Annotated in this window: 56 protein-coding genes and 2 pseudogenes (1 of these 58 running past the window's edge); 41 read left to right on the top strand and 17 right to left on the bottom strand. The window is 33.9% G+C overall.

Annotated elements, in window-relative coordinates:
* From Q9306_RS09000 to Q9306_RS08945, 12 genes are all read left to right on the top strand, one after another.
* Window positions 1-509, top strand: the 3' portion of a protein-coding gene (locus Q9306_RS09000; RefSeq protein WP_306197433.1) for a DUF817 domain-containing protein. Its footprint begins 292 nt before the window's first position; the window shows 509 of its 801 coding nt (coding positions 293-801); its start codon lies off the left edge, out of view; the stop codon is at window positions 507-509.
* 16 nt (window positions 510-525) lie between these two features.
* The gene (locus Q9306_RS08995) at window positions 526-876 is read left to right on the top strand and encodes a hypothetical protein (RefSeq protein WP_306197432.1); all 351 of its coding nucleotides are present in this window, start codon (window positions 526-528) and stop codon (window positions 874-876) included.
* A 300-nt stretch (window positions 877-1,176) separates the two neighbouring features.
* Window positions 1,177-1,626, top strand: a complete 450-nt coding sequence (locus Q9306_RS08990; RefSeq protein ID WP_306197430.1) for a DUF6376 family protein — start codon at window positions 1,177-1,179, stop codon at window positions 1,624-1,626.
* A 168-nt stretch (window positions 1,627-1,794) separates the two neighbouring features.
* Complete coding sequence (locus Q9306_RS08985) at window positions 1,795-3,018, top strand: cytochrome P450 family protein (RefSeq protein WP_306197428.1); 1,224 nt, start codon at window positions 1,795-1,797, stop codon at window positions 3,016-3,018.
* Window positions 3,019-3,089: 71 nt separating this feature from the next.
* A complete protein-coding gene (locus Q9306_RS08980) occupies window positions 3,090-3,245 on the top strand; it encodes a DUF1540 domain-containing protein (RefSeq protein WP_306197426.1) in 156 nt (51 codons plus the stop codon).
* A 218-nt stretch (window positions 3,246-3,463) separates the two neighbouring features.
* Complete coding sequence (locus Q9306_RS08975) at window positions 3,464-4,318, top strand: Cof-type HAD-IIB family hydrolase (protein ID WP_306197425.1); 855 nt, start codon at window positions 3,464-3,466, stop codon at window positions 4,316-4,318.
* Between the two features lie 321 nt (window positions 4,319-4,639).
* Complete coding sequence (locus tag Q9306_RS08970; protein WP_306197422.1) at window positions 4,640-6,358, top strand: PAS domain-containing sensor histidine kinase; 1,719 nt, start codon at window positions 4,640-4,642, stop codon at window positions 6,356-6,358.
* Between the two features lie 432 nt (window positions 6,359-6,790).
* Window positions 6,791-7,321 carry a hypothetical protein gene (locus Q9306_RS08965; RefSeq protein ID WP_306197421.1) on the top strand — a complete coding sequence of 177 codons (531 nt, stop codon included), beginning with the start codon at window positions 6,791-6,793 and terminating at the stop codon, window positions 7,319-7,321.
* Window positions 7,322-7,332: 11 nt separating this feature from the next.
* Window positions 7,333-8,007, top strand: a complete 675-nt coding sequence (locus Q9306_RS08960; RefSeq protein WP_306197419.1) for a response regulator transcription factor — start codon at window positions 7,333-7,335, stop codon at window positions 8,005-8,007.
* A complete protein-coding gene (locus Q9306_RS08955) occupies window positions 8,004-9,425 on the top strand; it encodes a HAMP domain-containing sensor histidine kinase (RefSeq protein WP_306197418.1) in 1,422 nt (473 codons plus the stop codon). The genes Q9306_RS08960 and Q9306_RS08955 overlap by 4 nt, the downstream gene beginning before the upstream one ends.
* A gap of 191 nt (window positions 9,426-9,616) precedes the next feature.
* Window positions 9,617-10,216 carry an undecaprenyl-diphosphatase gene (locus Q9306_RS08950; RefSeq protein ID WP_306197416.1) on the top strand — a complete coding sequence of 200 codons (600 nt, stop codon included), beginning with the start codon at window positions 9,617-9,619 and terminating at the stop codon, window positions 10,214-10,216.
* 222 nt (window positions 10,217-10,438) lie between these two features.
* The gene (locus Q9306_RS08945; protein ID WP_306197414.1) at window positions 10,439-10,945 is read left to right on the top strand and encodes a DUF3189 family protein; all 507 of its coding nucleotides are present in this window, start codon (window positions 10,439-10,441) and stop codon (window positions 10,943-10,945) included.
* 45 nt (window positions 10,946-10,990) lie between these two features.
* On the opposite strand, the gene Q9306_RS08940 is transcribed toward Q9306_RS08945, so the two are convergent.
* Window positions 10,991-11,695, bottom strand: coding sequence for a hypothetical protein (locus Q9306_RS08940; RefSeq protein ID WP_306197412.1), 705 nt, complete (start codon window positions 11,693-11,695; stop codon window positions 10,991-10,993).
* Between the two features lie 593 nt (window positions 11,696-12,288).
* Between Q9306_RS08940 and Q9306_RS08935 the strand changes: the two genes are divergently transcribed.
* The 7 genes from Q9306_RS08935 (at window position 12,289) to Q9306_RS08905 (ending at window position 20,759) form a co-directional block, all read left to right on the top strand.
* Complete coding sequence (locus Q9306_RS08935) at window positions 12,289-13,512, top strand: MFS transporter (RefSeq protein WP_306197410.1); 1,224 nt, start codon at window positions 12,289-12,291, stop codon at window positions 13,510-13,512.
* An 81-nt stretch (window positions 13,513-13,593) separates the two neighbouring features.
* Complete coding sequence (locus Q9306_RS08930; RefSeq protein WP_306197408.1) at window positions 13,594-14,025, top strand: GNAT family N-acetyltransferase; 432 nt, start codon at window positions 13,594-13,596, stop codon at window positions 14,023-14,025.
* A 216-nt stretch (window positions 14,026-14,241) separates the two neighbouring features.
* On the top strand, window positions 14,242-14,544 hold the full coding sequence (locus Q9306_RS08925) for a heterocycloanthracin/sonorensin family bacteriocin (protein WP_306197555.1): 303 nt from the start codon (window positions 14,242-14,244) through the stop codon (window positions 14,542-14,544).
* 184 nt (window positions 14,545-14,728) lie between these two features.
* The gene (locus tag Q9306_RS08920) at window positions 14,729-16,654 is read left to right on the top strand and encodes a putative thiazole-containing bacteriocin maturation protein (RefSeq protein ID WP_306197406.1); all 1,926 of its coding nucleotides are present in this window, start codon (window positions 14,729-14,731) and stop codon (window positions 16,652-16,654) included.
* The gene (locus tag Q9306_RS08915) at window positions 16,651-18,594 is read left to right on the top strand and encodes a TOMM precursor leader peptide-binding protein (RefSeq protein ID WP_306197404.1); all 1,944 of its coding nucleotides are present in this window, start codon (window positions 16,651-16,653) and stop codon (window positions 18,592-18,594) included. Before Q9306_RS08920 ends, Q9306_RS08915 begins: the two co-directional genes overlap by 4 nt.
* Before the next feature lie 22 nt (window positions 18,595-18,616).
* Window positions 18,617-20,185, top strand: a complete 1,569-nt coding sequence (locus Q9306_RS08910) for a SagB/ThcOx family dehydrogenase (protein ID WP_306197402.1) — start codon at window positions 18,617-18,619, stop codon at window positions 20,183-20,185.
* Window positions 20,186-20,504: 319 nt separating this feature from the next.
* A complete protein-coding gene (locus Q9306_RS08905) occupies window positions 20,505-20,759 on the top strand; it encodes a hypothetical protein (protein WP_306197400.1) in 255 nt (84 codons plus the stop codon).
* Between the two features lie 223 nt (window positions 20,760-20,982).
* Here the strand turns inward: Q9306_RS08905 and Q9306_RS08900 are convergent, their stop codons facing one another.
* Together Q9306_RS08900 and Q9306_RS08895 are read right to left on the bottom strand one after the other, a co-directional pair.
* Window positions 20,983-21,372 carry a VOC family protein gene (locus tag Q9306_RS08900; RefSeq protein ID WP_306197398.1) on the bottom strand — a complete coding sequence of 130 codons (390 nt, stop codon included), beginning with the start codon at window positions 21,370-21,372 and terminating at the stop codon, window positions 20,983-20,985.
* A gap of 321 nt (window positions 21,373-21,693) precedes the next feature.
* Complete coding sequence (locus tag Q9306_RS08895) at window positions 21,694-21,957, bottom strand: YesK family protein (protein WP_306197396.1); 264 nt, start codon at window positions 21,955-21,957, stop codon at window positions 21,694-21,696.
* A gap of 308 nt (window positions 21,958-22,265) precedes the next feature.
* Here Q9306_RS08895 and Q9306_RS08890 point away from each other — a divergent pair, with 308 nt between their 5' ends.
* Window positions 22,266-22,409: a hypothetical protein gene (locus tag Q9306_RS08890; protein ID WP_306197393.1), complete on the top strand. Its 144-nt coding sequence runs from the start codon at window positions 22,266-22,268 to the stop codon at window positions 22,407-22,409.
* A gap of 57 nt (window positions 22,410-22,466) precedes the next feature.
* On the opposite strand, the gene Q9306_RS08885 is transcribed toward Q9306_RS08890, so the two are convergent.
* The 3 genes from Q9306_RS08885 to Q9306_RS08875 form a co-directional block, all read right to left on the bottom strand.
* Window positions 22,467-22,694 (bottom strand): hypothetical protein, encoded by a 228-nt coding sequence (locus Q9306_RS08885; protein ID WP_306197389.1) that lies wholly within the window; start codon window positions 22,692-22,694, stop codon window positions 22,467-22,469.
* Between the two features lie 375 nt (window positions 22,695-23,069).
* Window positions 23,070-23,402 (bottom strand): hypothetical protein, encoded by a 333-nt coding sequence (locus Q9306_RS08880; RefSeq protein ID WP_306197387.1) that lies wholly within the window; start codon window positions 23,400-23,402, stop codon window positions 23,070-23,072.
* The gene (locus Q9306_RS08875) at window positions 23,399-23,551 is read right to left on the bottom strand and encodes a hypothetical protein (RefSeq protein WP_242223438.1); all 153 of its coding nucleotides are present in this window, start codon (window positions 23,549-23,551) and stop codon (window positions 23,399-23,401) included. The genes Q9306_RS08880 and Q9306_RS08875 overlap by 4 nt, the downstream gene beginning before the upstream one ends.
* 155 nt (window positions 23,552-23,706) lie before the next feature.
* Here Q9306_RS08875 and Q9306_RS08870 point away from each other — a divergent pair, with 155 nt between their 5' ends.
* From Q9306_RS08870 to mleCBF, 8 genes are all read left to right on the top strand, one after another.
* Window positions 23,707-23,832 carry a hypothetical protein gene (locus Q9306_RS08870; protein ID WP_306197383.1) on the top strand — a complete coding sequence of 42 codons (126 nt, stop codon included), beginning with the start codon at window positions 23,707-23,709 and terminating at the stop codon, window positions 23,830-23,832.
* Window positions 23,833-24,060: 228 nt separating this feature from the next.
* Complete coding sequence (gene speD / locus Q9306_RS08865; RefSeq protein ID WP_306197380.1) at window positions 24,061-24,897, top strand: adenosylmethionine decarboxylase; 837 nt, start codon at window positions 24,061-24,063, stop codon at window positions 24,895-24,897.
* A gap of 171 nt (window positions 24,898-25,068) precedes the next feature.
* Window positions 25,069-26,073 carry a serine hydrolase domain-containing protein gene (locus tag Q9306_RS08860; RefSeq protein WP_306197379.1) on the top strand — a complete coding sequence of 335 codons (1,005 nt, stop codon included), beginning with the start codon at window positions 25,069-25,071 and terminating at the stop codon, window positions 26,071-26,073.
* A gap of 248 nt (window positions 26,074-26,321) precedes the next feature.
* Window positions 26,322-27,518: an L-lactate MFS transporter gene (locus Q9306_RS08855; protein WP_306197377.1), complete on the top strand. Its 1,197-nt coding sequence runs from the start codon at window positions 26,322-26,324 to the stop codon at window positions 27,516-27,518.
* 277 nt (window positions 27,519-27,795) lie between these two features.
* Entirely contained in the window at window positions 27,796-28,620 is an 825-nt protein-coding gene (locus Q9306_RS08850; RefSeq protein WP_306197375.1) for a DUF2785 domain-containing protein, read from the top strand.
* 210 nt (window positions 28,621-28,830) lie between these two features.
* Window positions 28,831-29,718: an N-acetylmuramic acid 6-phosphate etherase gene (gene murQ, locus Q9306_RS08845; protein WP_306197373.1), complete on the top strand. Its 888-nt coding sequence runs from the start codon at window positions 28,831-28,833 to the stop codon at window positions 29,716-29,718.
* 19 nt (window positions 29,719-29,737) lie between these two features.
* Window positions 29,738-31,162 carry a PTS transporter subunit EIIC gene (locus Q9306_RS08840; protein WP_306197371.1) on the top strand — a complete coding sequence of 475 codons (1,425 nt, stop codon included), beginning with the start codon at window positions 29,738-29,740 and terminating at the stop codon, window positions 31,160-31,162.
* Window positions 31,163-31,313: 151 nt separating this feature from the next.
* A complete protein-coding gene (mleCBF, locus tag Q9306_RS08835; RefSeq protein ID WP_306197370.1) occupies window positions 31,314-32,153 on the top strand; it encodes a CBF family alpha/beta fold macrolide esterase in 840 nt (279 codons plus the stop codon).
* A gap of 86 nt (window positions 32,154-32,239) precedes the next feature.
* Here mleCBF and Q9306_RS08830 read toward each other — a convergent pair whose 3' ends face one another.
* Both Q9306_RS08830 and Q9306_RS08825 read right to left on the bottom strand, forming a co-directional pair.
* A complete protein-coding gene (locus tag Q9306_RS08830) occupies window positions 32,240-33,310 on the bottom strand; it encodes a CHAP domain-containing protein (protein WP_306197368.1) in 1,071 nt (356 codons plus the stop codon).
* 338 nt (window positions 33,311-33,648) lie between these two features.
* The gene (locus tag Q9306_RS08825) at window positions 33,649-35,028 is read right to left on the bottom strand and encodes an aldehyde dehydrogenase (protein WP_306197366.1); all 1,380 of its coding nucleotides are present in this window, start codon (window positions 35,026-35,028) and stop codon (window positions 33,649-33,651) included.
* 420 nt (window positions 35,029-35,448) lie between these two features.
* On the opposite strand from Q9306_RS08825, the gene Q9306_RS08820 reads away from it, so the two are divergent.
* From Q9306_RS08820 to nadE, 5 genes and pseudogenes are all read left to right on the top strand, one after another.
* Window positions 35,449-35,571: a hypothetical protein gene (locus tag Q9306_RS08820; RefSeq protein WP_306197363.1), complete on the top strand. Its 123-nt coding sequence runs from the start codon at window positions 35,449-35,451 to the stop codon at window positions 35,569-35,571.
* A 169-nt stretch (window positions 35,572-35,740) separates the two neighbouring features.
* Window positions 35,741-36,517, top strand: a complete 777-nt coding sequence (locus tag Q9306_RS08815; protein ID WP_306197362.1) for an NUDIX domain-containing protein — start codon at window positions 35,741-35,743, stop codon at window positions 36,515-36,517.
* Window positions 36,518-36,607: 90 nt separating this feature from the next.
* Window positions 36,608-38,067: pseudogene (locus tag Q9306_RS08810) on the top strand (nicotinate phosphoribosyltransferase).
* Window positions 38,054-38,755: a nicotinate (nicotinamide) nucleotide adenylyltransferase gene (nadD, locus tag Q9306_RS08805; RefSeq protein ID WP_306197360.1), complete on the top strand. Its 702-nt coding sequence runs from the start codon at window positions 38,054-38,056 to the stop codon at window positions 38,753-38,755. Before Q9306_RS08810 ends, nadD begins: the two are co-directional and overlap by 14 nt.
* Before the next feature lie 52 nt (window positions 38,756-38,807).
* Entirely contained in the window at window positions 38,808-39,629 is an 822-nt protein-coding gene (gene nadE, locus Q9306_RS08800) for an NAD(+) synthase (RefSeq protein WP_306197357.1), read from the top strand.
* A 326-nt stretch (window positions 39,630-39,955) separates the two neighbouring features.
* On the opposite strand, the gene Q9306_RS08795 is transcribed toward nadE, so the two are convergent.
* Window positions 39,956-40,120: a hypothetical protein gene (locus Q9306_RS08795; RefSeq protein WP_306197355.1), complete on the bottom strand. Its 165-nt coding sequence runs from the start codon at window positions 40,118-40,120 to the stop codon at window positions 39,956-39,958.
* Window positions 40,121-40,513: 393 nt separating this feature from the next.
* Here Q9306_RS08795 and Q9306_RS08790 point away from each other — a divergent pair, with 393 nt between their 5' ends.
* The 4 genes from Q9306_RS08790 to Q9306_RS08775 all read left to right on the top strand — a co-directional run bounded on the left by Q9306_RS08790 (window position 40,514) and on the right by Q9306_RS08775 (window position 46,581).
* Window positions 40,514-42,847, top strand: coding sequence for a GW domain-containing glycosaminoglycan-binding protein (locus Q9306_RS08790; RefSeq protein ID WP_306197353.1), 2,334 nt, complete (start codon window positions 40,514-40,516; stop codon window positions 42,845-42,847).
* A gap of 152 nt (window positions 42,848-42,999) precedes the next feature.
* Window positions 43,000-44,088, top strand: a complete 1,089-nt coding sequence (locus Q9306_RS08785) for a hypothetical protein (RefSeq protein WP_306197351.1) — start codon at window positions 43,000-43,002, stop codon at window positions 44,086-44,088.
* A gap of 76 nt (window positions 44,089-44,164) precedes the next feature.
* Entirely contained in the window at window positions 44,165-45,364 is a 1,200-nt protein-coding gene (locus Q9306_RS08780; protein ID WP_306197553.1) for an iron-containing alcohol dehydrogenase, read from the top strand.
* Between the two features lie 224 nt (window positions 45,365-45,588).
* Window positions 45,589-46,581: an LAGLIDADG family homing endonuclease gene (locus tag Q9306_RS08775; protein ID WP_306197349.1), complete on the top strand. Its 993-nt coding sequence runs from the start codon at window positions 45,589-45,591 to the stop codon at window positions 46,579-46,581.
* Window positions 46,582-47,251: 670 nt separating this feature from the next.
* On the opposite strand, the gene Q9306_RS08770 is transcribed toward Q9306_RS08775, so the two are convergent.
* The 5 genes from Q9306_RS08770 to Q9306_RS08750 all read right to left on the bottom strand — a co-directional run bounded on the left by Q9306_RS08770 (window position 47,252) and on the right by Q9306_RS08750 (window position 51,091).
* Window positions 47,252-47,665 carry a DnaJ family domain-containing protein gene (locus tag Q9306_RS08770; RefSeq protein WP_306197347.1) on the bottom strand — a complete coding sequence of 138 codons (414 nt, stop codon included), beginning with the start codon at window positions 47,663-47,665 and terminating at the stop codon, window positions 47,252-47,254.
* 21 nt (window positions 47,666-47,686) lie between these two features.
* Window positions 47,687-48,880: an alpha/beta hydrolase gene (locus Q9306_RS08765; protein ID WP_306197345.1), complete on the bottom strand. Its 1,194-nt coding sequence runs from the start codon at window positions 48,878-48,880 to the stop codon at window positions 47,687-47,689.
* A 228-nt stretch (window positions 48,881-49,108) separates the two neighbouring features.
* A complete protein-coding gene (locus Q9306_RS08760) occupies window positions 49,109-49,594 on the bottom strand; it encodes a dihydrofolate reductase (protein WP_306197343.1) in 486 nt (161 codons plus the stop codon).
* A gap of 33 nt (window positions 49,595-49,627) precedes the next feature.
* Window positions 49,628-50,074, bottom strand: coding sequence for an NUDIX domain-containing protein (locus Q9306_RS08755; protein ID WP_306197341.1), 447 nt, complete (start codon window positions 50,072-50,074; stop codon window positions 49,628-49,630).
* A 168-nt stretch (window positions 50,075-50,242) separates the two neighbouring features.
* On the bottom strand, window positions 50,243-51,091 hold the full coding sequence (locus Q9306_RS08750; protein ID WP_306197340.1) for a patatin-like phospholipase family protein: 849 nt from the start codon (window positions 51,089-51,091) through the stop codon (window positions 50,243-50,245).
* A 203-nt stretch (window positions 51,092-51,294) separates the two neighbouring features.
* On the opposite strand from Q9306_RS08750, the gene Q9306_RS08745 reads away from it, so the two are divergent.
* Window positions 51,295-51,672, top strand: a complete 378-nt coding sequence (locus Q9306_RS08745) for a PH domain-containing protein (RefSeq protein ID WP_306197338.1) — start codon at window positions 51,295-51,297, stop codon at window positions 51,670-51,672.
* Window positions 51,673-51,834: 162 nt separating this feature from the next.
* Here Q9306_RS08745 and Q9306_RS08740 read toward each other — a convergent pair whose 3' ends face one another.
* Complete coding sequence (locus tag Q9306_RS08740; RefSeq protein WP_371932365.1) at window positions 51,835-53,502, bottom strand: ribonuclease J; 1,668 nt, start codon at window positions 53,500-53,502, stop codon at window positions 51,835-51,837.
* Window positions 53,503-53,827: 325 nt separating this feature from the next.
* On the opposite strand from Q9306_RS08740, the gene Q9306_RS08735 reads away from it, so the two are divergent.
* A complete protein-coding gene (locus Q9306_RS08735; protein WP_020060370.1) occupies window positions 53,828-53,998 on the top strand; it encodes a DUF4021 family protein in 171 nt (56 codons plus the stop codon).
* Window positions 53,999-54,263: 265 nt separating this feature from the next.
* Here Q9306_RS08735 and Q9306_RS08730 read toward each other — a convergent pair whose 3' ends face one another.
* A complete protein-coding gene (locus Q9306_RS08730; protein ID WP_001025956.1) occupies window positions 54,264-54,437 on the bottom strand; it encodes a hypothetical protein in 174 nt (57 codons plus the stop codon).
* Between the two features lie 348 nt (window positions 54,438-54,785).
* Between Q9306_RS08730 and Q9306_RS08725 the strand changes: the two genes are divergently transcribed.
* Together Q9306_RS08725 and bcbE are read left to right on the top strand one after the other, a co-directional pair.
* Window positions 54,786-55,142, top strand: coding sequence for a carboxymuconolactone decarboxylase family protein (locus Q9306_RS08725; protein ID WP_020060369.1), 357 nt, complete (start codon window positions 54,786-54,788; stop codon window positions 55,140-55,142).
* A gap of 522 nt (window positions 55,143-55,664) precedes the next feature.
* Window positions 55,665-56,858 (top strand): bacillibactin exporter BcbE, encoded by a 1,194-nt coding sequence (bcbE, locus tag Q9306_RS08720; protein WP_306197551.1) that lies wholly within the window; start codon window positions 55,665-55,667, stop codon window positions 56,856-56,858.
* A 66-nt stretch (window positions 56,859-56,924) separates the two neighbouring features.
* On the opposite strand, the pseudogene Q9306_RS08715 reads toward bcbE, so the two are convergent.
* Window positions 56,925-57,575 (bottom strand): annotated as a pseudogene (locus Q9306_RS08715) (pentapeptide repeat-containing protein); the annotation flags it as partial.
* Window positions 57,576-57,671 lie beyond the last annotated feature (96 nt).

The following is a 57,671-nucleotide window of genomic DNA, read 5'->3' as shown; positions in this document are numbered from 1 at the left end:
CAAAGGTGCTGGGCGTACCGTTATATAGTGGTTTCATGTATGCGAGTGTTGCGAGTTATATATGTCAGGCATGGCGCAGGTTTCATTTGCAAATAGAAGGATGGCCAAATGCGATATGGACGATTCCGCTAGGAGCAATGATTTATTTTAATTTTTTCACCCATCACTTTATGTATGATTTCCGCTGGGTTTTAACAATCTTATTATTTGGAGTGTTTTTTCGTACTTATGTACATTTTTATTTACAAGAGGTTACATACAAAATGCCACTTGTTCTTTCGTTTTTTTTGATAGGTTTTTTCATTTGGATTGCAGAAAATATCGCAACTTTCTTTGGAGCGTGGCAATATCCAAATCAACATGGAACGTGGAAACTCGTTCACATTGGAAAAATTAGTTCATGGTTTTTACTCGTTGTCATTAGCATTATGATAGTCGCACAATTAAAACAACTTAAAATGAAAAAAAGCAAAGATTTCTCTCAAAATAAGTCTCTTCATCCTAAATAAAAGAGGGTGATCCGTCTTGAAAAGAAGAAGAGTAGTCTTTTTTACATGTATTGTAATCGTTATTTTTGGAATCGGAATTGCGGCATATAATAAAATAAGTCGTGAAAATAATTTAGATTGTAGAGCAAGTGCCGTTCAAATCAAAGCTGTTTTGGTAGATTATAAGGGACAGCCGTTATCTGATGTACAAGTGTATGAAGCTTCAATCTCTAATAAAGAACGTGCTGTCACAAATTCACAAGGGGAGTTTCAATTTTACTCAGGTGTTTGCGGTAATATTACTTTACTATTTGTTACTCTAGATGGAAACACGTACACAAAAATATTTGAAAGGGAAGATGTGCCTAACATAATAAAGTTAGAGTAGTAAGTCATATATATGCATTTTAATTTCTCTATATATAAGTCGCTGCTATGTAGAATACTACATGCTCTCCTTTTGTTTTATACATTGCACGAGGTAGGAAAAGGTCCTGACAGTTTCTATGTGAAGTCTAAGTGGTCAATGGATTTATCATCTAGTTGCAAAGTACCGAAAAAAAGTGAAGCAAACAAAAAGTAACTTTAAAATCAACCTTTATTGTATATTTTGGAGTTAGTTGACGTTTATTTTCCAAAAGTTAATAATAAATAGGTGGATTTGTACGAATTTAGGGGAGGTAAAAAAATGACGATAAAAAAAGCTTTGTTATTCTTGTTTATGATGGTAATTGGTTTAACAGGATGCTCTATGATTGAAGAAGGTAAGGATTCAATTGACTATGCTCAAAAGGCAAAAGACTATGTTAATAAAGTGAGTGCGTTTGCAAATGAAGCGCCGGGATTAGTAGAAAAAGCAATCAACGATAGTGCCTCCCGCAAAGAATTAGAAACTAGACTCAGAGAAATCCAAAAGGATATTTCAGCTTTTAATGATTTGACACCTCCTGATGTAGCAAAGGATATTCATCAGCAAATTGTTGGATATAATGAAAAGTTAAATGGATTAATTGATACAACCATGAAGAAGGTAGAAGAAGGAAAAATGGATGTAGAACAATTCAAAAACTCGGAACTTATGCAGACAATTCAACAAATTCAAGATTCAAAAGATAAGATTCAAAATTTAGGTAAGTAAATATAGTCTGAAAAAAAAAGTCTGTTATGTATAACGGACTTTTTTAATTTGAAGGTGTAACAATAAGTTGTTTAGTTATAATTTCTCAACTTTTATAAAATTCAATACGTTATAATGGTCATTAGGTGCAATGGTCACCAAATATTTCTAAAGGTGGAGGTTAGCGGTATGTCTTCAAATAATGAAATGAATCGTAACACATTGCCTGAGATCCAATTAACTTCAGCTAAGTTTAAACATGAAGCATATGACATTTATAAAGAGTTGCGTTCATCGCATCCTGTTTATCAGGTATATCCCAACGCTTGGCTCATTACAAGATATGAAGATGCAGTTAGTTTATTAAAAGATGCACGTTTACTGAAAAATGCTGAAAATGTATTTAGTAAAAAAGAATTAGAAGTCACTTTTACATTAGAAAATGGAGAGTTTTTGAGAAAACATATGCTGAACTTTGACCCACCTGACCATAGCCGGCTACGATCCCTTGTTCAAAAAGCGTTTACTCCCCAGATGATTCTACAACTGAAAGATAACATTCAATCTGTTGCTGATAGTTTACTTGACAAAATAGAATTTCAGCACACTATAAACCTCGTAAACGATTATGCTTTCCCACTTCCAATTATTGTGATTAGCGAAATGCTCGGTATTCCTCAAGAAGATCGAGATAAATTTAGAGTTTGGTCACATGCGGTTATAGATTCTCCAGAAACGCAGGAAGCTTTGCAAGAAGTTGATAAAAAATTAGGTGAATTCATTAACTATTTACGATATTTAGTGGATAAAAAACGAGAAAATCCTTCAGACGATTTAGTCAGTGCATTAATACAAGCAGAAAGTGAAGGAACAAAATTAAGTGCCACGGAATTATATTCAATGGTTATGCTGCTTATCGTGGCAGGGCACGAAACAACTGTCAATTTAATCACAAATATGACGCTAGTATTGCTTGAACATCCTGATCAGTTGCAGCTTTTACGGCAAAATCCAGATTTGATTGACTCAGCAATTGAGGAGTCGTTACGATTTTACAGTCCAGTTGAATTAACGACAATGCGCTGGGCGTCAGAATCATTTACATTACATGGTCAAAATATTCAGTCGAAAGATGAGGTTATTATTTCCTTAGCCTCTGCGAACCGCGATGAGAAGATATTTCCAAATGCTCATATATTTGATATTACAAGAAAAAATAACCGTCATATCGCTTTTGGCCATGGCAGTCATTTCTGTCTTGGTGCACCGCTTGCTCGTTTAGAAGCAAAACTTGCAATTCCTACTTTATTACATCGTATGCCAGGTCTTGGATTTAAAGGAAAAAGAGAAGACTTAAAATGGAGTGGGAATTATTTAATGCGTTCTTTAGAAGAATTACCATTATCTTTCTAAGTGAACGGATAAGAAACAGTATGACACCTCTCAAAGCTGTTCATACTAGACAATAAAGGAGGTGTCATACTATGGCTCAAGATGTTCTTTGTGAAGTAAACAACTGCAAATATTGGGGAAATGGAAATAAGTGCAATGCTGAGTCCATTTATGTAATAAGTCATACAGGGAAACAAGCATCTGATAGTAAAGAAACAGATTGCAAAACATTTATACCAGAAGTTTAAGTCTCGAAGGGTAACCACAATCTAGGTTACCCTTGTCTTATGTATATTATTGATAATAACAATCATTTTCATACTTTTTATATGTAAAGAATATAAAAATTTTGCATAATAAATGTTTTCTCTTGACCTGAAATGCGTTTCATACATTATAACTATAATGTTGCATATGAGAACGATATCATTTATCGCATTTATAGAAACGAAAGTAGGGAATAGAAATGAAACTTATTGCAATTGATTTAGACGGCACTCTTCTTACATCAAAGAAGGTAATTAGTGAGGAAAATGCGGCAGCTATTAAAGAGTGTCAAGAAAAAGGACATGTCGTTGTGATTTGTACTGGACGCTCTATAATAGATGTTCAAAAACTTCTCCATGAAGCAAATTTAAAATGTCCAATTATTGCAGAAAACGGTGCAATTTTGTATTTAGATAATGAAATGTTACAGCGATATCCGATTGCAAATAAACATGCAGAAGAGATTGTTAATTATTTAGAAGAAAAAAATATATTTTATCAATTGTATACAGATCAAGGGGTATATATCCCAGAATACGGAGAAAAAACGATTGAACTTGAGATGAATTTAATCATAAATTCTGATATACACGCTGATGAAGAAGAACTGAAACAAATAGCAGCATTATATTTAGAGCATACTGAAACGAAACCAATCGAAAGCTGCAAATCGCTATTTTCAACGCCAATTCACATTCATAAAATTCTCCCATTCTCGTATCAAAGAGAAAAATTAAAGTTATTAAAAACGCAATTTATAAATAACGAGGAGCTATCGATTACGGCATCTTACTGGCACAATCTTGAAATAAATCATATTTATGCTCAGAAAGGGAACGGATTATATACACTAGCAAATCATTTAGGTATATTAAAAGAACATACCGTCGCAATTGGTGATGGTTTAAATGATATGTCTATGATGGAAAAGGCAAATATATCAATTGCAATGGAGAATGCTGTGGAAGAGATTCAAGCAATTTGTCGCTATAAAACACTTTCAAATGATGATCATGGTGTTGCTCATGCCCTTCGCTGTTATGTAATTGGCTGAAGTTATTTTGCTAGTTAGACCACGGCCAAAAAATGATGAAAGAGACAAAAATGCTCTTATTAATTCAATTACTTAAACTTCATATTAGTTAAACACGCAAAAAGGAACAGATTTCGACAAAATCTGTTCCTTTTTGCGTGTTTTTATTCACTTTCCCTTACTTTCTTGTTGAAAAATAAAAAAATTCATGAATAACTCTATTTTTCTATGTACCTTGATAAATTTAATTCGTATAATGGAAAAGTTAAATAAATTTGAAAATTAAACAAAATCGAAAAATCAATATATATATTTGAATTATTAATATAGGAGTTGTCAGATATGTATCGGCTTACAGAACTTATTAATATTGTAGAAATACAAAAAATGGCAGAACAATTTTATTTTTTAACACATATTTCACATCAGCTTCTTGATTCCAATCAAGAGATACTATTCCATTACGGCACCGAGTCCAATGATACACATTTATATACAAAAATTCATGTCCCAATCATGATTTATGAACAGATGATTGGCAATTTTATCATTGATTCTCCTCAAGACCGTATTGATACTTGTACAATATATTTCCAATCCCTTGCAACACTTATGAACAATATCGGAATGAATACATTGCAACAACTTCAGGAGAATCAATCAATACCTGCTGAAAAAGTATGTACTATTTTGCAAAACATGCCCGCTATGGTCGATGCGTGTGATGAAGAAGGAAATATTGTTATATGGAACCGAGAGTGTGAACTAGTAACAGGCTACAGCGCAGCTGAAATTGTAAACAATCCCCGCGCATTAGAGCTCCTTTATCCCGATAATGAATATCGAAATCAACTGCTTTATGAGTTCTCAACACGTGGGAAAAACTTTCGAGATTGGGAAATGACACTTACTTGTAAAAACGGTGATCAAAAAACAATAATGTGGTCAAACTTATCAGATGAGTTTCCCATCCCTGGATATAGCCATTGGGCAATCGGTATCGATATTACACATCGAAAGAAGATAGATGAAGAACTCATCCAAAAGTCATCTGAGTTAGAATTAATTTTTAAAGCGTTACCAGATTTATGTTTTTTAACTAATTTGGATGGAATAATTGATGATTATAAAGCTGCTTCTTCATCAAAGTTTTATGTACCGATTGAAGAATTTATGGGCAAAAAGTTTCAAGATGTTTTACCTCCAGATGTTGCCGATCAGTTACATGACGCAATTGTTAAAGTACATGAAAATAATTCCATAGAAATTGTAGATTACTCTTTAGCGATGCACGATAGTATGTATTATTTTGAAGCGCGATGTTTGCCGCTTTTAACAGATAAAATTATGGTTATTGTTCGTGATATTACGGAACAAAGGAAGACAGCTGAATTATTAAATAAATCAGACACTTTAGCTGCAGTCAGTCAACTTGCTGCAGGCGTTGCACATGAAGTACGTAATCCTTTAACTGTTATAAAAGGCTTTATACAATTATTGCAATTGAAAAATGATTCAGAATACTTTACGCTAATGCTGTCTGAAATTGAGCGTATTGAATCTATTATTCGTGAGTTTTTATCGATTGCAAAACCTGAAATTACTTCTTTTGAAAAAAAGAATCTATATTCTATATTAGAAAATGTTGTGTCATTAATTAACACAAAAGCAATCATGACAAATATTCATATTACATTCCAACCAGATCCTAGCTTCTTATATATTGATTGTAGCGAAAAACAGTTAAAGCAAGTATTTATAAACGTTTTACAAAATTCAATTGAAGCAATGCCAAATGGAGGAGACATCATAATTACTGCTAAGAAAACAAGCGACAATGAGGTCATGATTTGCGTTTCCGATGAGGGGATTGGTATTCCGGAAGAGAGAATAATAAAACTTGGAGAACCTTTTTATAGTACGAAAGAAAAAGGAACGGGTATTGGTTTAATGATTAGCTATAAAATTATTGAACGTCATCAAGGAAGAATCCATATAAAGAGTAAGGTTGGAGTAGGAACTTCAGTGAAAATTCACTTACCAATTACTCAAACTTCTTAATTTATGAGAGATCATACAGAGCATTTTCCTACCTCATGTAACGGTAATACATAAAGATAAAATGAGTGCTAGTTACTTTTACATAGCAAAAACTCAAATGTTGAAAAGATCAAAATGGATTTATAAAAAAATGTTCGTTATGTTTATAAACACATAGGAGTAAGAGAACTGGTTTTTGATCAGAAACATTCTTTTACTCTTTTTTCATTATATTTCAACTACTAGACCGAACCTTTCAAAAATTATAAAATATGAACCCTCAATTTTTATCCAAGTCAATATCATCAAAGATTTTCGTAACCCTCTTCTTTAAGAAACGACTATACATTTTCTCATCTAATTTTAATCTTCCTTTCATTAGATTTTCCATTTTTATGGTTAAAATAGAAACGAACAATTACATTTCATAGCTACAGAAAGAGGGGGATCAAAATGTCAAAAAGTCTACTAAATCAAATTTTTCATGTGTCCATAAAAATTATAGGCGCCTCCATTATTGCATTTGGTGTTACTATGTTAGTATTAGACTTTGTGGTAGGAAGTCTAATAGCATTAAAAGGTCTAAATAAAAATCTTGGATCCCTTGCAGAATACGGAGCGATTGCAGCAGGTTCTTTATGGTTAATTCGTAATATTTGGTTGTATTTGCATAAAAGAAAAATAATGGTTTCTAAATATACGAAAGAACTTTATATGTTATTAAAGCAGTATCATACGTTAATCGGGTATGCAGTTTTCGTGGTCGCTACTAGTCATGGGATCTATTTTTTAATTGTAGGTAGCCGCCATATGATTCGAATTTATAGTGGAATTTTTGCTTTAATTGGATTAATCCTTGTTGCGATAGCTGGTATACTATTACACAAATTGAAAGATAAGAAAAAATATATAACATACCGTAAAGCACATCAAACTGTTGCTGTTATATTCGGGATCGGATTACTCATACACCTTTCTGTATAGGAGTGATAATATTGCAACGTATTTTAATTATTGAAGATGAAGAAAGTTTAGCAGAATTTTTAGAATTAGAACTCAAATATGAAGGATACGCAGTCGATGTTGTGTATGATGGAAGAAAAGGTTTAGAAACAGCTCTTGAGCATAATTATGACATCATTCTTCTTGATTTAATGCTTCCTGGTCTTAACGGAATTGAAGTATGCCGCCGATTACGTGCAACAAAAGAAACGCCTATTATTATGTTAACAGCTCGTGATAGTATCATGGATCGTGTAACTGGATTAGATAGCGGTGCAGATGATTATTTACCGAAGCCTTTTGCCATTGAAGAACTGTTAGCAAGAATGCGTGTGATTTTGAGAAGAAATCAAAAAGAAGAGCATAAAAATAAACTTCTTTTAAGATTTAAAGATTTAGAACTTGATGTAGAGTCTCGAACTTTACACAAAACAGAAGAGATAATTGAGTTAACAAATAAAGAATTCGAGTTGCTTATGATGTTTATGAAAAATATCAATCGCGTATTAACAAGAGACATGCTCTTAGAGCAAGTCTGGGGATACAATGCAGTGGTAGAGACGAATATAGTAGACGTTTATGTACGTTATTTACGTAATAAATTAAATAGCAAAGACAAAGAAACGTATATACAAACTGTCAGAGGCGTAGGATATGTGATGCGATGATGAAGCAACTAAGAAATCGCATCCGGAATCTTCCTGTAAAATGGAAATTAACACTATGGTCCAGCACATTAATATTTGTTTTATTCTTTTTATATAATATTTTACAATATGTGATTATTGACCATTGGACGCTTGATTATGAAAAAAAGCAAATTAATAGGCAAGTAACAGAAATAGAAGCTTATTTTAAGAATGAGAATACAAATTTTTCTGCAGATATGATTGAAAACAGTAAGGATTTTCTTGCAACTATTAATGATAAACATCAAATGATTCGAATTTTGGATGCAAAAGGAAAGGAACTTGTCATTGTTTCACGTGACTTTGAACCGAATTTAGTTAAGCCAAAGCACGTCGATCGACCTGAAACTTCTATGAAAAGGCAGCTTGAAGATAGAATATTTGTACAGCGCACGCCGATTACAACACATACATTTACTGGTACAATTGAAGTTGCACAAAACTTTGAAGCTTTTGATCATTTAATGAAGCTTATTTTTCTTGTTATGATTGCTGCCGGTATTGGGGGATTGCTTCTTAGCTTTTTAGGCGGTACCATTCTTGCAAAGCAACTTCTATTAAGTGTGCAAGCTATTACAGATACGATGAACAAAATTAAGACAAATGGATTAAAAGAAAGGGTACCAATTCACGAAAACAATGATGAATTCACCAAACTCGGACTGCTTTTTAATGAGCTTATGAACAATCTAGAAACATCCTTTATGCAACAAAAGCAATTCGTTGAAGACGCATCCCATGAATTACGCACACCACTTGCGATTATACAAGGACATCTTTCTATGTTAAACCGCTGGGGAAAGGATGACCCTGCTATATTACAAAAGTCGTTAGATTCTAGCCTAAAAGAAGTAGATCGTCTCAATAAACTTGTGTCAGAGTTATTAGAATTATCCCGGGCAGAATCGGAACAAATGTATCCTCTTGCAGCCGACCCTGTACATGTAAATTCAGTAATAGAACAAGTTACACAAAATTTCGAATTGCTGCATGCGAATTTTCAATTTGAGAGACAATTACATACGAATCATGCATGTGTTTCTATTCCAGCTTCTTATCTCGAACAAATTTTAGTTATTATACTAGATAATGCGATCAAATATACAAAAGAACATGAAAAATACATTTGCTTGCAAAGCGAGGTAGAAGAAGAGAAAATTAAGATTACCATTACAGATCACGGAGTCGGAATACCAGAGTCTGAATTGCCATATGTACTAAATCGTTTTTACCGAGTCGACAAAGCAAGAAGCCGAAAACAAGGCGGAAATGGATTAGGACTTTCCATCGCAAAGCGCCTTGTAGAAAAATACAATGGACGTATTATGATAGACAGCAAAGAACAAAAAGGAACGACAGTTACTTTAGTGTTTAATTGTGTAAAAAGCGAGAAGTAGATTGCATACTTCTCGCTTTTATTTGTGGACTTATTATACATTTTATAAATACCGAATACATTTTATAAATACCGAAGAAAAATGAGAAAAAGATGAGAAAAAATTTAAGAACATTTCATTTTGCCAGTATATACTGAGTAAATCAACGAAATAGGTAATTACGTACTGAATGTAAACAAGGAGAGAATTATATGAATTACACAATATTCCACTGGATTAATAATTGGGCAGGATCCTTCGCTTTGTTAGACAAAGGGATGATATTTATTACAAGCAGCGCCCCATATGTTGCAATTATCTTGATGCTTTCTTTATGGTTTAGCAATGGACAAAAAGAAACAGCTATGCGTAAACAATATACAGTTTTGTACACAGCAATTTCTGTCTGTACAGCACTACTTGTAAATGTTTTGATTCATGCACTTTATTATCATCCACGACCATTTGTCACATATCATGTGCACAAATTAGTGCCACACGCTGCTGATTCCTCGTTTGTAAGTGACCATGCTGTACTTGTATTTTCTATAGCATTTACAATGATTTTACGAGGAGAAGCTTGGAAAAATATCGCATTGTTTTGGGCTATACTAGTTGGCATTTCACGTATATATGTAGGTGTTCATTATCCGGCAGATATTATAGGCGGAGCTGTTTTATCTTTCATAACAAGTGCTTTAGTAGTCAAATATACAAACAAAGTAGAACCTTTGGCACGTCTCATATTTCAAATTTACGCTATAATAACAAAACGAATTCCAATACTGTCTAAGTACAATCATACAGCGTGAACTACCCGCCACTTAGCGTCCTTACGGATTGTTTGAAGTGGGGGCTTCTCGGTTAGTCGTTACTTTTGATAGCTAACGAATTAGTCTAAGACCGCCGAGCTAACTCCCTTGTTCCAAAAGTTTTTGATATTATTTATGCTGATGCTAAATACTACTTTTAGATTATAACGCTAAATATTGGTAACAATAATAATCATGTATATCAATTTAAAGGATGATATGATGATTTATATTTATACTGATTATGGCGGGACACATACAACTTCATTAGCGGCAGCATATCATTTAAAAAAACTACCAACGGATCGGAAACTTACGAAAGACGAGATATTAAACGTTGATTATTTTAATAAACTAAAAACTTCCGATATGGGGAAAATTATTTTTCACGGACGAGATGAAAACGGTGATCCAGTTTATACAGTCGGTCATGGTGCATCTAAAGTTGTGGTTCCAGCTTTAAAAAATTTAAGTATACTATTACAAGATAAGTATCAAAACCACGAAAAAATTGTGTTTTCTAATACATCACCAACTGTACCATTTGCGATGACGATCGGTGGTTTATTTTCGAGAAGATTAAAAATTGATTTTATTGGCGTGCCATTATTAGTTTCCGGTGCAAAACAAGCTTGCGATAATATAATCAGGCTCGTTGAATATACAAAGCAGGCTGGAAGATTAACAAATGAAGATGTTGTAGTATTAGAAAATGAAAACTTTAAATAGTTTAAGCAAAAAGGATGGCTAATTATATATTAACCATCCTTTTTGTTATAATATCTCAACTTTTTTTCGAATGACAATCTTATCAATATCATCTTCTTCATCACCAATATATAAACCACGTTCTCTCAAATACATTTCAAAATACAAATCAGCTTCAGAACGTTCATCGTATGGCTTTACAGATAAAACAAACCCTAATTTTTGTTGATCTTCCAAATTGACAGTAGAAATGTATGCTGGAATTTTATTACGTAAAAATAACTCTTTAACTGGAATAATCATGTCTTTCATTAACTTTGATAAAAGAGTCATTTCAAAATCAAAATTAAAACGATCGATGCTTGATAAATCTGCAAAAACAACACCAATAAAACCAGTGTTAAAAATTTCTTGATAATTTTCTTCTTCAATATTTCCGTTATAAAAGTTCTTTTCAATTAAATAATTTTTAAAATATGCAACACCTTCAGCTTCTTTAAAAGGTTTCGTCGAAAGAACAAACCCAATTTTCTTTTGTTTATGTAGATACACACACGATAAGTAAGCAGAAACATGATGTTCAGCGAAAAGAGAACTTGTTGCTTGTGCAAGACCATCTAATACATGATGCGCAATATGCAGTCGTTTACGAGAAAAGTAATATGATTTTTTTTGAAGTTCTAATGTATCGATAAACACAGAGCCAATAAAGCCTGTATTTGATATAGTCGGAGTATGCTTTTTTCTTCCTCTGCGTTTATTTTGAGCCAATGAAATCCATCCTTCCTAGTATCTATCCCAAAGGGGGATGAGACAAAAAACGAACATTTGTTCTTATGTTCATATTGTACTATTTATTCGTTAAAAAGTAAATGTTTTATCCTCAAAAATAAACAAAAAAGATGCCTTAAAAAGGCATCTTAATAAAGAATAGGGAAGAGAACTTCCCCATAATATTATGTATATTTATATTAAGAAATAGATGAAATTTCTTCAGCATCTTCGACATCTAAATGGCAATCCATTGTACGTACTTCTTGATCTTCATGGCTTCCAAAATAAATAGTAATGTTCATATGTATCGCTCCTTTATTTTAGGAATACCTAAAATAATCATTTATTGTTTTTTATTATATACTACTTTACATGTTCCTACAATCTTATCATGATTTTCAAAAACATTTCTTTAATATTAAGAAAATTGCTATAATAAACCTATCTATATTAAAGGAGGAAATAACATGCAAAAAACACTAAAAACATTTTCAAGCGTAGGAAGAGGAGTGAATATCAACTAACGTAATATAGCACTCCTGCTTCCTAAATCCATTATGAAAAATGAATAACGGAAAGTAGGAGAACAATTGAAGAAACAAACAATCGCAACACATAATATTTCGATTTTATTTTGGGTACAATTTTTTGGAACAATTAGCTTTTTACAGCCCGTAATGACTCTTTTTTATATGGAAAAAGGCTTAACGGCAGCAAATATCTTTATTGTCATGATGTGTTGGAGCGTGGCAGTACTTATTGGGGAAATCCCAGCAGGTGTTTATGCGGATCGATTCGGTGCAAAATTATCATTTTTGACAGGATCGATCATAAAAACTGTCAGTATTTCTATCTTATTATTTGCAGACAATCTATGGATTTTTTGTGTATACAGTTTATTGAACGGTTTGTCAGTTACATTTTTCTCCGGTGCAGATGAAGCACTTATTTATGAATCGTTAAAAGAAAATAATGAGCAACATGAAATGGATCAAGCAATGGGGAAAATCCAATCAGCAGGCTTTATTTCCATGTTAATCGCTGTAATCTTCGGCTCGTATTTCGCTAAAGATTTACGAGAAGAACAATTTACATTATTAATTGTTCTTGGAATAGTATTTCATTTGGTAGAACTTGCTTTACTATTTTTTATCAAAAGTCCAAAGAAACTATCATCTTACCGAGAAGAATCTGTTTCGCAAATAATTAAAGGGATAAAGGTAATTCGTAAAGCACCGCAATTACTTATTATGTTTTTAAACGTCTCGCTTGTTTTTATTCCAGCAAGTGCAGTATATGACGCTTTTAACCAACCGTTGTTTACGAACGCAGGCCTTCCTGTATTTGCAATTGGCGTTATGTATGCTTTAGCAGCTATCCTTGGATACTTTTCTTCGATATCAATCGGATGGCTTACTAATAGATTCTCACGTACAATGTTAATGAATGTATCAGGAGGGTTAGCTGTTAGTGGTTTACTATTATCAACATTTTTTGGAGATACATTGTGGGTTGTATTAGGAGCGTTCTTTATTTTACGGTTCGTACGTGCAATTCGTTATCCGATATACTCGCAGCTTAGTAATGACATAATTCCGTCTCATGTGCGTGCAACAACGATTTCGTTATTGTCTGTTTTAGATTCGATATTGGACCTTATTATTTTCGGAACACTATCATTCGTAGCCGTTAAGTCATTACCATTTGTATTTGCAGTTTGTGCATGTATTGCATGTATTGGAACGTTTTTGCCAATAAAAAAAGTTGAGGTGGGTGTTACTGCGCACCATAAAATGAATCGAAATATAGAATAAAATACTCCCCCAAAGTGTTCTATAAACTTTGGGGGAATTTATGTTTAAATCATAAAAAATTATCAAATGGAGGCCAATCTAATGTTACATATAGAAAAAGCAAAACTTGATGATTTACAATGGGTTAATTTTCAATACGAAAAGGTTGATTTTGTACCATCACATTTAGAAAATGAAGAGATTGCAATTGCATATTTTAATAGTCAAAAAGCCGGCTTAGGAAGATTAGTAAAAATTGATGAAAATAGCTTTGAAATGGGTGGAATATATACGTTAGAAGACTATAGAGGAAAGAAAATCGCTGATAGCATCGTTGCATTTCTAATTAATGAAGCACGGAAACTTCAAATTCAAAATGTATATTGTATACCATTTGAACATTTAAAACCTTTTTATAGTAAACATGGATTTCAAGAAGTAGTAGATTTAACTGCGGTTCCTAAACAGATTATAGATAAATATAATTGGTGCTTAGAGCAATATGATATAAAAACATTGTTAATGAAATTATAAATTTGAAAACACACATAGAGTGTGTTTTTTCTTTTTTTAAAGCTAGAAGAGCATACGTGAAATTACATAATTCTAAATTAGGCATTTGAACAAGTCACAATACCTAATTTTAGGTCATACTTTGTTGGGGAGTGCAATTCGAAATGGTCTATCGTCTCTTTTGTTACAAGTTGTTTTTTGTTACGACTTGCAAAGTATATACATGGAGGTTATGAAATGAATAATTTTCAACAAGAACTTCAAACGTTAAATTTAAATGATTATCAGACTGGAAATGTTGTGTACTGGGATAGTCAAACTCCTTCTCCATACTATATTGAAGAAGACTATACTCGTCGTTGCGGTGGTTGTGGCCGCTGTGGTGGTTGTGGTGGTCGCTGTGGAGGGTTCGGACGTTGCGGCGGATTCCGTTGCTTTGGATGCTTTGGATGCGTTGGCTGTGGCGGTTGCGGTGGTTGTGGTGGTTGCGGAGGATGTGGTGGCGCCGGATTCTGGTGGGACGGAATATGGATTATTTAATCCCAATTTTTTAATTGAAACTTTACTTAAAGAAAAGCGTTTCTACTGTACCTTTATTGTAGAGACACTTTTCTTTAAGTATGATAAACCACTCTTCTTTTTTCCGTTTGACATAAGAAAAAATAGGATACATAAAATTGTTATGATGACAGTTTAATGCAACGAACAGTGAAGGAGGAGTACAATGACAAAATTTAACTCTTCTACGCGTTTGAAAATGAAACGAGATACTTTTTTTCTCTCTAATCCAAAAGGAGAAGTGTATTTTAGAAATAATGCCAGTTCATTCCGTATGGAAGGAAAATCAATCAATCAATGGATTGAAAAACTGGTGCCGATGTTTAATGGGGAAAATACATTAGGAAATTTGACAGATGGCTTACCTGAGCTATATCGAAAGCGAGTATTTGAAATAGCAGAAATACTGTACCAAAATAAATTTGCAATAGACATAAGTCAAGATCATCCACACCAATTGTCAGAACATATTCTTAAAAAATACGCATCTCAAATTGAATTTTTAGATAACCTCGGCGTTTCAGGTGCATATCGTTTTCAATCTTATCGCCAAACGAAAGTATTAGTTGTTGGTTCTGGTTCTTTTTTTGTTTCCCTAGTTTCTGCGTTACTTGAATCAGGATTACCACAATTCCAGATGCTAATTACTGATTCCGTTCAAACTAATAAAAGAAGGTTAAAAGAATTAATAGAATATGCACAAAGAACAGATCCTGAAATGGCAATTGAAGAAATTTTTTTACAAAAAGAAAAAAGAAATGGTTTGAAAGATGCAGTGCAGCCATTTCAGGCGATTTTGTATATATCACAAGGAGAAGACATAGAGGAATTAAAAATTCTTCATGCTATTTGTAAAGAAGAAAAAAAGATTTTCATCCCTGCCATATCTAGGCAAGGCATTGGATTAGCCGGGCCACTCGTACATCCAGAAAATGATGCTTGCTGGGAATCAGCTTGGCGACGTCTACACAAGTCTGCATTTTCTAAAACTTCAGGGGAACACACTTTTTCTTCTACAACGGAGGCAATGTTAGCAAATATAATTGTATTTGAACTGTTCAAAAAGGTTACAGATGTAACGAAACATACGCAAACAAATCAATTTTTTCTGTTAAATTCCGAAACGTTAGAAGGAAACTGGCATTCCTTTTTATCTCATCCCTTAGTAACTGAGAAGATGGAAATCAAATGGGTTCCAGATTTCAATACGAGAATCAAGCAGAGCTCAAGTGAAAATAAATGGGATGAACCTACTTTGAACTTGAATTCCCTTGTATCAAAAGAAGCAGGGATTTTTCATATTTGGGAAGCAGGTGACTTAAAACAGCTGCCATTGGCTCAATGTCGTATTCAAACAGTTGACCCGCTGTCAGAAGGCCCTGCTGAATTATTGCCAGATATGATTTGTACAGGTTTGACCCATTTGGAAGCAAGGTATGAAGCTGGATTAGCCGGAGTTGAGACCTATATATCGCGAATTGCTAGTTCAATAATTTCTGAACATGAGCAATTTATAGGAATTGGAGCCGGGGATACGATTGCAGAATGTGTGTCTAGGGGATTACAAAAATGTTTGGATGAAGAATTTCGTAAGAGACAAATAAAACAAAAAATTTCTGTTTCCACGCTAAAATTAGATGTAATTGAAGATGAGCGCTGCAGCGTTTATTTGCAAGCACTTACTACATTGCAAGGAACACCAACAATCGCTTTAGGAGAGGACGTTTTTAATTTCCCTGTGATTTGGATTAGTACAAATAATCGCTGGTACGGAAGTGTAGGGTTAAATAAAACATTAGCGTTACGTAAAGCATTACAACAGGCACTTACAGAAGCACAAAATTGTGATGATTGCCACGCATCACAAGCACTAAAGACTTCATCAGTTTTATTACAAGAAAAACTGCCATTACATTTCAATATTTCTTCTTGTGAAAACATGACACAAGAAGAAATATTACAATCTGCTGAACAGACATTAAAACAAAATGGAATGCGGCTTTACGTATTTGAAATATCGCTAGAAGACGTTTGGAAGGAGGAACTGGCGGGACTATTTGGAGTATTATTGGGAGAGGAGGAATCCCAGTGAGTGCTTCCATTTTAATTATTGGAGAGGGACTATTAGCAAATCGTGTATATGAAGAATTAGCTGTCCGATATGAAATCACCAAGAACACCAATTTTAATCTAAATATACCAGCAACAACCGATTTAGTTCTCGTTTTACATGATACTTGGAATCCTTCTATTCATAAACAGGCAGAAAGTGTAGTTCAATCGGCGAATATCCCTTGGTTGCGAGCTTTCGTTTCATTTGGAAAAGGAATAATCGGTCCGCTCGTTCGTCCTGGCACACCAGGATGTTCCCAATGCGCAGATATACGCCGTACTTTTGCAGGAAGTGATTCGAAAGAGATGTGGGAAATAATGCGAATCTTATCATCGAAAAAGGAAATCCCCGGGGACATATGGACATCAAGTAATGGATTAAGACAGATGACACATATTCTGTTAAGAGAAGTGCAGTGTATTCTACAAAATGATTATGTACGATCAGAAGGACACATGTTTTTCGTAAATTTACAAACTTTGAAAAGCTCCTATCATTTTTTTCTACCTCATCCTTTATGCTCAAATTGTAGCCAAATGCCTAATGATTCATCACATTCAGCTAAAATTTCATTGCAATCAAGCCCAAAGGTTAACTTAGATAATTATCGTTGTCGTTCAATATCTGATTTAAGTAAAGTACTAGTTAAAGATTATCTAGATTATGAGACTGGTTTTTTAAATGATAAAATGTATGATCTTACGCCCCCATTTGCTGATGTAAGTGTGAATCTTCCGCTTCTCTTCGGAAATGAACCAACGGCTGGCCGGACTCATTCATATGCAACGAGTGAATTAACTGCTATTTTAGAAGGATTAGAACGATATTGCGGTCTAGAGCCTCGGGGAAAACGGACAGTCATTCACGATACGTTCCGCAATCTAGGTCATCAAGCATTAAATCCTCTTGAAGTAGGGGTACACGCAAAGGAACAATATATGAAACCGAATTTCCCGTTTAAACCATTTCATCCAGATCGTCCAATGAACTGGGTATGGGGTTATTCATTTCTACAAGAACGTCCAATTTTAGTTCCAGAACTACTTGCTTATTATAGTTTAGGTAGTAAAGATGGTTTTGTTTATGAGACTTCCAATGGTTGTGCATTAGGTGGCAGTTTAGAAGAAGCAATTTTTTATGGCATTTTAGAAGTCATTGAGCGCGATTCATTTCTGTTAACTTGGTATGCAAAGCTTTCCCTCCCGCGTCTTGATCTTTCTTCTGTCAATGATCAAGAGTTGCAGTTAATGATAGAACGTGTACGTGCAGTAGGGGGATATGATATACATGTATTTAACTCGACAATGGAGCACGGAATTCCAAGCATTTGGGCATTGGCAAAAAACAGAAAAGAGAAGGGGATGAATATTCTCTGTGCAGCTGGAGCCCATTTAGATCCGGTACGAGGAGCGAAAAGTGCAATATTTGAATTAGCAGGCATGATGTTAACACTTGATAAGAAACTTGAGGCGAATCACAAGAAATATGTACAGATGTTCCACAATCCTTCTCTTGTGAAGACAATGCATGACCATCCTATGGTATGCGCTTTGCCAGAAGCAGAAGAACGGTTTCAGTTTTTGCTAAATAATAATCGACCGTTACAAACATTTACCGAGGCATTCAAGCAGAAAACGAGACATGAGGATTTGACAGATGATTTAAGAGAAATGCTTCATATGTTACACCAGTTAAACCTCGATGTGATTGTAGTAGATCAGACGACACCAGAAATAATGCGAAATGGATTACATTGTGTGAAAGTAATCATTCCGGGAATGTTGCCAATGACATTTGGGCATCATCTTACGCGCTTAATAGGTCTAGAAAGAGTATTAGACGTGCCAATGAAACTTGGGTATACGAAGCAATCGCTAACGTTTGAACAACTCAATCCACATCCACATCCGTTTGCATAAGTGATGATTAGGAGGGAGAAGGATGAGTTTAGAGACATTTTTGAACAATTTACACGTTAATGACGAATCAACCTCCTCGACTTGGGAGGTTGACTGGGAAGACGGGCCACTTCCCTATAAGCTTTATCGGGACTTACCGGTAATTCCGTTACCTTCTGATGTTACGTTAACACTTGAAAATCTCGAAGTATCAATAGAACCGAATCTTCGCGAAATCGGTCATTTTCTTTGGTACGTATTTGGGCTTACTCAATTCTGTCAGTCAACCTTACCATCGCCAGAAAAACATGTTATGCAGTCTTATCGGAGATTTATTCCCTCGGGTGGTGGCTTATATCCAAATGAATTGTATATATATTTAAAGATGGAAAATGTGCCTATTGGGATTTACCACTATGACGTTGCACATCACCGCTTAGTATTATTAAGAGAAGGGAATTTTGATTCATATGTAGCCCGGACTCTTGGGAATAGCTGTGACACATCCGCTTGTTTCGGTGTTATTTTTGTATCGACAATGTTTTGGAAAAATTTCTTTAAATACCATAACTTTTCTTATCGTCTGCAAGGATTGGATTCAGGTGTGTTAATCGGACAATTGCTAGAAGTAGCAAAACGATTTCAGTTCACACCAAGTGTGCATTTTCAATTTCTAGACCGGGCCATCAACCATTTACTCGGGTTATCCGATCAAGAGGAGAGTGTATATGCAGTTATCCCTCTGTCGGTAAATTCTGTAACCACACAGTTCAATACTGAAAATGATGCTACGAATAAAGAAGTCTCTGCCACTCAATTATGTGAAGAATTACCATTTATTCACCACAATCACTATGTCCGATCACGAAATATTGCACAGTATCCAATGTTGATTCAAATGAATAAAGCATCTATGATTGAATCAACACGATCGTTTCAAAAAATCAAGAGTGAAACGAATAGAATGCGTGATGGTCAAGCGTTAGTTCTTCCTCGTATACAGCGAATGTCGTACGACTTAACAGCCGCATGCCAAAATCGATTTTCACCGGAAATGGATTTTACTTTTCGGAAAATGAATCAAGAACAATTGACTACGTTGCTACATGATACAACTGCTTCTTTTTCCTATCAAAACGATTTAGATACAAAGCATGAAGAACTGGTATCCCGCGTTTCCTTATACGTATGTTTATTTGGTGTTGAAGGGATCCCAAATGGCGCTTATCATTATGACAGCGATGCTCATGCATTACGACAAGTACATCTTGGAGATCATCGATTCTTACTGCAAAGCGGGATGACATTCCACAACGTGAATCTCTTCCAAGTACCACTTTGTTTACATGTAGTAGGGGATAAAAATCATCTTAAAACTGAACTTGGATATAGAGGATACCGCATCCAACAGATGGAAGCAGGCATCCTAGTACAGAAATTATTGTTAGCAGCTTCTGCAATAGGACTCGGAGGCCACCCGCTTCTTGGATTCGATGTGAAATTGTGTGATGAAATTTACAAGCTAGATTCAGAAGAAAAAACGAGTCTCATCCAAATTCCAATCGGCTTTTATCGACAACGACCTTGGTTGAAAGGGAGTTTGCATAGTTAAAAAAGCGTTATTATATGAAAAAAGCTTGGATTCTAATGAATTCAAGCTTTTTTCATATAGTAAACACTCTTAACAAAACGCAAATCGGCGATGGTTATATAGTGAAACTTTAATCAGTGGTGGGGGCTTCATCCCCACTGATTATCAGCCGGTCAATGATTTTTTAAAAAAATTGTGAATAGCAAAGTCTTTCGTTTTAATGGGTATAATTGGAAATATAGGAGGGTTTTTTTTCTTTTTGAAGAATAAGTTAATATATATTGGTATTAAAGAAAAAATAAAAAATGATTGTTTAACTTTATAAGGAGTTGAAATAAATATGTGGTTTTTATTAGATATATTTAACCTTTCTATATATCTTCCTTTTTTAAAACCAAGTGAAGAAGACATAATTAGGAACATAAATGAATTAAAGAAATATGAATGGTTTAAAGATTTATATAAAGATGAAAAAAATGCTTATCTTATAATACATGATTTAAAAGTAAGACGAGCTATTGGTAAATTTAATATAAAAAAATTAATAAAGATAGTTATCAAAAATATTATCGAAAAAAACTTAATGAAATTTTGAAAAATAAATGATTAATAATAGTGATTTTAGAGGGTATTGTTAATTACCATTCGTTTCTACATCGCCATCAAGCTAAGAAATTCATTGTTCCCCAAAACGAAAAAACTGACCTGAATTCTCATAAATAACTGTTGTAGTGATATAAAATTTTCGTTTCAGGGCTACTTCAAAATGTTACATTTTATTATTTTTCACTAGAAATAATACTTTATAAAAGATTGTTTTATCCATCTGTATTCATGAGTACAATTCTCCAACCATCCGGATCTTCTATCGTAGTTCCCTTCTCTATCCAATACGGATTTTCAGGTTCAACTTCATAATAGTTCATTTTATTTAATCGATTCGTTATTTTTTCAATTTCATCTTTATTAGGTATATAAAAGACAAGTAAATTATCTTTTGTTGGCGCAGGACAGGGGCTTCCATTCACATGCCTGGTAAACTCAAGATGGTACTCTTCATCAGGCAATCCAAACATGACCCCGTCGTAACCTGCATGATTTTGAAACTCTCCTATGCGTTGTAAACCTAATCCTGTTTCATAAAAATTTATAACTTCTTCAAATTTATCTGTTGGTCTTGCAAATCTAAACTGAACCCAATTCTTCATGTAATTCCCTCCTTTTAAATTTTAAAAGCTCTTACAATAGTTATTATAAGTTAGAGATATAAGGTTTAAAATCCCCCATTTTGGGGAGAGTTACTTAAGATGAAAGACGTATAAACTAATAAACAGTAGGACTTTGGTATGAATTTTATTGAAGCTTGATTACATGAATATGGATTTAAGGGAGGTGTTGTAAATCATTTTTTAATAATAACGTGATATTTGTAGCAAAATAGAAAAAGATCTTTGCAACATTAATAAGCGTTTATAATCATTTGAAACCGTAAAAATTCCTTAGCGTATAAAAATGTTAAAATGTGCGTGCTACTCCTTTTTCTTATTCGCTATTGATATTGAAAGTAAAGCAAATATAATTAGCGTTATTGAGATAACGCCATAAGCTGCCCCCTCAAACCCTCTCACTTCAAAAAAACCTCTATAAAGCAGGTACAATGCAGCCAATGTTCCTACAATAGCCGGAACGTTTTTTAGAACTCTAGAATCTGTTCTTTTTCTTAAAAAAACAGTTAGCAATATTACAATTGCACCTACTAATATTCCCAAACCAACCGGAACAAAAATCATCATTTTCTCCGCCCCCTTAATTAACCTTATTTTAATACAAAATCGGAAAAAAGCGGTACTGCCAAATTAAAGATTTACTCAAAATCTTCTTTGTTTTTCGCAATTTTGATGTAATAGTTTTACTTGTTTTTTAGTACGGGGAAAACAATTGGGCAATAAAAAATCAATACCAAATTTCATTTACCGTATTTTTACAATTGATAAAAATAAATGAGTAAACACGTCAATCAACCACTAATTATTCTTACAGAGTAGAAAAGAGTAGTATAGGACATAATTACATTTGAAAAGATGTAAAGGAGATGAATCAGATGGACAAGCCACTTAATGATAATAAAAAACAAAACATCAAAAAATTAAATACAGAAGAAAATGCTATTTATAGCGATCCGAAAGATGCGAGTAATATGCAACCAATACCACAGCCAAAAGATTATGATGAAATTGAGTATTAAAAAACAGGAACAGAAATGATATTGTTTCTGTTCCTGTTTTAGTTAACGAACTTTCGTTTATTCCTCTTTAGAAGGCGGAATAGAAAGAAATACTAACGAATCAATAAGCTCAACTGAAATGCTAAAATCATCATGAAGCGTAATTACAACACAAGCTACTAACGGTAACGTAATAATAATTACATCACCATCAATTATAACCCCTGATGAACATGTGTCATAGTCACTTATAGATAGCTCTATATCTGTATCTGGAGCAATTAAAATTTCCAAACATATATTCATGCATTGTTCGAATACGTAAGCGATTGTAGACCTCTCCTCTCTAAATAACCCATAATTCCTATGTAGATGGATGCTTGAACTGGATCTCTGAAAGTAGCTCTCATACCATACTATTTGAAGATAGCCCCTCTTGATTGGACAGGTTATCTATTTTTAAAAAATATACGTATGTAGTAAAGGCTGGATCTTGAGAATCATATAAAAAGCACTTTATAGAGGGAGTCGTGAAGTATAACAATAACAAAAGCGAAAATATCACTTTTGTGTATCATTACTTTCATGAATATAAAAAGCCCGATATAACTTTATTGAAGTTACAATCGGACTTTTTATGTCAAAATTATCTTAAAGTGGTTGCTTATTAGCAAACGTTACTTAAACATTTTCATACCTCATCCAGCCACTTTCAGAACGTTCTGCTTTATATTTACCGTAAGACAGAAGCTTCATCGCTGAACGAATAGCAGCGTGAAACACTAAGCTTAACTTCCATTCATCTTCCATATCTCTTGGATAAGCCGTTGATTCGTAAACATAATAAGCCGCCATAATACAGGGGGCTACTTGTTCGGGTTCAAACTCATAAGCGATTACATCATCTACAACAAAATCAACGAGAGATCGATTTTCACCCACAATATCTTTTTGAAGCAATTTTTTCACCGATTCTGGTACTAATTCTAATATTTTATCCTTTAGGACAGTCATTTTTTTGCTCTTTCAGCACGAAGAATTGCATCATTTGTCGGTGTATTAGGTACATAATTCCCATGACTATCTATGCTATGCGCTTCCTTATCATATTGTCCATTAGCATTCCGTTTCTTTGTTGTAAACGGGTTTTGATTGTTTCCCATCCTTGTCACCTCCAATAAATAGTATGTGCTAATCGGAACATGTTTTGTCTAAAATATATTTCGCAAAAAGTGGAAGGAAAATGTCAATATATTCTGTATGAAATGGTTCCTTTCGTAAAAAATAGATACAGACCTTAACAAAAGGAGGATCATTTATGACGAATAGAAATGATAATCGAGAGCGTAAAAATAAATATCCGAACAATCTAAAACAAGATACTGAGTTCTCTAAAGATGTAAATATTAGAAGTGAAGTAACAAAAAAAGATTTAAATAAATAATCTTTTGAGCCATTAAATATTGAAAAAGCTTGGATTTGATGGAATCCAAGCTTTTTCAAATGATAGAGATCCAACCATGATATATATAAACTGAATTTCATTTACCGTATTTTGGGATTAAAAATTGAAATATCAAAAACAACTAACATATGCATGAAAAAAATGTAGGATGGAACTATATTTCATGATGGATGTGTAAATCATTTTTGAATAGAGAGGTATTTCACTATGAAGTTAACGCCAGAGCAACGAATTCAATTGCATGGATTTAATAACCTTACAAAATCATTAAGTTTTAATATGTATGATATTTGCTATACAAAAACAAGAGAAGAACGAGAAGCCTATATTGAATACATAGATGAGCAATATAATGCAGACAGATTAACAAAGATTTTAAAAAATGTATCGGATATTATAGGTGCACACGTATTAAATGTCGCTAAACAAGACTACGTTCCACAAGGAGCGAGCGTTACAATATTAGTTTCAGAAGGACCGATTGTAGAAGTTCCAACTGAATCATTTAGCGAATCACCCGGCCCCCTTCCGGGATCAGTCGTTATACAGTTAGATAAAAGCCATATAACAGTTCATACATATCCTGAATATCACCCAGATGAAGGAATCAGCACTTTTAGAGCAGATATTGATGTGTCGACTTGCGGAGAAATCTCACCTCTTAAAGCGCTAAATTATTTAATTCACTCATTTGATACGGATATTATGACCATCGATTACCGAGTTCGTGGATTTACAAGAGATATAACGGGTAACAAATTATTTATTGATCACGAAATAAGCTCCATCCAAAATTACATTCCAGAGAATATAAAAAATTCGTATGACATGATTGATGTGAATGTATATCAAGAACACATTTTTCATACAAAGTGCAAACTAAAAAAATTTGACTTAAATAACTATTTGTTTGGATATACACAGGAAACATTATCTGTAGACGAACAACAAGAAATTACCAAGAAATTAAAATTGGAAATGGATGAAATATTTTACGGAAAGAATATGAATCATGGCTCAATTGAAGAGGATTCAACTGAATGAAACATCCAAAATATCACTAAAAAGCAGGAAAACTTCTCCTGCTTTTTTACTTTTTCGATGTGAAAATTAGTCAGTTTTTATGATTAGAAATCGCAGTACTGAAGAAAGGTGTTTTTCATTTTTTGTCGAATTTGAATTTTGGTATAGATTCAATAAAGAAAGGAATAAAAAATGAACAAATACGAGCAATTAATTTCATGGGTAGAAAATATTAAAGACCGAAATCATAGCTCTGCAGCAGCACTTTTTATTATGAAAGATAATCAAGTTGTATTGGAGCATTATAGCGGAACTCATTCTAATACAAAAAATAGTTCTCCTATTACAGCAACTTCACAGTTTAATGTTGCTTCTGCTAGAAAAAGTTACTTAGGACTTACGATTGCCTATGCACTTTATGAAGGGAAAATTAGAAGTCTAGACGATTATGCTGTAGATTACTTTGAAGAGTATGACAAAACTTTACTTGGTCATACAACCTTAAGACACTTAGTAACTCATTCACACGGTCTCAATATGAATGACAGCGGGATGGTGTACCGAGAATTTGAATCTGGGGAAGAATGGGCGTATAGAGGTATTAATGTTGAAATGATGACACAGTTAATTCATAAGCTATATAATAAAAGCTTTCCGGAATTACTAAGAGAACGAGTTTTTATACCCGCAGGTTTTACAGAAACAGCTTGGCAAAAAGCAGATCATGACAATTTAGTAAAAGTAGTCATAAATCCAGGTGAACCAGCTGAAAGCAAGATAGGCGCATCAGATGATGGGACAGAATCGAATCTTTTTGTCTCCGCTAGAGAATTTGCTTATTGGGGAAACCTTCATCTAAATAAAGGATATATGAATGGGAAACAAATTGTACCGAAAGAAGTCATTGAAATTGCAACACAAGTTCATTCTCCCCATTATAAAAATACAAATTTACCACAAAACGGATTATTTTGGTTTGTTCAAAATGCACCAGCACTGCAAAGTGAAATAGGTGAAAGAGTTCCAAAAGGATCTTATCAAATACTAGGTGTAACAGGGCCAACAATTTTAGTTATTCCTGAATATAATGTCGTTGTCGCAAAGATGTATAACAAAAGGTATAACTATGAAGGAGACAATTATCTTCAATATTTAAGAGAGTTTAGCAATTTAGTGGCTGATATATTTGCTCAATAATCATAACAGTTAATACGATTTGTACATAAGCATTAGAATATGCGTATTAATAGAATATTTGTAATCAACAAAAAGACACTTCAAATTGGTAAGTGTCTTTTTGTTGATTAACAGCGATAAAGTTATTGGTGTTACTCCGTACTAATTTTCATCTTAATATCCGTATCTCACGGAACATTGTGGGCATAATAAGCATCGTTAGACAATTATTTAAAAAATTCAAATTAGAAAAGAGAAGGAAGGATGGTATGAAACATTCATCTGTTAATCCATGGCTTGTTGTCTTCGGTACTGTTATTGTCCAAATGGGCCTTGGTACGATATATACATGGAGCTTATTCAATCAGCCTTTAGTGAGTAAATACGGCTGGAATCTTAACGCTGTTGCTATAACCTTCTCAATCACTAGCTTTTCATTAGCATTTTCAACTTTGTTTGCGGGTAAATTACAAGAGAAATTGGGGCTTCGTAAACTCATTATGATAGCTGGATTATCTCTAGGGATTGGCTTGATGCTTAGTTCACAAGTTTCCTCATTACCAATGCTTTATGTACTAGCAGGTGTTGTTGTAGGTTATGCAGACGGTACAGCATATATCACTTCATTATCTAATTTAATAAAGTGGTTTCCAAAGCGTAAAGGTTTAATTTCTGGGATATGTGTCTCTTCATACGGCACGGGTAGCCTAATTTTTAAATACATTAACGCAAAGTTCATTGATTCAGTCGGTGTATCGCAAGCGTTTTTTTATTGGGGCTTAATTGTTGCAGTTATGGTAGTGATAGGCGCTTGTTTTATCCACAAAGCCGCTGAACAAGATACAGTTCATGAAACAAAGAGTCATGATTATACAACAAGTGAAATGCTGCGCACAAAACAAGTTTATCTGTTATTCATCATGTTATTTACATCATGTATGAGTGGCTTATACTTAATTGGTATGGTAAAAGATATCGGTGTTAAACTTGTAGGGCTTAGCGCAGCAACGGCAGCTAATGCCGTTGCAATGATTGCTATTTTTAATACAGTTGGTCGAATCATTCTAGGTCCATTATCAGATAAAATCGGTCGCTTAAAAATTGTGTCTGCAACTTTTGTCATTATAGCTACGTCTGTTTTTGTTCTCAGTTTTGTGGACTTAAATTACGGTATCTATTTTGCCTGTGTAGCAAGCGTTGCTTTTTGCTTTGGTGGAAATATCACGATTTTCCCAGCCATTGTTGGCGATTTCTTCGGTCTAAAAAATCATAGTAAAAACTACGGTATCGTGTATCAAGGTTTTGGTTTTGGGGCACTTGCCGGTTCCTTTATTGGTGCAATTCTAGGTGGATTTAAACCAACTTTTATGGTAATCGGTGCATTATGTGTTGTATCATTTATCATTGCTATTTTGATCCGACCACCTAATGAGCAAAAAGAAGAAAATCATCGCGGTGTAGCGTGAAGATGTAAGAGACAAACTTTAGGTTTAAAGAAAAAAGAAAAGAATCTTCTACAATATAGAATCGATTCTTTTCTTTTTTCATTTTTATGAGGGACTCATATTTGTTACAAAAGATGGAATGAAAGAACAATACCGCAAAACATACAATAGTATTTACGGTATTCAGAAAAGTTACAGATAGATTAAATATAATTTTAGAGATGTAGTTACATGCAAATGAAATTTAAGGTAGTATAAAAGCAAAATAGAAAAATTATAAAAGGGGTTAGAAAGTATTATGATGGATGGACAAGAATTAAAACAAGAACTACAACAAATCAAAAAGAACAATTACGTCGTACCAGAAGATGTGGACGCCTTTCCATACGCACAATGGATGATGGATTATATCGGATCAACTGATGCTGAACTGCGGGATGAATTAATTTACAGTACGCTCGAACGATGGATTACAGGCGAAGTATTTAGACAAAAAGAGTTACGCGGACTATTGCTACAGGCGCTTAGTCCTGATTATTTGTTTTATAAAATCGGTGAAAAGGGAACAGACTCTGTTTTTAAGCGTGCTTTCTCCATTTTAATCCCGCCACTTATTTTATCCGTTCATGAAAAAGAACCGTTCTTATCTGAAGAACAGCTCTACAGCGTGGCAGAACAAGTTCTTGAATATGTATATCTTGAGCAAGATGTACGCGGCTATGTAGATGGCAGGGGATGGGCTCATTCTACCGCACATGCTGCAGATGCGCTAGACGCATTAGCTCGTACGATACGAAATCACGAATTTTCGCATGCAATCCTTACTGTTGTTCGTCATAAGGTTCGTCTGCACGATTACATATACATAAACTTTGAGGATGAGAGATTAGTGACGGCAGTTATGTCTTTATGGAATCAAAATATCTTAAGCCAAGAAGAATGGAACAATTGGCTTCACAGCTTTACGATCATTGAAGACGCTCCAGCTTCTCAAAATGATATTTTAGTACAAAACATTAGAACCTTTTTAAGAAGCTTGTATTTCCGAGCTTTAGAACAAGAGGGGAACTCCGGGTTTACAGTTGCAATACTAGAGACTTTACAAAAATGGCATAGGTTTTAATTTGGGTTGTAATATATAATTTTTTTCATATTTCTATGTAAAAAAACAATCAATAATAAATATGTTGTTTATCAAAAAAGAGTCTTAATAATTTAAGACTCTTTTTTGAGCATTTAGCATAGCAATATAAAACATACCCATGGAGAAGATGAAACATCATGAAACTAACAAAATAAAGCGATTTCTATAAATAAATGAGGGTGATGAATAATGCTAGAAAATTTAATAACTGAAGCACGCAATAAAAAAACAATGAACTTAGACGAAATGTCAACAATTGATCTTTTAACAATCATGAATGAAGAAGATGCAAAAGTCGCAGAAGCAGTGAAACAAGAAATTCCACAAATCGCTAAGGCAGTGGAAGCGATTGTTGCAGCAAAAAGAAAAGGTGGCCGCTTAATATATATAGGAGCTGGTACTAGCGGACGTATTGGTTTGTTAGATGCAGTTGAATGTCCTCCAACATTCGGAACAGATTCAGGAGAAGTAATTGGATTAATTGCTGGAGGTGAAAAAGCCTTCATTAAAGCGGTAGAAGGTGCAGAAGACAGGAAAGAATTAGGTATTCAAGACTTAAAGAATATTTATTTAACAGATAAAGATATTGTAGTAGGAATTGCAGCAAGCGGACGAACTCCATACGTTATTGGAGGATTAGAATATGCAAATTCAATTGGTACTCAAACAGTCGCAGTTTGCTGTAACAAAGGCTCAGCAGTTGGAAAAGTCGCGTCCATTGCTATTGAAGTAGTAAGCGGGCCAGAAGTATTAACAGGTTCAACACGCTTAAAAGCAGGTACATCACAAAAATTAATTTGTAATATGCTTTCAACAGCCACTATGGTAGGAATCGGGAAAGTATATGGGAATTTAATGGTTGATGTTCAATTAACAAATGAAAAGCTTGTTGAACGCGCAAAGCGTATCGTGATGGAGGCAACATCTTGTGATTATGAAACAGCTGGAACATACTTAGTAAAAGCAGATAATAAACCTAAAATCGCGATTGTAATGATTTTGACAGGACTTTCAAAAGAAGAAGCAATGAAGAAATTAGTAGAAACGCAAGGTTTTGTTAAACAAGTTGTAAAATAACCGAAAAGAGGACGACACGATGAACAAATATCATAGCATGGCATCTCAAATTTTAGATGCAGTTGGTGGTAGTGATAATGTTTCAGCATACACAAACTGTATGACACGTCTTCGTATTACACTTGTAGATCGTAATTTAATTCATGAAGAATTATTAAAAAAGATTGATGGGGTTCTTGGTACTGTTGATGATGAAACATATCAAATTATCCTTGGACCAGGTATTGTAACAAAAGTAGCAGAACAATTCAGTATTGTGTTAGCAGAGAAAAAAGGACAAGGCGATTATTTAAATGCTTCTTCTGCAGAAGAACTACAAGCAAAAGGGGCAAATATAAAGACTGAATTAAAGAAAAAGAATAATACACCATTTAAAAATTTTTTAAGAAAAGTAGGAAATATTTTCGTTCCTCTTATACCAGCATTTGTTGGAGCAGGGTTAATTGCTGGTATTGCTTCAATTCTATTAAATAATATTACTGCTGGAAATTTAGATAAAGAAACTTGGGGACAATATGTAACCGTTTTAAATGTGATTAAAAATGCACTTTTTAGTTATTTAGTAATTTATGTCGGCATGAATGCGGCAAAAGAATTCAAGGCAACGCCATCACTTGGTGGAGTAATCGGTGGCATTACCTTGTTAACTGGTGTGACTCCAGAAAATCCAATTCATAATATCTTCACTGCTCAGCCGTTAGCACCAGGACAAGGTGGAGTTATTGGTGTATTATTGGCTGTTTGGATCTTAGCATTTGTAGAAAAGAAATTACGTAAAGTGATTCCTGATACAATTGATATGATCGTGACACCAACAATCACATTATTAATAGTAGGGCTTATAACAATTTTCTTCATTATGCCATTAGCAGGTTTCGTTTCAGAAAACTTAATTGGTGCTATCAATTGGGTATTATTACGCGGTGGCGCATTTGCTGGATTTGTACTTGGCGCAACATTCTTACCACTTGTTATGTTAGGGTTACATCAAATATTAATACCAATTCATATTGAAATGATCCATACAACAGGTATGACACAATTACTTCCTATTCTTTCGATGGCAGGGGCTGGGCAAGTAGGAGCAGCAACGGCATTATGGATCCGCTGTCATAAAAATAAATCATTAACAAATTTGATCAAAGGTGCACTCCCGGTAGGAATTCTTGGTATAGGGGAACCGTTAATTTACGGTGTTACATTACCATTAGGCCGTCCTTTTATCACCGCATGTATCGGTGGAGGTATCGGAGGAGCAGTCATCGGATTGCTTGGCAACGTTGGTGCAATTGCTATCGGACCATCTGGTGTGGCATTAATTCCTTTAATTGCCGGTGGTGTATGGTGGAAATACGTGATTGGATTATTTGCAGGATACGCCGCTGGGTTTATCGTAACCTATTTCTTCGGTGTCCCAAAGGAAGCGATGATAGAACAAGAATAATACATCTTAAAAGTACGATTAGTTTTATGGTCGATCATTGGGTTCTACTATCATTCACCTACATAAAAAACTGCCACTTATGAAATATACATGATCTAATACATCCTGATATCTTATAATATGAGGGGATTAATGTTAAAGGAGGGGGAACATGGGTGAGCGGATACTGAAAATAAATAAAGTAGAGATTTGTGTAGAAATTTTTGGAAATCCTAAGGACCCTGCTGTACTTTTAATCATGGGGGCTATGTCTTCATTAGATTGGTGGGATGAGGACTTCTGTCTCCGCCTCGCTGACCAAGGAAGATTTGTCATTCGATACGATCATCGTGATCTGGGACGATCGACTACTTATGAGCCTGGTACTTCCAACTACACAATATTAGACATGACTGCCGATGCAGTTGGAGTTCTGGATGCATATTCCATAAAACGGGCTCATATCGTTGGAATGTCCTTAGGTGGTTTGATTGGCCAAATTTTTGCCCTGAGATATCCAAAGCGTGTATTTACACTTACTTTAATTGCATCAAGTGTGTTCGGTACTGAGATGGAAAAACTTCCTCCGATGGATCAGAAAATACTAAATTACCATGCAAAGAGTACTTCCATAGACTGGTCAAATCAAGAGGCGGCTATTTCCTATATTGCGGGTGGATGGAAAACTTTAGCCGGTTCCAAACCTTATGAGAGGGAAAGAATATACAAATTGGCGAAAAGGGAGGTTACCCGCGCTAAACAGCTTCCAAGTAGATTTAATCATGCTATGCTGCAGGGCGGAGGTGATTATTACGATAGGATGGGAGAAATTAGCGTACCGGTACTCATTATTCATGGAACAGAAGATCCAGCTTTGCCATACGAACATGGGATTGCTCTTGCGAAAGCCATTTCCCATGCTGAACTAGTGACTCTTGATGGATCAGGGCATGAGCTTCATAGTGAAGACTGGGAACAAATGATAGAATCAATTGTAAAACTTAGTTCCTAATAAAAAGAAATAGTTAGGGTAACGTCAGAAAAATGCGGATTTACAACGTTAAGCAATAGATATTACTATCTGTTGGTATACAGTATTTAAATAATAGGATTATAGTCACCATCGAAATGAAATTCGTATTCATTGTCGATTCGAATATAGCCTAGAATGTTGCGTTCCCTACACCTACGAAGAACGCTTGAATAGTTCTCATTATCTTTGTTCCCTTCTGCGACAAGAATTTCTTGGTCTTCGCAATCAAGGACAATTCCAATATGGTCGTGAGAATTATTTGATAAAAGTTTTTCATAAATAACTATATCGCCGCGTTGTGGTCTAAAGTTTTGGTCATCATAATAAAAAAATCCAGTTTCGGGCAATTTAGCCCACTCAAATATAGCACCTACACCAGCTAGTCGATGATTACCGTTTGGATAACGTATCGGCAGCAAAATTCCTGCCTGCATACAGCAATGGTATACGAATGCTGCACACCAGTTCCCTTGGAGTACTTTATATATATCGGGATCAGGCCAATAATGGCAAATTTCCGTATACAGTTTATCTTGTGGAATACCAATAATGTTTTGACTTGCTAGTTCTTCTGAAATATCGGCCAACAAGCTTCGTTTGTCTTTTTCGTTTTTTGTAATCTTTTCATTATGATTGGTTGGAATAACTCCTTCAAATTGGTCCTTTGGAATGGACAATTTGCCAAATACATTATGAAATCTTTGAACATCCATATGGAATACGGTGTAATCCAAGTGCTGAAAGAAATTATTAAGTATAATAGCATCTTTGATCAATTCATCGTATGGACCGTGAACTTTCCCACGCTGATTCTGGTAGAATATTGCCCGAAGAATGGTAAGTTGTTCATCCTTAGAAAAAATATTTAAATCTCTTATGATAGGTCTGACGGTTTCAGCACTATTAATTCCGGGAAAATAACTGATACCAGTTTTATAGAAATAATAGTTGTGAAGCAAACCTGTGATAGCCGCAATTTCTGTCTCTAATCCTCGCTTCATTGCAAGCATCGAAGCGAAAGATGATACCCCATTAAGTTGAGCATAAGCTTCTTGTCTGTTAACTAAGCTGTTCAAATCAAGTATTTTATTAACAAGTACACGAATACTTTCAATCCTGTTTCTTGAACTATTCACAGATTATCCCACTTCCTATTCCACTTTATTTCTTGACCAAGCTTGACCTTTGGTTTAAGTACAATTTTTCACAATCTCACATTAATTTTAGCATAACATCCATTTTTGTTTTGCCTAATAGCACTTTAATGGCCATCTTAATTATCAACATTAGTTTAAAACAAAGTCATAAACTAAAACATAACAAGGCATCTGCTGATCCTCAGTGGATGCCTTGTTAGTATTGAGAATGTGGAATCATATTTTATAAATAATAAATAATGGTAATAGTTAAGTATTCCATCCCTATTTTACTTTTGGTTGCCATACTCTATGTTCAGCAAACTGTTTCTTTCTTATCACTTAAAAATCTTTCGTAAAATTTTAATTTTGTCCCTATACGGTGGAAATACAAACCCAAAGTCTACGATTGAGCTTTTCTTTAAAATGCTTTTATGATGTGTAAAAGCGTCAAAGCTATGTTTCCCATGATAGGCACCGAATCCTGCACTTCCTACTCCACCAAAAGGCAAGTGGAGATTCGCCATATGTGACATTGTATCATTGACGCATCCTCCTCCAAAAGACACTCGTCCTAATACTTGTTTTTCAACATTTTTATTTTCAGTAAATACATACAAAGCTAACGGTTTGTGATGGTTGTTAACCATATGAATGACCTCATCTAAATCGTTGTACTCCATAATTGGTAAAATCGGTCCGAAAATTTCTTCTTTCATAGCTGCATCATCCCACGATTTTGTTTCAAGAAGTGTTGGTTCAATATATAAATGACTTCTAGATGAATTTCCACCAAATATTATATGATTTTGGTCTTGTTCTAATATAGAAATAAGTCTATCAAATTGCTTCTCATTGACAATTCGACCATAATCATTGCTTTTTGATACATCTGATCCATAAAAGCTTGTAATGATTTCTTTCATTTTCGAAATCAATTGTACCCTAACAGATTTGTGTGCAATAACATAATCAGGTGCAATACAGGATTGCCCAGCATTTATGAATTTCCCCCAGATAATACGTTTGGCTGCTATATCTATGTTAGCGGTTTCATCGACAATAGCTGGTCCTTTTCCACCAAGTTCTAATGTTACTGGTATAAGATTTTTCGCCGCAGCTTCCATGACAATTTTCCCAATTTGAACGCTACCAGTAAAAAAGATATGGTCAAACGGTGCATGAATTAATAAAGAAGTTATTTCTCTGTCTCCTTCAATTACACGAATATATTGCTTATCAAACGTTTCACTTATTATTTTATTAATTACAACTGAAACATTCGGTGCATTTTCTGAAGGCTTGAGAACAACACAATTCCCTGCCGCAATTGCCCCGATAAGAGGTTCAATTAATGATTGAAATGGATAATTAAAAGGTCCAATAATTAGCACTGTACCATATGGCTCTTTTATTATGTAACTTTTGGAAGGTGCAAAATGGATAGGCGTTTTTACTTTTTGAGGTTTCATCCACTGTTTTAGGTATTTCATAATAAAGTTGATACTGTTATAGGCGAAACCAATTTCTGCAGCATATGCTTCAAACTCGCTTTTGTGTAAATCTTGATATAATGCATTCAGTACTTGATTTTCATATTTTCGAATAGACATTTTTAATTTTTCTAACTGTTCAAGCCGAAACTGAAGACTTCTTGTATGATCAAGATGGAAAAATTGTTTATGCTCTTGAATCAGTTGTTGCATATTATCAACCATTAGGAAACCCCTCCAATAGCAAGAAAATATTTATATAATATGTATATCAATTATAAAAATATTTACTCCACATATCTAGCAATTGTTTGTAAATGCTTAAAAAACAAGGATACAAGGTTGATAGGCGTGAGCTTAGAGCAATTTTGGTGCGCCGACGATTAGAGAACGCTTTTTCTTAATTGCTAGATGCAATGGGAAAGCTATAAATTTGCAAAACCAACACATGATGATCCTAATAGCAGTGAAGTGAAATGGAGTAAAAGAAAATCTTAATCTATTTATTGTACGTATTTGTCAGACAAATCATTCTTTCTATTAGTCTTACAAAACTGTAAGGGATCTGTCATCTTTTTCAATAGCATCAAAAAATCCCCAGATTATATACTAAAGATACATTTACAAAAAGAGGAGTGGGAAAATATGCATGAAGTGATTGAAGAAGTGGTAGCTGGCTTATGTGAATTCGTAGTTGAAGTTACAGCTGATGTTGTTACTAATATCTTTTCAGATGCGAATACAGAGGAAGAAAAAGAAATATTGTAAATTAAGATGTCATTCATTATATAAAAACAAATGTTGTGAAATATGGATTTTTTAAAAATTCTATGGACAAATAAAAATAATTAGTTCATAATTGCGATTAATAATTAACACATCGTTAATTATTAAGGAGCATGTAAAGAATAATGCTAACCGCTTAGGAGGTAGGTAAATGTCAAACCAAGAAGCTTTAAAACAATATGATGCAAAAAAATACCACACACCTGATGGATATACGTCAGATATCGCAGTATTTACTATCGTTACTGAGGAAAAAGAAGAACATAAACCTCCTGTTATGGCTCTGAAATTAATGCTGATAAAACGGGCATTAACCAATTCAGAAGGGAAATCTAATATTGAAGCAGGGAAATGGGCGTTACCTGGGGGCTTTGTACAGGATGATGAAACGGCGTTTGAAGCGGCAAAGCGAGAATTAGAGGAAGAAACAGGTGTAGAAGGTATACATATTAAGCATTATGGTGTGTATGATAAACCTGGTCGTGACCCGCGTGGTTGGATTATTTCTAACGCTCATTATGCGATTGTACCAGAGTATTATTTAGAAAAACGTCAAGCCAATGACGATGCTGCAGAAGTTGCATTATTTTCAATTGATGAAGTACTAAAATTAGACTTAGCTTTTGATCATAATCAGATCATAAGCGACGCAATTAAAGTCATTACAATTGATTTACTTCAAACAACAGTAGCAAAAAGTTTTTTACCAAAGAGTTTTACATACTCTGAGCTGCAAGCCGTATTATTGACTGTTACTGAAGACCCAGCAATTAAGAGTGGACAGGCATTCGCGAGAAAAATAAAAACTTTGCCGTTCATTCAGGAAGTTACGGGACAAACGACCCAACGAACATCGAAAAAATCTGCACAATTGTATCGTTTTGTGGAGATGGAGATAGTGCAACCAATATACACGGCTAGATATTAATTTTTTTAAAATCAATATTTAACAATTTGTTAATTGTTAAATATTATCGGTGCATATATATAATATATGAAATAATTGGAGGGAATTATAATGAATCATAAAAATACAGATGATAGCTTAGCGTTACATACTGACCTTTATCAAATTAATATGGCGGAAATATACTGGGAAGACAATATACATGATCGTAAAGCAGTATTTGAGGTATTCTTTCGAAAACTTCCATTTGGAAACGGGTACGCTGTTTTTGCTGGTTTAGAAAGAATCATAAATTACTTACAAAATTTCCGTTTTACTGAAAGTGATCTTGCCTATCTTCGCGATGAATTAGGATATCAAGATGATTTCTTAGCGTTTTTAAAAGGTATAAAGTTTACTGGAACAGTCCGCTCAATGAAAGAGGGTGAATTAGTTTTTGGGAATGAGCGCCTTTAGTAGAAGCCCAGCTTATTGAAACAGCTATTCTAAACATCGTAAATTACCAAACATTAATCGCAACAAAAGCTTCGCGAATGAAGCAAGTAGTAGGTGAACAAACTGCAATGGAATTTGGAACTCGCCGCGCTCATGAAATGGATGCAGCGATTTGGGGTACAAGGGCTGCGTATATTGGTGGATTTGAAGCTACATCTAATGTGCGTGCTGGAAAACTGTTTGGAATTCCTGTAGTTGGTACACATGCACACGCAATGGTTCAAGCATATCACGATGAATATACCGCTTTTCATAAATACGCTCGTAGACATAAGGATTGTGTATTTTTAGTAGATACTTACGATACATTAAAATCAGGGGTTCCAAATGCTATTAAAGTGGCCAAAGAACTTGGCGATCAAATTAATTTTAAAGGAATTCGATTAGATAGCGGAGATTTAGCTTATTTATCTAAAGAAGCGAGGAAAATGTTAGATGCAGTAGGATTTACAGAAACAAAAATTATTGCCTCTAATGATTTAGATGAAAAAACGATCACTCATTTAAAATCACAAGGAGCGAAAATTGATATTTGGGGAATTGGAACAAAATTAATCACAGCGTTTGATTCTCCTGCTTTAGGGGCCGTTTACAAGCTTGTTTCCATCGAAGATAAGAGCGGTGAAATGGTGGATACAATTAAAATCAGCTCCAATCCAGAAAAAGTAACTACTCCAGGTCTTAAGAAAGTATACCGCATTATTAATACGATAAACAAAAAATCAGAAGGAGATTACATCGCGTTAGAGATAGAAAATCCAGATGAAGAAGATAGGTTAAAAATGTTTCATCCAATGCATACTTTTATTAGTAAATTTGTAACGAACTTTGAGGCTAAAGAGCTTCATCACGATATTTTCATAGAAGGCAAATGTGTATATCAATCTCCATCCCTTCAAGAAGTCCAGCAATTCACAAAAAATAACTTAGATTTGCTTTGGGATGAATATAAACGTGGGTTAAATCCAGAAGAATATCCTTTAGACCTTAGTCAAAAGTGTTGGGACAACAAAATGAAGAATATTGAGAAAGTAAAACAAAAAGTTGCGGAGATGATTGAGAATGAAAATAAATGAAATCGATTTAACAAAAAGTATGGAATATCTTCAAGAGTTGAATCCAGAAAAAAATATAAGTGAACTGTTTAAAAAAGGACGTCGAATTGGAATATATGGTTCATCATTTGACCCAATCACAAATGTTCATTTGTGGACTGCTTCAACTGTAGCGCATCGTAAAAAACTAGATTACATTATCTTTTTACCTTCTACAAACATGCGTATTGATAAGAAAATACAAACGTCCGGCGATCACCGCGCTAAGATGATTAGTTTAGCCATACAAGATAACCCGAAGTTCATTCTAGACACTCATGAATTAAACGTATTACCAGGTAAACATTATACATACTATACAATGAAGCATTTTAGGACTATATTAAAAGAAGCGGAATTGTTCTTTATCATGGGTGCAGACCTTTTAGTAGATATCGCTAATGGAAAATGGAAGATGGATAAAGAATTGATAAGTGAGAATAATTTTATCGTTATGGCTCGCAATGGTATCGATATGCTTCAAACGATTAGTCGATCCGCTCTACTTCGCAATTATGACGATGGTAGGTTTCAATTAATCGATAAAGGATTAGCTATGGAAATTAGTTCTACATATATACGCGAAGAATTTTCTAAAGGCGGCGAACCGCGTTACCTTCTCCCGGATAGCTGCTACGATTACATTAAAGAAAAAGGTTTGTATCAATAATAGGGAATACATTTCATATAAAACGCTAAAAACTGAAAGGGAAGATTTTAAAATGACAAGTTTACAACAAAAAATCATGTCGGACTTAAATGTGTCAGCAGTAATTGATCCTATTCAAGAAGTTCGTAAAAGAATCGATTTTTTAAAGTCGTACGCACTTAAAACAGGAGCAAAAGGCTTCGTTTTAGGAATTAGCGGTGGTCAAGATTCAACTTTAGCTGGAAGACTCGCTCAGCTAGCGATAGAAGAATTGAGAACCGAAGGACATAATGTGAAATTCGTAGCAATTCGCTTACCTTACGGTGTTCAAAAAGATGAAGATGATGCACAAGCAGCGTTACAATTCATTCAAGCAGATGAAGAACTTGCATTTGATATTAAAACGACAGTTGACGCTTTTGCAGAGCAATATGAAAAAGATGCAAAAGAGCAACTTACAGATTTCAATAAAGGAAATGTGAAAGCTAGGGTTCGAATGATTTCACAATACGCAGTAGGTGGACAAAACGGCCTTCTTGTAATTGGTACAGACCACGCAGCAGAAGCTGTGACAGGTTTCTTTACGAAATACGGTGATGGTGGTGCTGACATTCTTCCATTGTCTGGATTAACAAAAAGACAAGGAAGAGAACTATTGAAGGCATTAGACGCTTCAGAAAGATTGTATTTAAAAGTTCCAACTGCAGATTTATTAGATAATAAACCACAACAAGCAGATGAAACCGAACTAGGAATTTCTTATGAAGAACTAGATGACTATTTAGAAGGTAAGCAAGTATCTAATGAAGTAGCAGAAGCAATCGAAAAGCGATATTTAGCTACAGAACATAAACGCCAACTCCCTACAACAATGTTTGATGATTGGTGGAAATAATATAAAGCAATGTTATGAAGTAAATATTACTGCTTAATTAACGATATAGATTAGTTCGATAACAAACCAAATAAAGAATGCACATATAGATACATCTAGTATGTGCATTCTTTATTTTTGTAAATGTAAATCTAAAAGCTGAAAATAGAAAGTAGGTATGAATAACAATTAAAAATGGAAAAATTTTAAAAATAAAGTGAAAGATCTTGGATTTAGCAGTGCTTTATTAAGTAAAATTAGTTCATAATACACAAAAAAAGCATGGGAATTTACCATGCTTTTTGAATAAAGCTATCTAGAACATTTACTAAAAAATTCATTTTTAACTATAGAATATCTTTTTTAGTTGATAATTCACCGCCAGATTTCCCTTTGGACTGAGAAGTATCTTTCGCACGAACAAAACTCGTAGTTGCTTCGTCAGTAGTAGGTCCAGCTGTGTTGAATCTCTCATCTCCAGTGCGATGAGAGTCGTTCGATTGATTTTTCATGGAGCACCTCCTAGTTAGAATAAGTGTAGTATGCCCATGTTAGAGGCTTTATTATATTTAATTTTCCGCTTATTATGCCATCTTTTATTTTATTGATTCATTGCTAAGTACATAAAGAACAAAAATTTTGAAAAACTTCTAGATTTAATAATTAAGCAAGGGCATGAGATTCAAATAGATGGCCGATTTATAAGTTACCTTGGAAAGAAATCCAAAGAAATTATATTAATCAATTTAAAAATATCTGTTTCATTATTTTTTCTTTAATTGTATTGATATAATATAAAAGTAGTTAATATATCATATTTTGTATAGACTACAATTTTAATATACATAAATTGTTTGGTAAACATATTTAATAAAGCTAAAACAAACTAAAGGGGATTTAACATCATGTCTAAAAAGACAAATCTAGGTACTTTATTATGTGTAGCAGGAACAACATTAATGTTAGCGTCACCAACAATAACTAAGGCGGAAACACCTACTGTAAATGTTCAAGGTAGTCAAATTATTGGAGTAGGAACTCACGGTATCTGGTCTACACCTTATGGTTTACCTGGTGCTAACTATGTTGGTTCTACAAGTCAATATTTAGGCAAAGAGATTGAATTTAATCAAAAGATTGATTTAAACGGAGTAACTTGGTATAAAATCAGTGTAGATGGAAAAGTTGTAGGTTGGGTAGATAGTAGAGCGTTTAGTCGTTTAACAAACATAGAGAAAGTAAATGAGAACGCTTATATGGGGTATAAAGCAACAGACGCTCATGGTGTTTGGTCTGCTCCTTATGGGGTTGACGGTGGAAAATACAATTTTCCAACTGATAAGTACGCTTATAAAGACATTAAAATTCTTGAAAAAGCAAGCCTAGGAAATACGACTTGGTGTAAAATCAGTGTAGACGGAAAAGTTGTAGGTTGGGTAGATAAAGCAGTAATTGACAAAGGTAATGTAAAACCTGCTAACTTAGATGTAACGATTGGGTATACACAAGGTAATGCTATTTGGTCTGCTCCTTACGGTACTAACTATGCTGAATACAGTGGTTCTACAAATCAATACGCTTATCAAAATGTACATGTATCAAAAACGTTAAAGGTAAATAACACTAACTGGTACTTCATAAGCAAAGACGGTAAAAACATCGGTTGGATTGATGGGAATAAATCTTTATCTTCTTTAGAGAATTTAAAAGATGAAAACTTCTCACAATCCATTGGAACTGATAGAGGTTCAGACGGCGTTTGGTCTGCTCCTTATGGTGAACCTGGTGCATACTGGATTGACTCTGTTAATAAGTATAACTACCAAAGAGTACAAGTTATTCAAAGTGGGACTAAAAACGGGACTAAATGGTATAAAATTAAACAAGGAAACAAAGTATTAGGTTGGGTAGACGCTAGAGTCATGATGCCGGAACTTAATTCCCAAGACGAAGATAAGGATGCTTATATTGGAACTGCTAATAGTTCAGACGGTGTTTGGAGTGTGCCTTACGGGTTATTTGGAGCATACTGGATTGATTCAGTAAGTAATTATACTTATAAACAAGTGAAAATTGTTGAAAGTGTAGTGAAAGATGGTACAAAATGGTATAGAGTTTTCTTAAACGGTAGACAACTAGGTTGGGTAGACGCTAAAACGATTACTACTGATGTTACTATCAAAAATGAAAATAAAACTGTTATGCTTGGTGACGTATACGGAAACGGTGTATGGTCTTTACCATACGGTCAAAACGGTGCTAGATGGGTTAATGGTGCAAGTGCTTATATGAACAAACCAATTCATGTAACTCGTAGTTTAGTTAGTGGTTCTACTACATGGTATAACTTTGAAGTAGACGGTAAAGAACAAGGTTGGGTTGATTCTAGAGCGGTATCTAACGCATCAAACATTAGAACAATGAACGAAACATTCCATGTTGGTAATGCAGGAAATCATGGGGTAGTTTCAAGACCTTGGGGTATGCAGAATGCTTCATACCTTCAACCTGCAAGTAACTTAGCTAATAAAAACTTAAATGTTCGTATGGCTTTAGACTTTAATGGGATAACATGGTATGGTTTTGATTATAACGGTCAAATGAACTGGGTTGACTCAAGAGCATTAGAAAAAGGTGCGGTTCAACAAAGTGGTTTAAGTGGTCTTGTAGCATCTTCTCAAACTGCACAACGTACAAATCAAATTGTAACTGTGATAGCTTCAGGAACAACTGCTAAAGTAACATTCTTAGAAAAAGAGAACGGTTTATGGAATGAAAAGCTATCTGCAAACGGTTTTGTTGGCTCTCAAGGGGTAGGACAAGCAAGTGAGTCTACAAGTAGAACTCCTAAAGGTTCTTATTCTCTAGGATTCGCATTCGGAACTTCCAACCCAGGAACTAACTTACCATTCCGTCAAATTACACCTAATTCTTATTGGATTAGTAACGTAAATGATGATCAATATAACACATGGCAAGAGCGTGGTAGTTCTTCTAGAAGCGATGAACACTTAATTGACTATCCTGTACAATATAAATACGGTATTGTAATCAACTATAATACAGAAAACATTCAAAAAGGTGCAGGTTCCGGTTTCTTCTTACATGTGGCTAATGGAAGACCAACAGCAGGTTGTATAGCTATTCCAGAAAATCAAATGTATGAATTAATGAAGCAAATCAAACAGGGTGCTTATATTATCAATGTAAATAATGAACAAGAGATTAAAAACTACTAATCTCACAGTCTAGCCAATGACTATAGAGGTATATTTAGACTTAGTGTTTATAGTATATATTAATTTAAGATCTAAATATAAAATTGAATAAACTGAGAATAGTGGATAAGCGAATCTTATCCACTATTTAAGCATAATTAAGGAGGGGAAAAATGCCATCTTATAGTCAATTTCAAGAGAACATAACACATACAGATTATGAAACTAAAATCATTTCATCTGGAAACAACTTTCCGAGTATTGATATATCTGAATCACGACTCCATTATCTACTTGTAATGATTCGCTCAGGCATAGACATACAGGATATAAAGAAAGAACTGAATTGGAATACAAAAGAGATAAATCAACATATCAATACATTATTGAAAGAAGGATTATTAAAAGAAATAAACGATACTTATTTTCCTGCTTGTATGGTTATAACAGCTCATGAAGGAAAGCAGTTATATAATCTATGCGAACCTCTAATTACACCTACACTTCAAATCATTGAAAAACACTCAAAACAAATCATTACTCTTTGCAAAAAAATTGATACATTTAAACAATTATCCATAGAAGCGTGTAGTCTCTTACTATATAGCGGTGTTTTATTAGATTTTGGACAAATCAATAATATAGAGAAAAATTACCTAAAAAGTGAGCGACCTCTTAGAAATAACAAAAGATATTACTATTCCATTCAAGAAAAAGAAAAAACAAACGAAGAAGCTTTTGGTATATACGGAAATCATTATTTAGACTTAGGAGAACTTCAAATCTGTCTCTATGGAAATAGAAGATATACAACAACTAACCTAATAACTGCTAATGAAGAGACGTTAGAAGAATATTTTCAACAGACCATCCTCGATGTTAATCAATTAAAAAAACAACTGGTACAAAAATTCGTTTCTTCTGACACACAAATAGATGTACCACTTCGTTCATTTTATGAAAGGGTAGGATTGTACAAGAACTCGAAGCCCATTATCCCAGTATTCCAAGCAGCTGACTTAATAGTACTAGATGAGATCGCTGACACAATTAGTGAAGATCTAATCACTTTGTTACAGGAAAATGAACATTTTCTGAAAGGATATTATTTATCAAGCTCATACGCTAAAGAAATAACTTATGAAGAATTCTTTATATGGTGGTATCACTTTTTCTATACAAAAGTAACTGAAGAATTAATTAAATGCAGCAAAATAAAAAATATTGCTCAAGAAAATCAAACATATATAGTTTTATGTTAACAAAGATGGGGACCTCAAAACGAATAATAGCTATGTATCTTAATACTTACGAAAAAAAGGAAAGGTAGGTCTTAATATATACAAGTTGTATTGTAGATTATATCAAAACACGTTTAAGTTGGTTTCCTGTTTTCTACCTTGGCGTGAACCTCAATTATTAACTGGAGAAAATAGCTTGAGTAAACTTCCAATTCACTTAAATAGGAACAATATTGATAGAGTGTTAATAGTGACAGACAAGGGTATTACGTCAATTGGATTATTAGATGAATTTCTTAAACAACTAAAAGAAGCAGGAGTAAAATATTTTATTTATGATAAAACCGTTCCAAACCCTACAATTTATAATATTGAAGATGCACTATCTCTTTACCACGAAAGTAAGTGTCAAGGTATCATTGCATTTGGTGGTGGATCACCGATTGATTGTGCAAAAGCGGTCGGGGCGCGTGTTGCTAGACCGAAAAAAAGTATTCCTGAAATGAAAGGGGTTTTAAAGGTCAGAAAAAAGATTCCACCCTTATTCGCGATCCCTACAACATCAGGTACAGGAAGTGAGGCTACAGTTGCTGCTGTTGTATCTAATAGTGAGACACATGAAAAGTATGCAATTAATGATCATGCACTCATCCCGAAGTTAGCCGTACTGGATCCGATGCTTACAGTTAATTTACCTCCCCATATAACATCAACTACTGGAATGGACGCTTTGACACATGCAGTTGAGGCATACATTGGAAAAAGTAATACAGAAGAAACAAAACAGAACAGTAGAGAGGCAGTTCAATTGATATTTAATAACCTTTATGAATCCTATATAAATGGTTCAAATATAAATGCACGCAAAAACATGCAGAAAGCGTCATATTTAGCTGGTGTAGCGTTTACCCGTGCATATATTGGATATGTTCATGCTATTGCACATACATTGGGAGGATTTTATTCCGTTCCTCATGGATTAGCTAACGCTATAATCTTGCCATATGTTTTAGAGTACTATGGTAAATCAGTACATAAACCTTTAGCTGAACTGACAGATTTAATTGGAATCAGTAATTCATCTGACACCGATGAACAAAAGTCAAAAAAATTTATAGATGCAATAAAGAAACTCAATGAAGACATGAATATACCCAAAAAGTTCAGCTGCATTCTTGATAAAGATATTCCTGTTATGGTAAACCGGGCTTTAAAAGAGGCGAACCCGCTCTATCCCGTTCCCAAAATTCTTTCAAAAGAAGACATGGTTCAGCTTTACCAAATGATAAAAGAATAAGAGTGTTACTCTTAAAATATTCTTATTTTACTTAAAAAGGTACCAAATTACCGTGGAATGTAAAGATTCCACGGTAATTTGTTTTATTAGTTAGAAAAGGAAGAAATGAAATAATTTATTTTGTTAGTAATCTTTTTTATTCCCAATAGACGGAACATAGGTTCTCTTATATGATAGAGAAGAAGTTGCACTGAATTTATATCTGTCGAAAGGGGATAATTCTAATGTGTAGAAAGAACAGAGGAAGGTCTAAATGTACAATGGAAAAGAGCGAAATGATTAAGTTATATTTAGATGGTTCTAGCACATCAGACATTGCCAATTTAGCGAACGTTACTTCTAGATACGTTCGCATGGTCCTAACAGATAATAATGTCGTAATGAGAGCGCGCGGCAGTTGGAAGCGTAAATATGATATCAATGAAGATTACTTTAAAACTTGGTCTAACAACATGGCATACATTTTAGGTTTTTTCATCGCTGACGGCGTAATAGTTAAAAACTATCATACAGTTAGCATTTCTCAAAAAGAAAAAGGGATTTTAGAAGATATTAAAAAAGAAATAAATTCAAACCAGCCGTTATGTATAAATAAAAATACTGGAGTGTATATGTTAAACCTGAATAGCAAAATCATGAAATATGACTTAATAGGTTTACACGGTGTTACTCCTTGTAAATCACACGATATACAATTCCCATATGTCCCGAAAGAATTCTTACATCATTTTATTAGAGGTTATTTTGATGGAGATGGTTATGTAAACTATCAAAAATATACTGTAAGCTTTGTAGGTGGTTCTCATAATTTTATGCAATCTTTAAGCGAAATCTTATACGAACAAAATTTTCAGCCGAATTTTATCAATAAAGACACACACTACCGAGTAATTTTAAGTGGTAGAAGAACTATTAAACTTTTTTCCGACTGGATTTATAAAGAAAAAGAATTATTTTTACAAAGAAAATACGAAGTGTTTCAACAAGAAACGCTAAATTTAGAACAATTACAAGACAGGAAGCTAAAAAGAACCCAAATTGCTGTTACTAAAAGAAAAAAAGATTTTCTTATTAAATATCAGCAAGACAATTCTATTGATAACTGCTGTGAAAGTATCGGAATCAAAAAAGCAGCATTTCACAGCTGGCTAAAAAAGGATTTAGAATTTAAAAAGAAATTTGAACAGCTAGCTGTGATACTCAACAAAAGTCAATAATTGCTAACTAAAACCAAAAAAGATTAGCATGTTGCAACTTGCTAATCTTTTTTTATAAATTACTTTATTACATCAGAACAGCAAACGTGCAAAAAAATTGGTATATTTGCATCGTAAGAGTAGGGAGATGAAACTAACTTATTTTTAGTTGATTTATTTTTTACAGTTAACATAATATAAATTATAGGCAGTTGTGAAACGGAAGGAGTTCCAGGTCTCTTAAATTAAGTAAACTATACATTTTGAGATGAAACAGAGATTTTTGAAACAATCCATACCATATTTACATACTGGCTTATAACATCATAATTTTAAATACAAACTAAAATCTCACACACAGCAATTCGTTACATACAGCGCCGTAGCAATTTTATAAGGAATCATTACAGTAATATATATTATATTGGATCGCACTGAGAATTTTATTTGTAAACTTTCTTTTTGCTTTATATTCAACATCAACATCTTATTTCCTAAATATATACAACAACTTGTGTACATAACAATTTTTCATAATTCGGCTCTATTCTGCTTTTCCCTTAATCAATTTTCGTTTTCTAGTTAACATAATACCTTTATAAAGGCAAAAGAAATTCTCCCTTGTTATTTTAGGGAGAATTTCTTAAAATGGCTTTTATTTTCTTAGATGCTTACTAATTTCCCTACCAAATTAGCTCGGTTTACTTATCTTCATTTTTTGCGCTGACGGCGGACAGGTTAAATTGTACTCATGAATCTTTTTATTAATCATTTCAACCATTGTAGCAACTTCTTCCTTTTCCATGCATGTATGCATTTTCTCCTTTAACGTATCAATTTCTTTCGAAAGCTCAATCCATCTCGGTAAAATATGATTATCCTTCATCGTCTTATATAGTTGTTTTTCTGGATTATAAGAGAGACTTTTATCCATTTGCAGTGGTTTTCCTTTTCCTACTAAGTCATCAAATACACCTTCTTTTTGCGAGCGTTTAATAATCGAACTAATATGATCTCCATACGTATATGACCATACTTTTTCATCTTTTACTAAAATCTCTTGTTTCTTTAATGCCTTATCTAAATCTTTTTCTCTATCTTTCATAAGTTAACTCCTCCCTTTTTATTATTTCATAGGTATTTTTAATTGTTGTAGGGATATTAATCCATCAGTAAACTGTTTATGCCACCACAATGCATCGTGACCACCAGGGAATTCAACGTAAGCAATTTGGTATTCTTTTTCTTTAAGTACTTGTGATAAGCTCCTATTCGCTTCTAACAAAGGCTTATTTTCTAGCTCCCCAGCACTCATATAAATCTGTAATGGTAACGTGCTGCTACTTTTAAATTGATTTTCAATCCAATGGTGTAATCCTGTGTAATTTTCTTTTTTCCAATGTACAGAACCAGACATTGATAAAACGTTTCCAAAGTGGTCAGGATATTGCAATGCTGCATAAAAAGCTGCTAATCCACCAAGACTGAATCCGCCAATTGTTGTATGATATGGATTTGTATTAACATGATATCTTTGCTGAATCCAAGGAAGTAGTTCTTTTGTTAAAAACATATTCATTTCTTCAGAAAATGTGAGTTCTGTAAATCGATCTACATGATCAATACCAATTAGGATACATGGTTGAATTTCATTTGTATGTATAAGATGATCTAACGTTGCCGCCGCTGATAACGACTGCAGCATAGATCTGCCATCAAACATAATAAGAAGGTTATAAGAAGATTGTTCAGGTGAGTAATTATGTGGAGTATAAATCCAAAGTTGTCGTTCATTCTTTAAAATAGAACTATAGAACTGATGTGTTTCCACTTTTCCTTTTGGAATATGAGTTTGCTGCTTTGTTTTGTCAATATGCGATGATAGGCCTACCTCTAAAAAAGACATTGGTTCTGCTTCATGCCCAAACATTTTAGAATTCAATGGATCCCGTTTATAATTTTCACTTCGTTTTACCCAATCTTGTTCAAAGTGATCATTGATTGAAAAGTAATACGTCGAAGCAAATTTTTCTTTTGTTCGAAACGTTTTATACCATATGTTTGTGTGTGAAAGCTTATTTATTTCATTTGCTGCTATATCCCAACCAGGAAAACTTCCAAATACATATGCATTTTCAGTTTGTTCATCACCTATCCAAATGTATGTTACAAGATAGTACTCATCATCAATTGGACAAGTCTCCACAATAGGTGTTTCTTGTTTTTTTATTCTCTCTAAAAACAAAGTAACAGCAGAAGGATTCCTTTCATTTAACTGCTTCGCCAAATCGTGCATAAGCGGACTCGTTAGTTTTTTCATTTTTGCCTCCTTTTCTCTTTCGAACTCTATATTTATTTCAGTAACAAGGCGCTTGTTTCCTCGCTATTTACTGTGGGTATAGTGTATATTTTGTGAACAAAATTTATATTTAGGACTATATAGAATAAATATTAGACTATACAAAGCTTTACAAACTAAAAAGGTGTTTTCACGTCTAGAAAACACCTTTTTTAACATAAATTTAGTTATCGGTAGTTCTTCTTGAACTTATTTTATTCTCTCAAATATATGAAAGTAATGCTCATAGTAGTTCTTTTCATCTTTCATTCCTTTTTCAACTGATAATTCTTTCCACGAGGACAAATCAATCGTTGGGAAGAAACGATCTCCTTCAAAAGGAGCGTGAATCTTGGTTATGTATAACTTTTTAGTGTAAGGAAGGAATTGCTGATAGATTTCTTCTCCCCCAAGAATAAAAACTTCTTCTCCTTCACATTTAGAAAGAGCGTCTTCAATTGAATAAGCTATATGACAGCCTTCTGCTTTATAGTCTTTATTTGTAGTTAGGACGATGTTTTTACGGCCATCTAGAGGCTTTCCTACTGATTCATAATTCTTTCTTCCTAGAATGATAGAATGTCCCATAGTAATTCGTCTCAAATATGCCAAATCATTCGGGAGTCTCCAAGGAAGATCGTTGTCTTTGCCAATTACATTATTTTCTGCTACAGCAACCATTGCGGATATTATCATGTTCTCATCTCCTTTACTCGACCTTACCAAAAGTCAAAGTGTACTAACCCAACATGCTTCTATATCATGTTCTTGAATTTTTTTCAGTAGTGTTTGTATAGCACGATCTGGCATCACTTTATATCTTTTTAAATTTTCTTCAGTAGGTACAATCCAATAAAACTCTAGATGAGATTCTCTAGATTTTGGAGGTGTTTCCACTTTTAATTGATCGCTATTCACTTTAAAGACATGGTTAATTTCATAGTGCAGTGTGTCCCCATCTCTCCACTGATTTTCAATTACGCCGAGAAATTTTTCAATTGAACAAGAAGCACCTATTTCTTCTTCCCATTCTCGTCTAAGTGCATTTTCGACCGATTCACCTAATTCAATATGTCCTCCTGGCAAAAAACAATGATGCCCTTTATAATGTGCTACCAAAAGCTTTCCATCTTTTATAAGTATTCCCCTTACAATGTGGTGGAATTGACTTTTCATATCGTTGTCCCCCTTATTTACTCATCAAATATTAAATTCTAATATGAGAAGTCAAATTCCTTTACTGAATGAATACAGATGTGTTTTATTGACTATTTGTTTTGCATTGTAAAAATACGGTAAATGAAATTTAAGTACGCGTTTTAGTGTAATTCAGTAATCCATAACTTATTTAAGCCATTCCTGCAACTGCTTAAATTGATTCTTCGCATCGTTATAGCCAAGTTCATATAAATGAACCAATCTTTCTGAATTACGTTCCAATCCACTTACAGGTAATTGAACACTCGGTTGTATAACAAAGAAATTCTCTTTTTGTTCTTCTGAATAAAGATGGGATATAGTATTGTTGTAGATTTCAGAATGCTGAACAAGACGTTCTGCCACATTAGGATACTGCCTATATAACCATTTCGCCATGAAAGCTATCTTGCTTGGCGCTTTTTTATATCCTGCTGGCTTTGTCATAATCACAACATTTTTTTGATTTCCATCAACTTGTGCTTTTTGAATCGGAATTGGATCAGTAATTCCTCCATCAAGTAGCCATTTATCTTCATACTCAACTGCTGGTGCAATAAATGGAACAGAGCTTGATGCACGGATAATTTTTAAAATATCATCTCCATGTTCATGCTTATTGTAATACACGGCTTCTCCTGTCTCGCAATCCGTTGTACCAATAACAAACTGTTCTGCTCCGTCTTGGAATGTTTGAAAGTCAAATGGTACAAGTTTATTCGGTACCTCATCAAATAGAAAATCCATACCAAACAATTCGCGTTTTCGTAAAAAATTTCGAAATGAAATGTAACGCGGGTCACTTACAAGTTCTGTGTTTACTTTCTTATTTCGTCCTTTTTGACGAGACAAATACGTAGCAGCCATACAAGCTCCTGCTGAAACACCTATTACATATGGAAAATACAAATTTTGTTCCATAAAAAATTCTAATACACCTGCTGTATAAAGTCCCTTCATTCCTCCGCCTTCTAAAACTAATCCGGTATTATTCATCTATTGTCCCTCTATCATAAGTTCATTTTGTATAAAAAGTTCTTACACAAATATATTAGCATAAGATATTATGATGAAGTATTAAATTTCTTCTTTGCAATTACAATTTAATTCTTATATCGAAAAGTAAGAATCTGCTTTTTCATTACATGTTACAATAAAAGAGATTCATTCTATTTCTATACATAGAGGAGGAATTCATAATGGGTTTATTTAGTGGTTTTTTAGGAAATGCATCTGATGCAGATATAAGTGGTGTAGAACGTGATTTACAAGCAATTATGCTTGATGATGAGCAAGTAGAACACGCTTATAAGTTAATTCGTGATTTAATCGTATTTACAAATCGCCGTATGATTTTAGTAGATAAACAAGGTATGACTGGTAAAAAGACGGAATATCATTCGATTCCCTATAAAAGTATTACACAATTTAGCATCGAAACAGCTGGGCATTTTGATTTAGATGCTGAATTAAAAATTTGGATATCTGGTATGCATACACCAATTACGAAAGAATTTAGAAAAGACGATAGTATTTATAGCATTCAAAAAGCGCTTGTGATGTATACAACAAAATAACAATTTTGTATTTTTATACGAAATCAAAAGTATAAACCCCGTTATTTTTGGAACAACATACAAAATTATTGATTAAAAATACAAAAACAGACTTTTCTACGATAGTCTGTTTTTGTATACAATAATCTTTATCTATTCCCTACCGTGAAATAAAGAATTTATTTAAACTTCAATGATTATAGGAAGAATCATTGGTTTTCTTTTTGTCTGTTCGTATAAAAAACGCCCAAGCGCTTCTCTTATATGTTTTTTTAGAACATTCCAATTGATAATATTTGTCCTTTGTATATTATTAACTGTTGTTGTAACTAATTGATTAATACCCTTTAAAAAGTCTTCCGAATCACGAACATACACAAATCCTCGCGAAATGATGTCCGGATCAGAAATCATTTTCCCCTCTGCTTTACTTAGAGTTACGACTATAACAAGCATACCATCCTCAGAAAGCTGTTTGCGGTCACGTAAAATAATATTTCCAACATCTCCGATACCTAATCCATCTACATATACATTTCCTGCAGGTATTCGTCTAGTTTGATAAGCCGCCTGATTTCTTATATCAACAACATCACCATTATTCATAACAAAAATATTGTCTTTCTTCACACCAACGGATTCTGCTAAAAGGCGATGATGATGTAACATTCTAAATTCTCCATGAATCGGAATGAAATATTTTGGCTTCATTAAAGTAAGCATTAGTTTTAATTCTTCTTGATAAGCATGTCCAGAAACGTGCATCCCTGTTGAACTTCCTGATCCATAAATCACATTAGCTCCTAATAAAAATAAGTTGTCTACAATACGTGATACATTTCGTTCATTCCCTGGTATGGGAGTCGCAGCGATAATAACAGTATCTTCAGGCAGAATATCTACCTGTCTATAGCTGCCACTAGCTAAACGAGCTAAAACAGCCATCGGTTCACCTTGGCTACCGGTACAAAGAATAGCTACTTTTTCTGGCTCCATTTGATTAATTTCATGTGCTTCAATTAACATTCCCTCTGGAATATTCAAATATCCTTGTTCTAAGGCGACAGATACTACAGTTACCATACTCCTTCCGAGCAAAGCGAGTTTTCGATTTGTTTTAATGGCAGCGTCTACTACTTGCTGAACGCGATTAACATTAGAAGCAAAGGTTGAAATAATTACTTTTCTATGTGCTTTAAAAAATGCCTCTTCAATATGGTCACCGACTAATCGTTCTGATGGTGTAAAGCCAGACCGTTCTGCATTTGTACTCTCAGAGAGTAAAGCTAAGACACCGCTTTCTCCAATCTTAGCCATTTTATGAATATCAGGATATTGATTATTGATTGGAGTTAGGTCAAACTTGAAATCTCCTGTGTGTACCACAGTGCCTTCTGGCGTATGAAAAGCAATGCCAAGACAATCTGGAATGCTGTGATTCGTTTTGAAAAAAGTAAGACTTATTTGTCCAAGTTCAATTAACGATTCAGAATCAATCACAAATAGATCTGTTTCATTTTGCAGTCCATGTTCTTTTAATTTAACTTCAATTAAGCCTAGCGTTAAACGTGTTGCATAAATTGGCACATTCAATTGTTTTAATAAATATGGAATACCGCCAATATGATCTTCATGCCCATGCGTTACGACTAGCGCTCGAATCTTATCTTTATTTTCCTGCAAGTATGTAATATCTGGGATGATTAAATCAATTCCTAATAAACTTTCATCAGGGAACTTGGAACCGCAATCAATAATGACTATATCGTCTGTATATTGTATTACATACATATTTTTCCCTATTTCATTTACACCGCCTAAAGCAAAGATAGATAATGTATTTTCTGCCATATCCAAGATCAAAATCCTCCTTTTAACCATTTAAGTGTATATGAAGAAATATGAAGTTCTTATTTATGATTAACCTATCTAAGTACATGTTATTCTATTTTGTAGTGTTCTTTTTTGATATGGTGAGACCTAAATATACATCTAAATTAAAATCTTGCTATAGCATCTTACATATTTTCTAGAAAAGATAACATACTATGTATATGCTATTACATTAGTGGCTCAAATAATTGTTCATTCAATGACAGATAATACATTTGTCTATCTGTCAAACTCTTTCATACGCTTTTTATTTTTTTAAAACTTAGTGTTTGGAGGTATAAAAATGAGTTTTCCACATTCTAACAAAGAAAAGAGTAACAACTCAAAAAACTTAAAGTCTGAGACTACAACAACTGGACTTCAACCAGTAGAACAAGCCATGAATGGATTGTATGGAATGCCTGAAACTGATATAGAAGACAAAGAACACTCCAAAACGAAAATTTCAAAATAAAAGTAGTATTTAGATACTACTTTTAATAACAATACCTGTTTTAAAATTTTTCTTAACTCTAGGATTTTATTCATCACCTCAATAGAATGCAGTCGGTAACTTTTGAAAGGAACGAGACCCTTCCTTTAACCTGGCTAACAAAATCCTTTTCGTATACATAAGTAGCTAATTTGGGGATTACTTTAATAAAATATACAAAATTAAAAGTTAATTAAACACTTTCGATATTAAAAAGGCAAGCATCAAAAGGTGCTTGCCCTATCTTCTAACGACGATGTTCCACAAGATCAATTACACCTAAAACAACGTGAGCTAAACCAAATCCAAATACTGTATTTGCAATCATCTTATTAGACCCACGAGTTTGCTTAAGAGCATAACCCGCAGCTGTAACTGCTGTACCTAGTGTAGTTGGAATTAATCCTTCACGAATATTCATAGTAACGTCCTCCTAGTATCGCAGTTAGTAATTATGATTTAATACTTTGAAATTAAAGTATTAAATCAAGTATTAGTATTTACCTATTTTGTGGAAAATATGTGGAGATATTTTAAATAGCCCTACTTAATTATGATACAGGGTAACTAAAAATGTTAATGCGTAAGTTGTTTTAATACATTTATATGTTCCCTATCTTTATCTAAAATATCATGTATTAACTTATGACTTTCTGAATCAAAATCACCTTTTACTCCTCCTGATATAAATATCATTTGGGTTTAATCAATTCGGATTAGGTTAATACTAACTTTTGTTTAAATATATGAGAAATGGAGCTGGATTAAAATGGAATTTGAAGGTAGAAACTCTACAGAATCTGCACTTCATCATTATAAGTATGGCTTGGGTTTATTTACTGAGAAGATGCCTAAGCTAGCTGAACAATTTAATTCTTTTACAGAGGAATGCTTTAAAGAAGGCACCTTATCCAAAAAGCAAAAACACCTAATTGCATTAGGTATTAGCCTTTATTCTCAGGATGAATATTGTATCATTTATCACATTAAAGGATGTCTAGATCAAGGAGCTTCGGAACAGGAGATCTTTGAGGCAGTGGGAGTGACAGCTGCATTTGGTGGTGGAGCTACTATGAGTCAGGCAGTTACTCTTGTACAAGAATGTATGCAAGAGTTAAAGCAGTAATAAGAATATCATCATGGATTAAGGGATATATTTCTTGAGTTTATATGTTACTATTCTTACACAATAAAAACAAAAACCTTGAGTGTGCTAATTATACTCAAGGTTTTTGTTTTCTCTGTTAGGAATATCAGGTGCGATCTTTTGTGGTTTAGATTATGTGTTGTGAAAATAAATTCTTTTTGCAATAAAACCATAAGAAAAACAATGCGAATAATTAAAATTAGAAAAAAAGGATAGTACTCTAAGATACTAGAGAAAATTATTTTCGAGAAACATATTACGTTGACAGGGGACTGATTAAATTGCGTCCAAATTGTGTATAAACGTACAATTTTCTTTTTTGATATGGTGCCTCCTATAACAAGGTTAAAGCGTTTATAAAAAATGATCCTTTATTTCAAAGTTACAATTTGCATAGAGATTCAATAAAAAGCAAATAATTTTAATTACATTGAACAAGTCATTTTTGCAACATGAATATTGACTTTTGAAAGTTTGATTAAGGAGTGAATACTTATAAATATAAATCGAAAAGAAAAATGGAGTTTATGGGCTCTTTCATCTGTACCATTAGTTATGACACTTGGAAACTCCATGTTAATTCCAGTCCTTCCATTAATCGAAAAAAATTTGAAAATTACTGACCTCCAAGTCTCTCTTATTATTACCATTTATTCTATTGTCGCTATTATTTTGATTCCTGTAGCTGGATATTTATCAGATAAATGGGGAAGAAAAAAAGTAATTATTCCTAGCTTATTTATAGCAGCTATTGGGGGAGCTGTTACTGGTTGGGTATCATGGAAGTTAGACAATCCTTATACGTGGATTCTAATTGGAAGAGTCATTCAAGGGATTGGCTCAGCTGGTGCAATGCCTGTGGTTATTCCTTGTGTAGGTGATATGTTTCAAGATGAAGAACAAGTCAGTTCTGGTCTAGGCCTTGTAGAAACATCCAATACACTAGGGAAAGTTTTAAGCCCGATTTTAGGTTCTTTATTAGCTTCATTTGTCTGGTTCTTGCCTTTTTGGTTTATCCCTATTTTGTGCATTATTTCAATTGTTTTAATTATTTTTCTTGTTAAACCACCGAAACCCACTAAAGAAGTGCCTCCATTAAAAGTCTTCCTGCAAAATGTAAAAAGTATCTTAATGGAAAAAGGGCGTTGGCTTCTTCCTATTTTCTTGCTAGGTGGAATCATCATGTTTATTTTATTCGGTATTCTTTTTTATTTATCCTCAATTTTAGAAAAACGTTATCACTTAGAAGGCGTTTGGAAAGGTCTTGTACTAGCAATGCCCCTAGCTTCGCTCTCCCTTACTTCTTATATAACCGGAAAGAAGATTGGAGATAAAAAAAGTGTGATGAAATGGTGTATATGTGCTGGGTTTGTCATATTAGGAATAACATTAATAATCCCGATATTCTTTAAAAATATTTATATTATTATAATTAGTCTTGTGATAAGTGGAATTGGGGTCGGAGTGGCTCTTCCAAGCCTAGATGCTTTAGTGACAGAAGGTGTAGAAAAGGAACAAAGGGGATCTATTACATCACTTTATAGTTCTATGCGTTTTGTAGGTGTAGCAGCTGGTCCGCCTTTATTTGCTATGTTAATGAAAGGACCAGATAATTATATCTTTTACCTTTCTATCTTTTTTGCTCTTTTAGGAGCTATATTGGCTTTTACGTTTATTAAACCGGAACATAATTAAATCAACAAGGCTCCGTTTCATAGCGGAACCTTGTTGATCAATAACCACTTTATTCATGAAATTCTTTTAAACAGACCAATGTGCCGGACGAGAAATCAAACGAGGTAATTTTGTACGAGCATCTCCTTTCGCCGAATTTATCTGCACTTGAGTAAGAAAGATACTCTCTGTAAGATCTGCTCCACTAAGATCTGCATCTCGTAAATCTGCACCAATTAAGTCAGCTGCTCGCAAATCTGCACCGCGAAGGTTAGCTGCAATCATATATGCTCCTCTTAAGTTAGCACCTCTAAGATCCGCGCCTTTAAGATTGGCACCCATAAGAATAGCGCTTCGATGGTTAATTCTCTTTCTTTTTTTGCTCCCTTTGCTCTGACGACTTGATTCTATCCACACGAGTTCGCTTGTCTTTAAAAGTAAATCATTTACATTCGCTCGGTGTGATGGAATGTCTAGTTCTAAAAGTAAATCGGGACTAAGTTGCGAAAGTCGTTCTGTTTCATCAAGTGAGCGTCTAATCTCTCCGTGAATTGGCCGAGTGGCTTTCAACGTCAATGCTTCCGTCAAATACGAGAGCATCTCATGGAGTTGCTGCATAACCGGGAACACATTGAACATTTTCTTCGCCATTTCTTGGCTGTCTTTCCAATCAACGCCCCCAAAGGTCACTTGCGAAACTTTTTGGCCTGCACCAAAGCATTCAAAAACAGTACATCCCAGGCGTGTTGATTATCCAGTAAAAACCAAAAATAAATACAAAAAAGAACACCTTTCTTGTAGAATGTAAGTGCGACCCAACAAACTCAAGAAGAG

This window comes from Bacillus multifaciens (assembly GCF_030756675.1).
In the GTDB taxonomy this organism is placed as follows: Bacteria; Bacillota; Bacilli; order Bacillales; family Bacillaceae_G; genus Bacillus_A; species Bacillus_A multifaciens.
Note: the sequence above shows the minus strand (reverse complement) of the source record. Positions and strands in the feature narration are given on the sequence as shown.

Bases quoted from the DNA above. Each gene is read 5' to 3' on its own strand.
- Q9306_RS08855 (WP_306197377.1), top strand. From the start codon at position 26,322: ATGAAACATTCATCTGTTAATCCATGGCTTGTTGTCTTCGGTACTGTT.
- Q9306_RS08920 (WP_306197406.1), top strand. From the start codon at position 14,729: ATGACAAAATTTAACTCTTCTACGCGTTTGAAAATGAAACGAGATACT.
- nadD (WP_306197360.1), top strand. From the start codon at position 38,054: ATGAAAATAAATGAAATCGATTTAACAAAAAGTATGGAATATCTTCAA.
- murQ (WP_306197373.1), top strand. From the start codon at position 28,831: ATGCTAGAAAATTTAATAACTGAAGCACGCAATAAAAAAACAATGAAC.
- Q9306_RS08740 (WP_371932365.1), bottom strand. From the start codon at position 53,502: ATGGCAGAAAATACATTATCTATCTTTGCTTTAGGCGGTGTAAATGAA.
- Q9306_RS08820 (WP_306197363.1), top strand. From the start codon at position 35,449: ATGCATGAAGTGATTGAAGAAGTGGTAGCTGGCTTATGTGAATTCGTA.
- Q9306_RS08965 (WP_306197421.1), top strand. From the start codon at position 6,791: ATGTCAAAAAGTCTACTAAATCAAATTTTTCATGTGTCCATAAAAATT.
- Q9306_RS08885 (WP_306197389.1), bottom strand. From the start codon at position 22,694: ATGAATATATGTTTGGAAATTTTAATTGCTCCAGATACAGATATAGAG.
- Q9306_RS08775 (WP_306197349.1), top strand. From the start codon at position 45,589: ATGTGTAGAAAGAACAGAGGAAGGTCTAAATGTACAATGGAAAAGAGC.
- Q9306_RS08745 (WP_306197338.1), top strand. From the start codon at position 51,295: ATGGGTTTATTTAGTGGTTTTTTAGGAAATGCATCTGATGCAGATATA.
- Q9306_RS08990 (WP_306197430.1), top strand. From the start codon at position 1,177: ATGACGATAAAAAAAGCTTTGTTATTCTTGTTTATGATGGTAATTGGT.
- nadE (WP_306197357.1), top strand. From the start codon at position 38,808: ATGACAAGTTTACAACAAAAAATCATGTCGGACTTAAATGTGTCAGCA.
- Q9306_RS08955 (WP_306197418.1), top strand. From the start codon at position 8,004: ATGATGAAGCAACTAAGAAATCGCATCCGGAATCTTCCTGTAAAATGG.
- Q9306_RS08840 (WP_306197371.1), top strand. From the start codon at position 29,738: ATGAACAAATATCATAGCATGGCATCTCAAATTTTAGATGCAGTTGGT.
- Q9306_RS08980 (WP_306197426.1), top strand. From the start codon at position 3,090: ATGGCTCAAGATGTTCTTTGTGAAGTAAACAACTGCAAATATTGGGGA.
- Q9306_RS08730 (WP_001025956.1), bottom strand. From the start codon at position 54,437: ATGAATATTCGTGAAGGATTAATTCCAACTACACTAGGTACAGCAGTT.
- Q9306_RS08760 (WP_306197343.1), bottom strand. From the start codon at position 49,594: ATGATAATATCCGCAATGGTTGCTGTAGCAGAAAATAATGTAATTGGC.
- Q9306_RS08930 (WP_306197408.1), top strand. From the start codon at position 13,594: ATGTTACATATAGAAAAAGCAAAACTTGATGATTTACAATGGGTTAAT.
- Q9306_RS08910 (WP_306197402.1), top strand. From the start codon at position 18,617: ATGAGTTTAGAGACATTTTTGAACAATTTACACGTTAATGACGAATCA.
- speD (WP_306197380.1), top strand. From the start codon at position 24,061: ATGAAGTTAACGCCAGAGCAACGAATTCAATTGCATGGATTTAATAAC.
- Q9306_RS08875 (WP_242223438.1), bottom strand. From the start codon at position 23,551: ATGGGAAACAATCAAAACCCGTTTACAACAAAGAAACGGAATGCTAAT.
- Q9306_RS08975 (WP_306197425.1), top strand. From the start codon at position 3,464: ATGAAACTTATTGCAATTGATTTAGACGGCACTCTTCTTACATCAAAG.
- Q9306_RS08860 (WP_306197379.1), top strand. From the start codon at position 25,069: ATGAACAAATACGAGCAATTAATTTCATGGGTAGAAAATATTAAAGAC.
- Q9306_RS08850 (WP_306197375.1), top strand. From the start codon at position 27,796: ATGATGGATGGACAAGAATTAAAACAAGAACTACAACAAATCAAAAAG.
- Q9306_RS08770 (WP_306197347.1), bottom strand. From the start codon at position 47,665: ATGAAAGATAGAGAAAAAGATTTAGATAAGGCATTAAAGAAACAAGAG.
- Q9306_RS08950 (WP_306197416.1), top strand. From the start codon at position 9,617: ATGAATTACACAATATTCCACTGGATTAATAATTGGGCAGGATCCTTC.
- Q9306_RS08925 (WP_306197555.1), top strand. From the start codon at position 14,242: ATGAATAATTTTCAACAAGAACTTCAAACGTTAAATTTAAATGATTAT.
- mleCBF (WP_306197370.1), top strand. From the start codon at position 31,314: ATGGGTGAGCGGATACTGAAAATAAATAAAGTAGAGATTTGTGTAGAA.
- Q9306_RS08755 (WP_306197341.1), bottom strand. From the start codon at position 50,074: ATGAAAAGTCAATTCCACCACATTGTAAGGGGAATACTTATAAAAGAT.
- Q9306_RS08790 (WP_306197353.1), top strand. From the start codon at position 40,514: ATGTCTAAAAAGACAAATCTAGGTACTTTATTATGTGTAGCAGGAACA.
- Q9306_RS08815 (WP_306197362.1), top strand. From the start codon at position 35,741: ATGTCAAACCAAGAAGCTTTAAAACAATATGATGCAAAAAAATACCAC.
- Q9306_RS08905 (WP_306197400.1), top strand. From the start codon at position 20,505: ATGTGGTTTTTATTAGATATATTTAACCTTTCTATATATCTTCCTTTT.
- Q9306_RS08795 (WP_306197355.1), bottom strand. From the start codon at position 40,120: ATGAAAAATCAATCGAACGACTCTCATCGCACTGGAGATGAGAGATTC.
- Q9306_RS08880 (WP_306197387.1), bottom strand. From the start codon at position 23,402: ATGACTGTCCTAAAGGATAAAATATTAGAATTAGTACCAGAATCGGTG.
- Q9306_RS08900 (WP_306197398.1), bottom strand. From the start codon at position 21,372: ATGAAGAATTGGGTTCAGTTTAGATTTGCAAGACCAACAGATAAATTT.
- Q9306_RS08725 (WP_020060369.1), top strand. From the start codon at position 54,786: ATGGAATTTGAAGGTAGAAACTCTACAGAATCTGCACTTCATCATTAT.
- Q9306_RS08785 (WP_306197351.1), top strand. From the start codon at position 43,000: ATGCCATCTTATAGTCAATTTCAAGAGAACATAACACATACAGATTAT.
- Q9306_RS08825 (WP_306197366.1), bottom strand. From the start codon at position 35,028: ATGGTTGATAATATGCAACAACTGATTCAAGAGCATAAACAATTTTTC.
- Q9306_RS08985 (WP_306197428.1), top strand. From the start codon at position 1,795: ATGTCTTCAAATAATGAAATGAATCGTAACACATTGCCTGAGATCCAA.
- Q9306_RS08890 (WP_306197393.1), top strand. From the start codon at position 22,266: ATGGACAAGCCACTTAATGATAATAAAAAACAAAACATCAAAAAATTA.
- Q9306_RS08970 (WP_306197422.1), top strand. From the start codon at position 4,640: ATGTATCGGCTTACAGAACTTATTAATATTGTAGAAATACAAAAAATG.
- Q9306_RS08750 (WP_306197340.1), bottom strand. From the start codon at position 51,091: ATGAATAATACCGGATTAGTTTTAGAAGGCGGAGGAATGAAGGGACTT.
- Q9306_RS08765 (WP_306197345.1), bottom strand. From the start codon at position 48,880: ATGAAAAAACTAACGAGTCCGCTTATGCACGATTTGGCGAAGCAGTTA.
- Q9306_RS08735 (WP_020060370.1), top strand. From the start codon at position 53,828: ATGAGTTTTCCACATTCTAACAAAGAAAAGAGTAACAACTCAAAAAAC.
- Q9306_RS08870 (WP_306197383.1), top strand. From the start codon at position 23,707: ATGACGAATAGAAATGATAATCGAGAGCGTAAAAATAAATATCCGAAC.
- Q9306_RS08895 (WP_306197396.1), bottom strand. From the start codon at position 21,957: ATGATGATTTTTGTTCCGGTTGGTTTGGGAATATTAGTAGGTGCAATT.
- Q9306_RS08945 (WP_306197414.1), top strand. From the start codon at position 10,439: ATGATTTATATTTATACTGATTATGGCGGGACACATACAACTTCATTA.